Annotated in this window: 57 protein-coding genes, 2 tRNA genes and 1 pseudogene (2 of these 60 cut by a window edge); 27 read left to right on the top strand and 33 right to left on the bottom strand. The window is 51.6% G+C overall.

The window, feature by feature from the left end:
* Positions 1-382: the 5' portion of a hypothetical protein gene (locus FKW31_RS10025; protein ID WP_150178456.1), read on the bottom strand. Its footprint begins 17 nt before the window's first position; 382 of the gene's 399 nt are visible here — the first part of the coding sequence; it begins with the start codon at positions 380-382; its stop codon lies off the left edge, out of view.
* Positions 379-627, bottom strand: a complete 249-nt coding sequence (locus tag FKW31_RS10020; RefSeq protein ID WP_150178455.1) for a hypothetical protein — start codon at positions 625-627, stop codon at positions 379-381. The genes FKW31_RS10025 and FKW31_RS10020 overlap by 4 nt, the downstream gene beginning before the upstream one ends.
* A gap of 84 nt (positions 628-711) precedes the next feature.
* Between FKW31_RS10020 and FKW31_RS10015 the strand changes: the two genes are divergently transcribed.
* Entirely contained in the window at positions 712-1,458 is a 747-nt protein-coding gene (locus FKW31_RS10015) for a LexA family transcriptional regulator (protein ID WP_150178454.1), read from the top strand.
* Positions 1,459-1,461: 3 nt separating this feature from the next.
* On the opposite strand, the gene FKW31_RS10010 is transcribed toward FKW31_RS10015, so the two are convergent.
* On the bottom strand, positions 1,462-1,938 hold the full coding sequence (locus FKW31_RS10010) for a hypothetical protein (RefSeq protein ID WP_150178453.1): 477 nt from the start codon (positions 1,936-1,938) through the stop codon (positions 1,462-1,464).
* A gap of 135 nt (positions 1,939-2,073) precedes the next feature.
* On the opposite strand from FKW31_RS10010, the gene FKW31_RS10005 reads away from it, so the two are divergent.
* From FKW31_RS10005 to FKW31_RS09950, 13 genes and pseudogenes are all read left to right on the top strand, one after another.
* The gene (locus FKW31_RS10005) at positions 2,074-2,418 is read left to right on the top strand and encodes a hypothetical protein (RefSeq protein ID WP_150178452.1); all 345 of its coding nucleotides are present in this window, start codon (positions 2,074-2,076) and stop codon (positions 2,416-2,418) included.
* Positions 2,419-2,769, top strand: coding sequence for a hypothetical protein (locus FKW31_RS10000; RefSeq protein WP_150178451.1), 351 nt, complete (start codon positions 2,419-2,421; stop codon positions 2,767-2,769).
* A complete protein-coding gene (locus tag FKW31_RS09995) occupies positions 2,766-3,005 on the top strand; it encodes a hypothetical protein (protein WP_099540457.1) in 240 nt (79 codons plus the stop codon). The genes FKW31_RS10000 and FKW31_RS09995 overlap by 4 nt, the downstream gene beginning before the upstream one ends.
* The gene (locus tag FKW31_RS09990; protein WP_099540456.1) at positions 3,002-3,229 is read left to right on the top strand and encodes a hypothetical protein; all 228 of its coding nucleotides are present in this window, start codon (positions 3,002-3,004) and stop codon (positions 3,227-3,229) included. The genes FKW31_RS09995 and FKW31_RS09990 overlap by 4 nt, the downstream gene beginning before the upstream one ends.
* Positions 3,229-3,579 (top strand): hypothetical protein, encoded by a 351-nt coding sequence (locus FKW31_RS09985; protein ID WP_150178450.1) that lies wholly within the window; start codon positions 3,229-3,231, stop codon positions 3,577-3,579. The genes FKW31_RS09990 and FKW31_RS09985 overlap by 1 nt, the downstream gene beginning before the upstream one ends.
* Positions 3,558-3,962 (top strand): helix-turn-helix domain-containing protein, encoded by a 405-nt coding sequence (locus FKW31_RS09980; protein WP_150178449.1) that lies wholly within the window; start codon positions 3,558-3,560, stop codon positions 3,960-3,962. The genes FKW31_RS09985 and FKW31_RS09980 overlap by 22 nt, the downstream gene beginning before the upstream one ends.
* On the top strand, positions 3,959-4,354 hold the full coding sequence (locus FKW31_RS09975; RefSeq protein WP_150178448.1) for a DUF3850 domain-containing protein: 396 nt from the start codon (positions 3,959-3,961) through the stop codon (positions 4,352-4,354). Before FKW31_RS09980 ends, FKW31_RS09975 begins: the two co-directional genes overlap by 4 nt.
* A gap of 4 nt (positions 4,355-4,358) precedes the next feature.
* Entirely contained in the window at positions 4,359-4,718 is a 360-nt protein-coding gene (locus FKW31_RS09970; RefSeq protein WP_150178447.1) for a hypothetical protein, read from the top strand.
* Complete coding sequence (locus tag FKW31_RS09965) at positions 4,715-4,999, top strand: DUF2312 domain-containing protein (RefSeq protein WP_150178446.1); 285 nt, start codon at positions 4,715-4,717, stop codon at positions 4,997-4,999. The genes FKW31_RS09970 and FKW31_RS09965 overlap by 4 nt, the downstream gene beginning before the upstream one ends.
* A 3-nt stretch (positions 5,000-5,002) precedes the next feature.
* Positions 5,003-5,122, top strand: a pseudogene (locus tag FKW31_RS16680) (DUF2786 domain-containing protein); the annotation flags it as partial.
* Between the two features lie 108 nt (positions 5,123-5,230).
* A complete protein-coding gene (locus tag FKW31_RS09960) occupies positions 5,231-5,719 on the top strand; it encodes a hypothetical protein (RefSeq protein ID WP_238332792.1) in 489 nt (162 codons plus the stop codon).
* On the top strand, positions 5,716-5,949 hold the full coding sequence (locus tag FKW31_RS09955) for an AlpA family transcriptional regulator (RefSeq protein ID WP_150178444.1): 234 nt from the start codon (positions 5,716-5,718) through the stop codon (positions 5,947-5,949). The genes FKW31_RS09960 and FKW31_RS09955 overlap by 4 nt, the downstream gene beginning before the upstream one ends.
* A gap of 274 nt (positions 5,950-6,223) precedes the next feature.
* The gene (locus FKW31_RS09950) at positions 6,224-6,967 is read left to right on the top strand and encodes a tyrosine-type recombinase/integrase (protein WP_166443398.1); all 744 of its coding nucleotides are present in this window, start codon (positions 6,224-6,226) and stop codon (positions 6,965-6,967) included.
* A gap of 55 nt (positions 6,968-7,022) precedes the next feature.
* Here FKW31_RS09950 and FKW31_RS09945 read toward each other — a convergent pair.
* From FKW31_RS09945 to gyrA, 4 genes are all read right to left on the bottom strand, one after another.
* Positions 7,023-7,098 (bottom strand) — tRNA-Lys (locus FKW31_RS09945).
* 191 nt (positions 7,099-7,289) lie between these two features.
* Positions 7,290-7,781, bottom strand: coding sequence for a peptidylprolyl isomerase (locus FKW31_RS09940; RefSeq protein ID WP_014457518.1), 492 nt, complete (start codon positions 7,779-7,781; stop codon positions 7,290-7,292).
* Positions 7,782-7,822: 41 nt separating this feature from the next.
* The gene (coaD, locus tag FKW31_RS09935; protein WP_150178442.1) at positions 7,823-8,365 is read right to left on the bottom strand and encodes a pantetheine-phosphate adenylyltransferase; all 543 of its coding nucleotides are present in this window, start codon (positions 8,363-8,365) and stop codon (positions 7,823-7,825) included.
* Positions 8,362-11,124, bottom strand: coding sequence for a DNA gyrase subunit A (gene gyrA, locus FKW31_RS09930; protein WP_150178441.1), 2,763 nt, complete (start codon positions 11,122-11,124; stop codon positions 8,362-8,364). Before gyrA ends, coaD begins: the two co-directional genes overlap by 4 nt.
* 194 nt (positions 11,125-11,318) lie before the next feature.
* Here gyrA and FKW31_RS09925 point away from each other — a divergent pair, with 194 nt between their 5' ends.
* Positions 11,319-11,504 carry a YqaE/Pmp3 family membrane protein gene (locus FKW31_RS09925; protein WP_006115375.1) on the top strand — a complete coding sequence of 62 codons (186 nt, stop codon included), beginning with the start codon at positions 11,319-11,321 and terminating at the stop codon, positions 11,502-11,504.
* An 86-nt stretch (positions 11,505-11,590) separates the two neighbouring features.
* Here FKW31_RS09925 and FKW31_RS09920 read toward each other — a convergent pair whose 3' ends face one another.
* The 4 genes from FKW31_RS09920 to truB form a co-directional block, all read right to left on the bottom strand.
* Positions 11,591-13,009, bottom strand: coding sequence for a nitronate monooxygenase family protein (locus tag FKW31_RS09920; protein WP_006115376.1), 1,419 nt, complete (start codon positions 13,007-13,009; stop codon positions 11,591-11,593).
* Positions 13,010-13,068: 59 nt separating this feature from the next.
* The gene (gene pnp / locus FKW31_RS09915; protein WP_006115377.1) at positions 13,069-15,219 is read right to left on the bottom strand and encodes a polyribonucleotide nucleotidyltransferase; all 2,151 of its coding nucleotides are present in this window, start codon (positions 15,217-15,219) and stop codon (positions 13,069-13,071) included.
* A 278-nt stretch (positions 15,220-15,497) separates the two neighbouring features.
* Positions 15,498-15,767, bottom strand: coding sequence for a 30S ribosomal protein S15 (gene rpsO, locus FKW31_RS09910; RefSeq protein ID WP_014457520.1), 270 nt, complete (start codon positions 15,765-15,767; stop codon positions 15,498-15,500).
* Positions 15,768-15,798: 31 nt separating this feature from the next.
* Positions 15,799-16,716, bottom strand: a complete 918-nt coding sequence (truB, locus tag FKW31_RS09905; RefSeq protein WP_035352292.1) for a tRNA pseudouridine(55) synthase TruB — start codon at positions 16,714-16,716, stop codon at positions 15,799-15,801.
* A 299-nt stretch (positions 16,717-17,015) separates the two neighbouring features.
* Here truB and FKW31_RS09900 point away from each other — a divergent pair, with 299 nt between their 5' ends.
* The 4 genes from FKW31_RS09900 to FKW31_RS09885 are packed head-to-tail and all read left to right on the top strand — an operon-like array spanning position 17,016 to position 20,507.
* The gene (locus FKW31_RS09900; protein WP_063354678.1) at positions 17,016-18,173 is read left to right on the top strand and encodes an ABC transporter permease; all 1,158 of its coding nucleotides are present in this window, start codon (positions 17,016-17,018) and stop codon (positions 18,171-18,173) included.
* The gene (locus FKW31_RS09895; RefSeq protein WP_006115380.1) at positions 18,173-18,958 is read left to right on the top strand and encodes an ABC transporter ATP-binding protein; all 786 of its coding nucleotides are present in this window, start codon (positions 18,173-18,175) and stop codon (positions 18,956-18,958) included. The genes FKW31_RS09900 and FKW31_RS09895 overlap by 1 nt, the downstream gene beginning before the upstream one ends.
* Before the next feature lie 5 nt (positions 18,959-18,963).
* Positions 18,964-19,920 (top strand): MlaD family protein, encoded by a 957-nt coding sequence (locus FKW31_RS09890; RefSeq protein ID WP_006115381.1) that lies wholly within the window; start codon positions 18,964-18,966, stop codon positions 19,918-19,920.
* Positions 19,920-20,507 carry a PqiC family protein gene (locus FKW31_RS09885; RefSeq protein ID WP_193562068.1) on the top strand — a complete coding sequence of 196 codons (588 nt, stop codon included), beginning with the start codon at positions 19,920-19,922 and terminating at the stop codon, positions 20,505-20,507. Before FKW31_RS09890 ends, FKW31_RS09885 begins: the two co-directional genes overlap by 1 nt.
* 57 nt (positions 20,508-20,564) lie before the next feature.
* Here the strand turns inward: FKW31_RS09885 and FKW31_RS09880 are convergent, their stop codons facing one another.
* The 7 genes from FKW31_RS09880 to FKW31_RS09850 all read right to left on the bottom strand — a co-directional run bounded on the left by FKW31_RS09880 (position 20,565) and on the right by FKW31_RS09850 (position 32,588).
* Positions 20,565-22,010: a glycosyltransferase family 4 protein gene (locus tag FKW31_RS09880; protein WP_150178439.1), complete on the bottom strand. Its 1,446-nt coding sequence runs from the start codon at positions 22,008-22,010 to the stop codon at positions 20,565-20,567.
* Positions 22,011-22,085: 75 nt separating this feature from the next.
* On the bottom strand, positions 22,086-23,237 hold the full coding sequence (locus FKW31_RS09875) for a hypothetical protein (protein WP_150178438.1): 1,152 nt from the start codon (positions 23,235-23,237) through the stop codon (positions 22,086-22,088).
* Positions 23,238-23,306: 69 nt separating this feature from the next.
* On the bottom strand, positions 23,307-26,393 hold the full coding sequence (locus tag FKW31_RS09870; RefSeq protein WP_150178437.1) for a glycosyltransferase: 3,087 nt from the start codon (positions 26,391-26,393) through the stop codon (positions 23,307-23,309).
* Positions 26,394-26,458: 65 nt separating this feature from the next.
* Entirely contained in the window at positions 26,459-28,231 is a 1,773-nt protein-coding gene (locus FKW31_RS09865) for a tetratricopeptide repeat protein (protein ID WP_150178436.1), read from the bottom strand.
* A gap of 47 nt (positions 28,232-28,278) precedes the next feature.
* The gene (locus FKW31_RS09860) at positions 28,279-29,742 is read right to left on the bottom strand and encodes an HlyD family type I secretion periplasmic adaptor subunit (RefSeq protein ID WP_006115386.1); all 1,464 of its coding nucleotides are present in this window, start codon (positions 29,740-29,742) and stop codon (positions 28,279-28,281) included.
* A gap of 4 nt (positions 29,743-29,746) precedes the next feature.
* Positions 29,747-32,002, bottom strand: coding sequence for a peptidase domain-containing ABC transporter (locus FKW31_RS09855; RefSeq protein ID WP_081461405.1), 2,256 nt, complete (start codon positions 32,000-32,002; stop codon positions 29,747-29,749).
* A gap of 181 nt (positions 32,003-32,183) precedes the next feature.
* The gene (locus FKW31_RS09850) at positions 32,184-32,588 is read right to left on the bottom strand and encodes a hypothetical protein (protein ID WP_193562065.1); all 405 of its coding nucleotides are present in this window, start codon (positions 32,586-32,588) and stop codon (positions 32,184-32,186) included.
* 90 nt (positions 32,589-32,678) lie between these two features.
* Here FKW31_RS09850 and metH point away from each other — a divergent pair, with 90 nt between their 5' ends.
* The 4 genes from metH to purF are packed head-to-tail and all read left to right on the top strand — an operon-like array spanning position 32,679 to position 38,667.
* Complete coding sequence (gene metH / locus FKW31_RS09845; RefSeq protein ID WP_150178435.1) at positions 32,679-36,185, top strand: methionine synthase; 3,507 nt, start codon at positions 32,679-32,681, stop codon at positions 36,183-36,185.
* Positions 36,186-36,206: 21 nt separating this feature from the next.
* Entirely contained in the window at positions 36,207-36,557 is a 351-nt protein-coding gene (locus tag FKW31_RS09840) for a phosphoribosyl-ATP pyrophosphatase (RefSeq protein WP_150178434.1), read from the top strand.
* 51 nt (positions 36,558-36,608) lie between these two features.
* Positions 36,609-37,133 carry a CvpA family protein gene (locus tag FKW31_RS09835; RefSeq protein WP_006115391.1) on the top strand — a complete coding sequence of 175 codons (525 nt, stop codon included), beginning with the start codon at positions 36,609-36,611 and terminating at the stop codon, positions 37,131-37,133.
* 46 nt (positions 37,134-37,179) lie between these two features.
* Positions 37,180-38,667, top strand: a complete 1,488-nt coding sequence (purF, locus tag FKW31_RS09830) for an amidophosphoribosyltransferase (protein WP_035352246.1) — start codon at positions 37,180-37,182, stop codon at positions 38,665-38,667.
* An 82-nt stretch (positions 38,668-38,749) separates the two neighbouring features.
* Here purF and FKW31_RS09825 read toward each other — a convergent pair whose 3' ends face one another.
* The 3 genes from FKW31_RS09825 to FKW31_RS09815 are packed head-to-tail and all read right to left on the bottom strand — an operon-like array spanning position 38,750 to position 42,628.
* A complete protein-coding gene (locus FKW31_RS09825; protein ID WP_006115393.1) occupies positions 38,750-39,448 on the bottom strand; it encodes a membrane integrity-associated transporter subunit PqiC in 699 nt (232 codons plus the stop codon).
* A 4-nt stretch (positions 39,449-39,452) separates the two neighbouring features.
* A complete protein-coding gene (locus FKW31_RS09820) occupies positions 39,453-41,162 on the bottom strand; it encodes an intermembrane transport protein PqiB (protein WP_063354686.1) in 1,710 nt (569 codons plus the stop codon).
* Positions 41,159-42,628 (bottom strand): paraquat-inducible protein A, encoded by a 1,470-nt coding sequence (locus FKW31_RS09815; RefSeq protein ID WP_150178433.1) that lies wholly within the window; start codon positions 42,626-42,628, stop codon positions 41,159-41,161. The genes FKW31_RS09820 and FKW31_RS09815 overlap by 4 nt, the downstream gene beginning before the upstream one ends.
* Before the next feature lie 171 nt (positions 42,629-42,799).
* On the opposite strand from FKW31_RS09815, the gene FKW31_RS09810 reads away from it, so the two are divergent.
* A tRNA-Thr gene (locus tag FKW31_RS09810) sits at positions 42,800-42,872 on the top strand.
* An 88-nt stretch (positions 42,873-42,960) separates the two neighbouring features.
* On the opposite strand, the gene FKW31_RS09805 is transcribed toward FKW31_RS09810, so the two are convergent.
* From FKW31_RS09805 to FKW31_RS09755, 11 genes are all read right to left on the bottom strand, one after another.
* Positions 42,961-44,649, bottom strand: coding sequence for a glycosyltransferase family 39 protein (locus FKW31_RS09805; RefSeq protein WP_150178432.1), 1,689 nt, complete (start codon positions 44,647-44,649; stop codon positions 42,961-42,963).
* Complete coding sequence (locus FKW31_RS09800; RefSeq protein ID WP_150178431.1) at positions 44,643-45,416, bottom strand: glycosyltransferase family 2 protein; 774 nt, start codon at positions 45,414-45,416, stop codon at positions 44,643-44,645. Before FKW31_RS09800 ends, FKW31_RS09805 begins: the two co-directional genes overlap by 7 nt.
* 26 nt (positions 45,417-45,442) lie before the next feature.
* Complete coding sequence (gene atpF, locus FKW31_RS09795; RefSeq protein WP_006115398.1) at positions 45,443-45,946, bottom strand: F0F1 ATP synthase subunit B; 504 nt, start codon at positions 45,944-45,946, stop codon at positions 45,443-45,445.
* 23 nt (positions 45,947-45,969) lie between these two features.
* Positions 45,970-46,551 (bottom strand): hypothetical protein, encoded by a 582-nt coding sequence (locus FKW31_RS09790; RefSeq protein ID WP_150178430.1) that lies wholly within the window; start codon positions 46,549-46,551, stop codon positions 45,970-45,972.
* Positions 46,552-46,600: 49 nt separating this feature from the next.
* Positions 46,601-46,825 carry an ATP synthase subunit C family protein gene (locus FKW31_RS09785; protein WP_003624142.1) on the bottom strand — a complete coding sequence of 75 codons (225 nt, stop codon included), beginning with the start codon at positions 46,823-46,825 and terminating at the stop codon, positions 46,601-46,603.
* A 55-nt stretch (positions 46,826-46,880) separates the two neighbouring features.
* Positions 46,881-47,630: a F0F1 ATP synthase subunit A gene (locus FKW31_RS09780; protein WP_006115401.1), complete on the bottom strand. Its 750-nt coding sequence runs from the start codon at positions 47,628-47,630 to the stop codon at positions 46,881-46,883.
* A gap of 55 nt (positions 47,631-47,685) precedes the next feature.
* The gene (locus tag FKW31_RS09775) at positions 47,686-47,988 is read right to left on the bottom strand and encodes an AtpZ/AtpI family protein (RefSeq protein WP_063354691.1); all 303 of its coding nucleotides are present in this window, start codon (positions 47,986-47,988) and stop codon (positions 47,686-47,688) included.
* Positions 47,989-48,107: 119 nt separating this feature from the next.
* On the bottom strand, positions 48,108-49,037 hold the full coding sequence (ftsY, locus tag FKW31_RS09770; RefSeq protein WP_150178429.1) for a signal recognition particle-docking protein FtsY: 930 nt from the start codon (positions 49,035-49,037) through the stop codon (positions 48,108-48,110).
* Position 49,038: 1 nt separating this feature from the next.
* Positions 49,039-50,283, bottom strand: a complete 1,245-nt coding sequence (gene mtaB, locus FKW31_RS09765; protein ID WP_150178428.1) for a tRNA (N(6)-L-threonylcarbamoyladenosine(37)-C(2))-methylthiotransferase MtaB — start codon at positions 50,281-50,283, stop codon at positions 49,039-49,041.
* The gene (gene dapF / locus FKW31_RS09760) at positions 50,280-51,092 is read right to left on the bottom strand and encodes a diaminopimelate epimerase (protein ID WP_150178427.1); all 813 of its coding nucleotides are present in this window, start codon (positions 51,090-51,092) and stop codon (positions 50,280-50,282) included. Before dapF ends, mtaB begins: the two co-directional genes overlap by 4 nt.
* Positions 51,093-51,197: 105 nt before the next feature.
* Positions 51,198-51,599 (bottom strand): VOC family protein, encoded by a 402-nt coding sequence (locus tag FKW31_RS09755; protein WP_063354695.1) that lies wholly within the window; start codon positions 51,597-51,599, stop codon positions 51,198-51,200.
* A gap of 45 nt (positions 51,600-51,644) precedes the next feature.
* Between FKW31_RS09755 and FKW31_RS09750 the strand changes: the two genes are divergently transcribed.
* Both FKW31_RS09750 and FKW31_RS09745 read left to right on the top strand, forming a co-directional pair.
* On the top strand, positions 51,645-53,714 hold the full coding sequence (locus tag FKW31_RS09750; protein WP_006115407.1) for a hypothetical protein: 2,070 nt from the start codon (positions 51,645-51,647) through the stop codon (positions 53,712-53,714).
* A gap of 121 nt (positions 53,715-53,835) precedes the next feature.
* Positions 53,836-55,590, top strand: a complete 1,755-nt coding sequence (locus FKW31_RS09745) for a DEAD/DEAH box helicase (RefSeq protein WP_006115408.1) — start codon at positions 53,836-53,838, stop codon at positions 55,588-55,590.
* Between the two features lie 60 nt (positions 55,591-55,650).
* On the opposite strand, the gene FKW31_RS09740 is transcribed toward FKW31_RS09745, so the two are convergent.
* On the bottom strand, positions 55,651-56,211 hold the full coding sequence (locus FKW31_RS09740; protein WP_238332790.1) for a hypothetical protein: 561 nt from the start codon (positions 56,209-56,211) through the stop codon (positions 55,651-55,653).
* A gap of 184 nt (positions 56,212-56,395) precedes the next feature.
* Here FKW31_RS09740 and FKW31_RS09735 point away from each other — a divergent pair, with 184 nt between their 5' ends.
* Positions 56,396-57,671, top strand: partial view of a S10 family peptidase gene (locus tag FKW31_RS09735; RefSeq protein ID WP_150178425.1) — the 5' portion only. 317 nt of this gene lie beyond the right edge of the window; 1,276 of the gene's 1,593 nt are visible here — the first part of the coding sequence; it begins with the start codon at positions 56,396-56,398; its stop codon lies off the right edge, out of view.

The raw sequence follows: 57,671 nt of genomic DNA, 5'->3' as shown, positions 1-57,671 counted from the left end.
GACGATCTCTTATGAAGCCGACTACGGAAGAACTGGAACGCCGCATTTCCGAACTGGAAGAAACGCAATCCAAAATTTTGGCGCCCTTAAAGGAGCTAACATCCTTATTCCCGGCCTCAACGCCCCGGCTGAAAAAGGAAGTATTTTGGCGAGAGACGAACTCTGGAAGAACTGAAGATCCAGTTTCCACAAACGCAATCAAGCGCGATGCCCCACGTTCTAAATCTGCCCATGATGAAGGCATGGGGTGCGGGCTGAGCAGAATTGTCTGCAAGGCCCATTTGCGCAGGTCTTGCTCATTGCTTAGGCCTGAGCTCCGGACACCATCCGCGTGACGGCTTCCGGGGCCTACGGCATGGTTGGTTTCATGGGAATCAGTCATGCCGCAACTCCAGTGCCTTGTGGGCGATCAACAAACTCAGGCCATGCAACACGATCATTTGGCCAATTTTCCGAAAAAAAACGGATGACACGTATCATCGTATCAACACGACACCCTTTGCCTTCACGCATCCTTTCAAAAAAGCGACTGTCACATTTAGCTAAATTGGCAATTCTAGCCTCTGAAAGGCCAACTACCGCGCTGTATGTTTCAGCTAAGCTTACTAATTGAGATCTATAATCCACAGTCGCTCCTACGATAATATTATCGCATAAGTGACGATAATCATATCGCGAGACATGGTCAAGATATTGCGCCAGAATTATCGCATGAGTTACGATTTGCTTATTTCACGCATCACAGAACGACTCAAAGCATTAGGTATGTCTGAACGAAAGGCATGCCTAACGGCTGACGTTGGATTAAACTCCATCCGTCATATAAGGGTCAGGGGCCATGCTCCAAAACCTGAAACTCTAGCAAAATTAGCAAACGTATTAGAGGTTCCCGCCTCTTATTTCTTAGAAGCAGCGGCGGAAGGGCATGAAAAATCAAAAGATCCTATCAAACCCAATAAAAATCACTTTGCAGCTGTGGAAAAAGTTTATGTGAAAGGGTTTGTTCAAGCTGGAACGTGGCAAGATGCGTTAGAGTGGCCTATGACGGACTGGATGTCCGTTTATATTCCTCCTGACCCTAGATACATGAATGTCGCCCGCTTTGGCCTAGAGGTTCGCGGCGATAGCATGAACAAAGTATATCCTGAAGGTAGCATAGTAATAGCTGTCAGATTGGATGATCTTGGCCGCTTACCTAGAAATGGAGAAAGGGTGGTTGTTTTATCCAGATGCACAAACGGCAACTCCGCAATGGAAGCAACTATAAAAAAATATCAAATTGATACTCAGGGGCGCCATATTTTATGGCCTGAGAGCACAGATCCCTTATACCAAACACCTATAATTTTGGACGATCGGGCAAAATCTCTTGGAATAGATGGGCATGATGCAGATCATGGAGCATCTTGCGATATAGAAATATATGCTGTTGTTATAGGAAGTTATAGACCGGAATAATATCTATAACATTTTGTTGGAATCGCTTATTATTTGAAGCAGTTTTGGATATTTAGTATCATAAGTAATAATATCTCCAACATTATTTAAGTTTTCTATTGACACATATGCTCCTGCACCAGTTCTCCAAACATAAACTATCGTGTGAGATTTTGTTTCCCCAGATATGATTGGATTTCCATATTTATTTTGAAGTGTATTTATTAAAACTCTTTTGCAATGGTAAACATCATCTCCGTCAAAATCTCCATGAGAAACAAATATATTATCTACTTTCTTATTAATTCCCTTTATTTTTATATGTATATGACAATTACCTTCTATTATCGCATCCTTATCTAAATCATTACCATTGCGTTCAAAGCTTTTATCTGTTTTTGCAATTATATCTAAAGACTGTCCCTTTGATATCCCATTCCATAAAATAGGTTCGAGTTCGTCAGCATAAGAACCAACAGGAAGCAAAATTAACGATAACATTATTACATATTTCATGCCGCCATATTAAATTAGACACTCCAAGAGTGTCATGCGATAAGAGTATCGTTTTTTATGTTGACTTGCGATATTTGTATCGCATAATTACCCCATCACAACCCGTGGTGGAGAAAATCCGTGTCGAACGGCGTTACATACAAAATAGTAGAATACGGTGATGGTTACGCCTTTGTAGAGCATAAAGACCTACACGCCACATCAACCTGTGTTCCGCTTATCATAGAGCAGGAAACTAAAAGCGGTATTGATGCTGCATGTCTGGCGGGTGGAGAGCTTCAAGCTTTACGGAAACGCGCAGCCCGTGATCTTGTAGAAGAAATTCTGGAAAATTTTATCCAGAACGATCCAGCCACAAGCAGCCTATCGCTTGCCCGCATTCGGCTAGAAGAGCTGATAACAGTTTCCGTTGCTGAGCTGCGCAAAAAAAACAACATAAATCGTGTTTCAAAGGCGGATGCGTAAATGGCACGCCCTACACAGCCCAACAGGCCAGAACAGTATGTGTTCTCTCATGTTGAGGACAAAGCCATTCTGTGCATCATCCGGCGCGTAATAGATCACTTCGAGCTCAAGGAAACACCCATACGCAACAAGGTGTATGACCGCACCAATGATCTGTTGCGTGTGTGCCATTCCCGTGTCTGCAACCTTGATCTGGAAGGCATGGCCAACGCACAGGATTTCCAGCTTGTTCTGGATGATCTGGGCACGCTCAAACGCAACCTCAACACAAAAACTGCGCATATGGATTACGGCACGCGGCTGCACTTTGCGCTTAACGTGGTGTACCGCCGTAGGGAGCAGGCAGCATGAATGCCATCCCCTGCCCTACACAGCGCAAAGCGGCCCTCAAGAAAATTGAAGAATACCGCACCGCTGCTGATGATCTGTTTGTTATGGCGGATCAGATGGAACGCTTCCGCCGCGCCAATCAGGCCAGCGGCTTGCCAGAACGAGCAGCAGCTTGGCAGCGCATTGCAAACGTAACCCGCACAGAAGCCGAAAACTTTGTTTCTCTGGCTGATAAACTTGCAGGACAATCCAAATGAACAATCACGCCTTTCAGGCTGCCCGCACGCAGCTGGAGCAGCTCATCCACCGCAATGTGGACAGCAAAGAAAAGCTGGCCATGCTTTCCCTGGTCAAAGACATGGCCGCCGCAATGGAAGCTGAGCAGGATATTGCAGATGCTGCCCTGCGCATCGGCTACGCCAAGCGCCGCATGTTCCCGCTGCCCTCCATCTTCCGCCAGCGTGAAGTGAGGGCTGCATAATGACCGATAGACGGAAATTAGCCCTCGAATGCTTGCAGATAACTTACGACAATATTCGCACGCAGATCATGGAAGCAGGTGAAAATGCAGATTTCACATTTGTTGCTGGGTTAGGGGTTATCAATGTGGAAGGAAACGATTTCATGTGTTTCCAAAATCATTTTGGGAACCCTAACTATATTCTTGGGGCAGCATCCATTGTGTTTGGTGATGCCACTGTTCGGCATGTTCCCAAAAATGCAAAGCCTGAAAAGATAGCGGATATTATCAATAATGGCATTCAGGTCGGGCGCGGAGATAGCATAGATATCGTAATGGATGGCATGCCATGTTCAACAGCCAAGCACTAGGCCGCCAACATGCGCAACCCTGCACCCTCTCAGCGCCTCACCATGTTGTGGATTGTGCTGTCAGTTATCGGCATATGCGGAAACACATTCCTATGGCTGCACAGATAGATCTGGAGCAGCTTCTAGGCACCTACGCACCACCACCACAGGTGGAAGCGCCAAAGCGCATCCGAAACGATAAACACTTGGGTTTTCGCATCCGCCAGCGCCGCCACGAACTGCGCATGAGCCTAGAACAGCTAGGCCACGCCATAGGCTGCACCTACCAGCAGATGCAGAAGTATGAAACCGGCAAGAACGCCATAAAGGCAACGCTCCTGCCCACATTCGCCACCGCACTGGACGTGCCGCTGACATGGTTTTTTGAAGGATTGGAAGCATGATTCACGAGATAAAGATCAGCAGAGAACATTATGAATCTATCATACGTGGTGAGAAAACTTCTGAAATCCGGATAAATGACCGGAATTATAAGGTAGGAGATATTCTTGCCTTAAAGCCTATTCGTGATGATGGAACATACTATGGTCTTGTTATTTACTGTGGTGTTTCGCACGTTCTCAAAGATTTCGAAGGATTAGCTGAAGGCTATGTTTCTTTGAGCCTTCGCGGAAATGGCGGTGATAGTGAACGGCTGGAATGGATGGCTGATCAGCAGGTTCATATTGAAAACAGCTTTGGTACACCATGCATCAGAAGAGTAGTAAGTTCAGACGGTGACATACTAGCAGAAAGCCATGATCTGCGCCGCGCCATAGATAAAGCGCGGATATAACCACATGACAGATCCTAGAATTGAATCTGCGGTTCATGCTGGATGGCAACATACAACGCAATTCAAAAGCGGCATGTCTTTTGCTGAGTATCAGGAAAAAGAGCCGTATGCTGCTGGAGAATTGCGCAAGGCCTTTACGGCTGCAATTCGCGCTGCTGATGAAGTTACTCCCACGAAATCTGATATTGCAGCCGCACAGGAAGAAATTGCTCGAAAAAACCAGCGCATCACGAAACTGGAAGACATAATCGCTGGAGCGATGATCCAATTACGCCTGCAGGGTGCTGATGGAGATAGTGGGAGATTACAACGCGTTGAAAGTGAGCTGGAAGCAATCAATGCCTTAAAAGGCTCGGAAAAATGAGCTTTCCAGATAACCATGATGGCGACCAGAAGGTAGGCAATGATCCAACGGCCGGAATTTCTGCGGATCACCTGCGCAGCATTATCGAACGTGTCGAAAATCTGGAAGAGCAACGCGCTGCACTGAGTGGAGACGTAAAGGACATTTTCACAGAAGCCAAAAGCGCGGGCTTTGATGTGAAAATCATCCGGCAGCTTATCAAGGTCAGGAAGATGGATCCCGCACAGGTGGAAGAACAGGAAACCATGCTGGATATCTACCGCCGCGCATTGGGCATGTAAAACATGACTGAAGATCAAAGAAACAAACTGATTGAACGCATCAAGCGGCTTTTAGCACTCAGCAAAAGCCCAAATGAGCATGAAGCAGCTGCGGCAATGTCCAAAGCGCAAAAGCTAATGCGCGAACTGTCCATAACAGAAGAGGATCTGGAGCTAACAGATTTCGCAACAGAATACACAGACATGATCCTGGTGAAATCCGGACACAGAATGCCAGCATATGTCTGTTACATGGCATCCCTTGTGGAATCGGCTTTTGGGGTGAAATGCCTTTTCAGTGAAGGGAAGCGCACCAAAGAAATCATATTTGTGGGGACAAAGTCCAAAACGAAGATCTCCGTTTACACTTGGACAGTGCTTGCCCGTATCCTGAAAACAAAGATGGCTGAATATAAGTTCAGCATTACCCACCTCAAATGCAGCCCAGGCAAAAAGGTGGCACTTGCAGAAGAATACTGCGAGGGCTGGGTGCGTGGCGTACGGCAGAACATCGTGCCCGATACCGTTAGCCAGAAGGAAAGTGAGCTAACAAAAAAGCTCGTCAAAATGAAATTCAATCCCAAGGAAGCAGATCTGCGCGGATCTGGCGCATTCGGAGCTGAAGCAAATGATGCTTACAGCCAAGGCGTTCTAGCTGGGAAAAACACACGCCTGCACCAGGGCATGCAGGCCGACAAACGCGGCGCCCTATCTGAAACACGCTACCTGGGGAGAGCATGATGGATGTAACGCCACGCGGCATGCCTATTTCTGTGGCTGCCCATTATGTGGGGCTAAAAGAAACAGCGTTCCGCAACACAGTCGCCAAAGAGGTAAAGCCTGTCTATTTGACGCCGCGCAGGCCTGTGTGGCTGCGTGACCAACTAGACAGATGGATAGATACACGTGCAGGCATTGCTTCAGGCCCAGCACAAGACGATGATTTGATGAATGCGATCACCAACAATTAGACTGAAATACGTCCAGAGCTACAAAGATCGGCACGGAAAGCAGCGTTGCTATTTGCGGGTGCCCGGTAAAGAAAAAGTAAATCTACCACCCGTAGATAGCCCTGATTTTGCCATTGCGTATGTAAAGGCACTTGAAACCCTGAAAAATATGGAGCGTGAGCGTAAATATGCGCCGCGCTCCCTCTGTGATCTAATAGAGAAATGGTATGGATCACCGCATTTCTTGGGAATAAAGCCAACTACACAAGTAACATATCGCCGGATATTGGAATACATGAGAGCGCAGGCATATGCGCAGTTTCATGTTCTCAAGTTCAGGCCAACCCATATCAGGAAAATCTTGGAGGCGCGTGCATCTACGCCAGCGCGGGCAAACCATATCTTGCGGATGTTCCGCATGCTCTTTGCTTACGCCATAGAATTGGAATGGCTAGAGACGGATCCAACTGTGGGAGTGAAGCGCCTGAGAACGAAAGAAGAAGGCGTGCAGGCATGGTCAGAGGAACAGATATCCCAATATGAGAAACATTGGCCCATAGGCACACGCCAGCGGCTGGCATTCGCCCTGCTGCTTTACACAGGGCAACGGCGTAGCGACATTGTGGAACTAGGCAGCTTTTCTATCAGAGATGGTGTGCTGCGCTTATCTCAGATCAAAACGAACGCATATCTAGAAATACCAGTGCATCCAGAATTGCAGGCTGCAATAGATGCCTGCCCATCGTCTGGGCCAACATTCCTGCAAACTGACAAAGGAAAGAAATTTTCCTCAAACGGATTTTACAACCAGTTTGTGAAGTGGTGTGCGCAGGCCGGTCTGCCATCTGGATGTGCTCCACACGGCATCAGAAAAGCTGCTGCACGCCGATTAGCCGAGGCAGGCTGCACAACACATCAGATTGCAGCAATCACAGGTCACACAACACTGGCAGAGGTAGAGCGATATACAAAATCAGCCCAGAGAAAAAAGCTGGCGGAAGATGCTATGGCAGCCCTGCAAGGCCGCAAAATTGTCTAACCTAATTGTCTAACCTTGGAGAGAATGGCGGTTTACCGCTATTTTTTGGGGGGTGTGGTGAGCCGGGAGGGACTCGAACCCTCGACCATTCGATTAAAAGTCGAATGCTCTACCAACTGAGCTACCGGCTCACACCTTTTAACCGAGCAAAACTTAATGTCTGCGCGATGGAGGTGTTCCTAAACGGATTACCTTACCTCTGTCAAGCAGTAGAAAGAATTTTGTGCCATTCCTGAAAAATCAGATGGTTTGATCGGTTTCAGACATAAAAAAAAAGCGCCACCCCAACCGGAGTGACGCTTTTTTGCAGATATTCGAAAAATCAGGATTTTTCGCCAACAGCCGGACGCATGCGAGAAATCCGATCCGGATCCTTCACCATGCCGGACATGCCAGACCCATGTTTGATTTTATCGACGTTTTCCATACCTTCGATCACTTCACCCACAATGGTATATTGGCCATCAAGGTGCGGAGAAGGTTCAAACATGATGAAGAACTGGCTATTAGCACTGTTCGGATCAGACGTCCGCGCCATACCAATGGTGCCACGTTCAAACTTGGCTTTGTTTGTGAATTCTGCGGGCAGATCCGGTAATTTGCTACCGTGCATACCCGTACCCGTTGGATCACCACCCTGTGCCATAAAACCGGGGATGACACGATGGAAGGGTACATTATCGTAAAAACCTTCTGCCGCCAGCGTGCGAATACGTTCCGCAGCCTTGGGGGCTAGATCTGGACGCAGTTTAATAATAACGCGACCGTGCGGGATATCCATATGAATGATATCGTTTTTATCTTCTGAAGACATCAGAAACTCTCCTTGTGTTTGCAACACCCATGTTTACCACGTCAGGCAGAAACGTTTTTCCTGTCAGCAAGGTGTGCCAACAAACGCACCTGCGTGCCCGGTGTTACAAATTCCGAAATATCTCCGCCGTAACTGGCAATTTCTTTCACCAGACGGGAAGAAATAAATTGGGTGCGTTCTGAAGCCATAAGAAACACGCTTTCAATTCCGGCATCCAGCTTGCGGTTTACGCCACTCATCTGGATTTCGTAATCAAAATCAGAAAGCACCCGAAGACCACGAAAAATCAGTGTTGCGCCATGTTCTCGTACAGCTTTCACCAGCAGAGAATCAAATGGCACCACCAAGATATCCCCACCCGTGTTCTGACAAATAGCAGGCAAGGCTTCTTCCACACAGGCAATCCGCTCATCCAATGGCATAAGTGGATTTTTGCCTGGGTTATGGGCCACACCTATTACCAGCCGATCCACCAAACGGGATGCGCGTTCAATCACATCCAGATGGCCAACCGTTACTGGATCAAAAGTGCCCGCATAAAAACCTACACGTTTGGGCACCACAGAGCCTGCGGGGGCGTTCATTCCCCCTCAGCCTCTCCCGCTTCATCTTCACCATCATCCATAACAGGGAAGACACTGGTTACGCGCTCATCATCATTCAAGCGGAACAACGTTACACCGCTTGCCTGACGCGCCATAACACGCACCTGATCAACCGGCACACGGATAAGACGGCCCGCATCTGTTACCAGCATAACATCCGTGCCTGCCAGAACCGGCAGAGTGGCAGCCACTTCTTTCCCACGCTTGTTGGCCGAGAACGTCATGTTGGTAATGCCTTGCCCGCCACGCCCACTGACACGGTAATCATACGCGGAAGAGCGACGCCCAAACCCACCATCACTCACGATCAGCAGGATTTCCTCGGCGACTTCAAGCTGCTCAAACCGTTCTGGAGAAAGCAGAGCATCCGTATCGCTGCCTTCTTCATCCGAATCGGGCTGCACCGCATCCACATCTTCCTCAGCCGCTTCTGCTGCGTTTTCAGCCCGACGCTTAGCATTCGCCATCCGCAGATAAGCCGAACGTTCTTCCACCGTTGCTTCAACGTGGTTCAACACAGCAAGGCTGATCACACGGTCCCCCTCGGCCAAGCGAATACCCCTCACGCCAGAAGAGCCACGACCGGCAAAAACACGCAATGTGTCATCGGTAATCTGGAAGCGGATACAACGTGCCCCACGCGTGGCAAGGAACACATCCTGCCCTTCACGACAGGTAGCAACACCTATCAGGCTATCTCCTTCATCCAACTTCATGGCAATCATGCCAGACGAGCGGATATTCCGGAAATCACTCAAACGGTTACGACGCACATTGCCGCTGGCCGTGGCAAAGACCAGATGCAAGGCTTCCCACAGTTCTTCATCCTGCGGCAGCGGCAGCACGGCCGTAATGCTATCAGAGCCCAGATCTGGCAACAGGTTCACCAAGGCGCGGCCTTTAGCAGCAGGCCCGGCTTCTGGCAGACGCCAGACCTTCTGACGATATACCTTACCGCCTGAGGAGAAGAACATGACCCACTGATGGGTGTGCGCATTAAAGGATCGCACAACAATATCATCGCCACGTGTGCTGGCCCCCGTACGGCCACGGCCACCACGGTTTTGCGCCCGGAACACATCCAGCGGTGTGCGTTTAATAAACCCTTCCCGCGTGATGGTTACAACCATCTGGCCCGGTTCGATCAGGCTTTCATCGTCCTGATCCCCTGCATAATCCGCAATTTCGGTCATACGTGGGGTGGAAATTTCCGCCCGTGCTACGGAAAGTTCATCACGCAGCACTTCCATACGGCGAACGTGGCTACCGATAATTTCCAGAAGCTCGTTAATACGCTGAGCAACTTCCGAGAGTTCCTGCTGGATCTTGTCTCGTTCCAGCCCTGTCAGACGTTGCAGGCGCAGTTCCAGAATGCCGCGTGCCTGTGCTTCTGTTAGCCGCACTTTGCCATCCACAACCACGTTGCCGTCATCATGAATCAGGGCCAGCAGCGGTTCCACTTCTGCGGCGTCCCACTGGGCGGCCATCAGGGCTTCACGCGCTGCGGCTGCATCTGGCGCGCCACGAATAAGAGCAATAACCGCATCAATATTGGCAACGGCAATGACCAGCCCAACCAAAATGTGCCCGCGATCTCGCGCCTTATTCAGTTCAAAGCGCGAGCGGCGCAGAATCACTTCCTCACGGAACGCAATAAAGGCTTCCAGCACATCCTTCAGGCCCATCAGGCGGGGCTTGCCACCATCCAGCGCCAGCATATTCACGCCAAAGGAAGTCTGAAGCTGCGTGAAGCGATAAAGCTGATTCAACACCACTTCTGGTGTGGCATCCCGCTTGATTTCGATAACCACACGCATACCGGAGCGGTCAGATTCATCGCGGATATCAGCAATGCCTTCAATCTGCTTGTTACGTACCAGATCAGCAATACGTTCCTGCAAGGTGGCCTTGTTAACCTGATACGGAATTTCCGTAACAATAATGGCCTTACGATCCTTACGGATTTCCTCAATATCTGCCTTGGCACGAATAATAACGGCTCCGCGCCCTGTGGCAAAAGCACTGCGGATGCCAGAACGCCCAAGAATAATGCCGCCTGTGGGAAAGTCTGGCCCCGGCACATATTCCATCAGATCATCAAGTGAAAGATCCGGGTTAGCAATCAGCGCCAACGTGGCATCAATAACTTCCGAAGGATTATGCGTAGGAATATTGGTGGCCATACCCACCGCAATACCTGTGGCACCATTGATCAGCAGATTCGGGAATGTGGCAGGAAGAACAGTTGGTTCTTCCTCACTTTCATCATAGTTCGGCTGAAAATCTACCGTATCGCGGTCAATATCATTCAGCAGAAATGTAGAAGCTTTGGCCAGCCGAGCTTCCGTATAACGCATGGCAGCGGGGCTATCACCATCCACCGAACCAAAGTTGCCTTGCCCGTCAATCAGCTTGACCCGCATGGACCAAGACTGCGCCATACGCACCATGGCATCGTAAATGGAGGAATCACCATGTGGGTGGTATTTACCCATAACCTCACCAACCGCACGGGCAGATTTACGGTAAGGTTTATCGTAGGTAAAACCACTTTCATGCATGGCATACAGGATGCGACGATGAACAGGTTTAAGACCATCTCGCACATCCGGCAGCGCACGGCTGACAATAACCGACATCGCATACGCGAGGTAGGAAGAGCGCATCTCCTCCTCAATGGTTACGGGCAGAAGGTCTGAGGGTTCCGGTACACCCGGCTGGTCAGAAATCTCGGTCAAGGTTTATCCGCTCTGTCATGCTGCACGCCCCGGATTATGGAGCATGTGCCAAATCCACTTCTGCACCGGTTACCCGGCACTTGCAGAATATTTTCTAGCACACAAAACCCGCACCACCTAGCGGCTGAAAGAGCAGACTTGCTTCAGGCAAAAGGCTGTGCCCATCATGATGGGCACTATAAGGAGTTTCAGCCATGCGCCTGCTTTTGGCATTACTGTTTCCGTGGTTTCAGTTTTTTACAATTGGTCGCCCTTTTTCGGGCATTATCTGCCTAATATTGCAGATAACGGTTATTGGCTGGATTCCGGCAGCCATCTGGTCTGTTTACGCACTCAATCAGTATGAAACAGATAAAAAAATTTCCCGCATGGGGCGATAAGCCTCCGATTTATGAGATGAGTAAAAAAGGCGGCTCCCAGTAGGAACCGCCTTTTTTATAGAAATCAGCATTTATATCTGGCAGGCTTAACGTCCTGTCATAATCCGATCCACCAACTGCTGTACCGTTGGCACAAACCCGTTGGCATAGAAAGGATCGGTCGCAAAGCGCCAGGCGTTTGTGCCACCGAACATCAGATTATGATCCAGCACCTGAGCAGCATCTGGCCCGCTGGCATGTGCCACAGCCTGAAGCGTTTTCTGAATACAGAAAGAACGTGGATCTGCTTTATGGCCCGTTGAATACTTGGGGCCACGCTGGCTCCAGTTAGAGAACTGACATTCAGACAGGCAGCCCATACAATCAGCCTGATCTGCCAGAATTTCTCGCGCTCTGTCTGGCGTTACAAAAATCAGGGTAGAATCCTGTGTGCGCAAGGCTTCAGTAAAACCCTGCCGTTCCCACTGCTGGATGCGCGGCAGATCTTCTGCTTTTATAAACACTTCACGCTTACGTGCGCCAATGCCGTAGGGCGTAACCAGATCTTCTTCTGCCGCCATAGCAAAAGGAACCTGCCGCTCTGAGCGCTCGCGCAGTTCCTGTAAGAAACTGTTGTTAACCGCAGAAGAGTAAAAGCCCGTAGGAGAGAAGCGGTTCAGATACACATCACCCTTTTTCAGGGTGAGTAAGCGCTGCTTCCATGCTTCTGGAATAGGGCTTTCCTTCGTCAACAGTGGGCGCGTGCCAAACTGAAACACAATGGGGCCAAGCTCTGGATTATCAATCCAATCTTCCCATTCTTCCAGCCACCACACACCACCAGCCATGATGATGGGCGTATTATCCAACCCAAACCCGCGCATAAGTTTACGCAAGGCTGCAACACGCGGGTAAGGATCTTCCGGCTTTAATGGATTTTCCGTGTTGGAAAGGCCATTATGACCCCCTGCACGCCAAGGATCTTCATAAACCACGCCACCCAACAGATCGGCGGATTTATGATAGGCCCGCTTCCACAATGCATTGAAAGCACGTGCAGATGACACGATGGGATAATAATGCACCCCAAACCGTGTTGCAATTTCAGACAGCCGATACGGCATACCCGCGCCACATGTAAGACCGTGAATAAGGCCTGGCGCGCCTTCCAGCACGCCAGTAATCACCCTTTCGGCTGACCCCATTTCCCACAGAATATTGGCATGAATCCGGCCTTTTCCGCCGGATATTTCATGCGCTACACGCGCTTGGGTAATACCGCCACGAATGGCGTAATCTACCAGTTCCTCATGCCGCTCACGGCGCGTACGGCCGTGATAGATCTGGGGAACTGGCTGCCCGTTTTCATCATAACTATCTGCATTGACGATAGAAACCGTGCCCGCGCCGCCTGCTGCAGCCCATGCCCCGGCCGATACGCCTGTGGAGACAGAAACCCCCTTACCGCCTTCTACCAGCGGCAGGATATCCACACCCCCCATGCGAACCGTATTGATCGCCTTCATGACCGTCCTATCGTTCCTGCAACTATCCGTATGATTGAAAGTGACCCGAAAAAGGATGCTTATTCAGCATCCCGACGGGGGCCACGTGAGGGCTTTTCACCCACAGTTTCCGTGATATCCGCACCCGTGTTCTGATCAACAACACGCATGGACAGCTTAACCTTGCCGCGATCATCAAAGCCGATGACCTTAACCTTCACGGTATCGCCTTCCTTCACCACATCCGTGGTTTTACCAACGCGGCCCTGCGCCAGTTCGGAAATGTGTACTAAGCCATCACGTGCACCAAGGAAGTTTACAAACGCACCAAAATCGGCAGTTTTAACAACTTTACCATCGTAAATGCGGCCCAGTTCCGGTTCCGCCACAATGCCGTTGATCCGGTCAATAGCCTTCTGTGCCTGATCATCAGAAGCGGCGGCAATAGTGATTGTGCCGTCATCCCCAATATCAACCTTGGCGCCAGAATATTCCACGATTTCGCGGATCACTTTACCGCCAGAGCCGATCACATCACGGATTTTTTCCCGAGGCACCTTCATGGTGGTGATCTTCGGTGCTGTGGAAGACACGTTGGTGCGTGTTTCTGTCAGCGCCTTGCTCATTTCACCCAGAATATGCATCCGGCCATCACGAGCCTGACCCAAAGCAATCTTCATGATTTCCGGCGTGATAGAGGTAATCTTAATATCCATCTGCAGGGCTGTCACACCCTGTTCGGTGCCAGCAACCTTGAAGTCCATATCCCCAAGATGATCTTCATCGCCAAGAATATCAGACAGAACAGCGAAATCGTCGCCTTCCTTGATCAGACCCATAGCAATACCAGCAACCGGACGCTTCAACGGCACACCAGCATCCATCAGAGCTAGAGAGCCACCGCATACAGTTGCCATGGAAGAAGACCCATTGCTTTCCGTAATTTCGGAAACCACGCGCACTGTGTATGGGAATTCCTTGCGGGAAGGCATCAGCGGGTGAATAGCACGCCATGCCAGCTTGCCATGCCCGATTTCACGACGACCCGGAGAACCGATACGCCCACATTCCCCCACAGAGAAGGGTGGGAAGTTATAATGCAGCATAAAGTTGGTGCGGTATTCACCTTCCAGCGCATCAATAACCTGTTCGTCCTGCCCTGTACCCAGCGTGGTCACAACCAGCGCCTGCGTTTCACCACGAGTGAACAGAGAAGAGCCATGTACGCGCGGCAGAATACCAACTTCCGGCACGATCGGACGGACAGTTACCAGATCACGACCATCAATACGCTTGCCGGTTTTCAGAACGGAAGAGCGCACAACATCAGCTTCCAGATCCTTGATCATCGGCTTGGCGGCTGCAACGTCCAGTTCATCAGCAGTCAGCTTTTCAACAATGGCTGCACGTGCTGCTTTCAGCTTTTCGTAGCGCACCTGCTTCTGCTTCTCCTTGTAAGCATCAGCAATCAGCTTGCGACCAGCTTTTTCCACCTGCTTGCGCAGCTGAATTTCTTCCTTGGTGGGCTCTGCCAGTGCCCATGGTTCCTTGGCTGCGTGCTCTGCCAAGGAGATAATGGCATCCAGAACCGGCTGGAATGCTGTATGGCCGAACGTTACGGCATCCAGCATAACTTCTTCAGACAGTTCGGAAGCTTCGGATTCCACCATCAGCACGCCTTCTGCCGTGCCAGCCACAACCAGTTCCAGATCTGATTCTTTGATCTGTTCCTGTGTCGGGTTCAGGATGAATGCGCCATCCTTAAAGCCAACGCGGGCTGCGCCAACGGGGCCAAAGAACGGGATACCAGACAAAGTCAGAGCGGCAGAACAGCCGATCAGCGCAGGAATGGAAGGATCATTTTCCATATCGTGCGTCAGCACAGTTGCAATTACCTGCACTTCGTTGCGGAACCCTTCTGGGAACAGCGGACGCAGCGGGCGGTCAATCAGGCGGGAAACCAGTGTTTCATTTTCAGAAGGGCGGCCTTCACGCTTAAAGAAACCACCGGGAATCTTACCTGCAGCGTAAGCTTTTTCCTGATAATTAACTGTCAGCGGGAAAAAGTCCTGACCGGGCTTTACCTCTTTTGCACCAACAGCGGTGCACAGCACAACGGTTTCACCGTAAGTGACCATCACGGCGCCATCAGCCTGACGGGCAACTTTGCCGGTTTCCAGAATCAGCGGGCGACCGCCCCATTCAATCTCTTTACGGAAGTAGTTAAACATTCTGTAAGCCTCTGTTCTATTTCACTTCAGAGCCACAGAACAACAGGACAGACCGGCTGGGCGGACAGCGCCTCGGACGGCATGGTGACTGGCGGAACAAACCTCCCAGGCGCCATGTGGTCGGAAACGCCGTGGCTTACCGGGCACGAAACGCCCTGATGCAAAACCTGTAGCTGTATCCAATATGGTGACGCCAGCAAACAAGTGCTAGCGAAAATTCCGAACGGGAAGAGAGATCATGCCTACACACCCCCCTCTTCCCGCCCGTTGAGCCGTTTTTAGCGGCGCAGGCCCAAGCGGCCAATCAGCGTTTCATAACGCGTCTGGCTCTTGCCCTTCAGGTAGTCCAGCATGCTGCGGCGACGACCAACGAGAATCAGCAGACCACGGCGAGAATGGAAGTCCTTCGCGTGAGTCTTCAGATGTTCGGTCAGGTTGTTAATCCGTTCGGTCAGGATCGCCACCTGCACTTCCGGGGAGCCCGTATCACCCGGTGCAGTCTGGTATTCAGCAATAACTTGCGTGCGACGTTCAGCAGTAATCGACATCACATGTCTCCATCAAAAAACATATCAGGTTTTAGAGAATCCGTACCGGCTTCAACCACCCGTCTTCCAGGCGGCCAATACCCAGCACGTGCTCACCGTCCATAACACGCACAACGCCCCCCTCCTCGGCGGTCTGTGGGATACGCCCCATCAGATCAACAAGGCCGAGAGCTTGCCCGTGCCGTAGCAGAACCGCTTCATCCTGTGTCAAGGCCAGCGCCGGGATGTCGGCCAGCGCGGTCGAGACCGGACGCAGAAGTTCCGGTGAAGCATGGGCGTTGTCGTCGTTTGGGGTGATTTTGTCCAGCACAATCGCATCGGCTTCTGTAAAAGGCCCCACACGCAGGCGGCGCAGCACGGTAATATGTCCCACTGTTCCGCATGCCAAAGCCACATCACGCGCCAGCGCACGCATATAAACGCCCTTGCCGGATTCGACTTCAAACACTGCTGTATCCCGATCTGGCCGCTCAATCAGTTCAAACCGATCTACGCGTGCGGGCCGCGGCGGCAATTCCGGCGGACGACCTTCTCGCGCCATATCGTAGGAACGCTCTCCCCCCACTTTCAAAGCAGAAAAAACGGGAGGTACCTGCATGATATCACCCGTAAGCGCGGGTAAGGCTGCTCGCAGTTCTTCATCAGAAGGCCGCACATCAGATGTACCAATAACATTGCCATCGGCATCATCGCTATCTCGCGCTTCACCCATTTTAAGAGTGAAGCGGTACACCTTGGTTCCATCCATCACGTAAGGCACTGTTTTTGTAGCGGCACCAAAAGCCAGTGGCAGCAAACCCGTCGCCAGTGGATCAAGTGTGCCGCCATGCCCAACTTTTTGCGCATCAAACAGCCGTTTGGCGCGCCCCACTACCTGTGTTGATGTCATGCCGGAAGGCTTGTCTACTATAAGCCAGCCATTAAGTGGCCGCCCACGTCTGCGTCGCATGAAAACTCCCGTATGCGATTCATCAAATACCATGCAGCAGCCATGAACGGCTCAGCCAAAAGGTTTTTGCGTTAGTACAACTTATAATGGAGTGTGCACTCCATCTGGGGGTGCATGTAGCCGAAGGCTGCCATGCCGTGCAATGTTGCCATCAGGCGCAACGCTGGCCTGTTAAAAAGGACTGCCGACCAAGTTATTGTTCTTAAACCAAGGCAAACCCAAGGTTTGCCGCTTCTAGCATGTATGAACCAAGGGGGCTGGTCATAGGCTTGCCTGTGCCGTAATGTCGCCACCAAATTATGGTTGATCAATCTTCCTCTTCCGGTCTTCACAAGACTCCCGACACCCCTTCGTGGTCTCTCCAGAACACGGCAGATGGTGTATGTTTGAACGTTGAAGGGGCTTGGACAGTTCAGGCAGGAGGTGCAACCCCCTTCCCGCAAGATAAACTACCGATAGAGCCGGGCCATACCCTCCATATTAATACAACCGGTTTAAAAAACTGGGATTCGGCTTTTGTTGCCTTTTTGTGGGATGTCAAACAGGCCGCCAGCAAGGCACAGCTTCATTTTGATGAGCAAAACCTTCCGGCTCCCGCGCAAAGGCTTCTCGCCCTTTTACCCGATGCACCTGCCGAGCCTGCACAACCTCCGCGCAACAACGAAGGTATTTTTGCGCGTGTAGGTGATATGACCCTGAATGGGTTGACCGAAACAGGCACAGTAAGTGAGCTGGCATTAGATACCGCCAAAGGTGCCGCACAGGCTGTGCGTGGCAAAAGTGCCATGCGCATGAAAGACCTGTTGCTGGATATCTGGAATGCTGGGCCAGATGCCTTGCTGATTGTCGGCATCGTCAATTTTTTGGTGGGTGCCATTCTGGCTTTTGTCGGACTGGTAGAACTGCGGAAATTTGCTGCGGAAATTTACGTTACAGACTTGGTAGGCATTGCCTGCGCGCGTGAAATTTCTGCTATCATGACTGCTATTATCATGGCGGGCCGAACTGGCGGTGCTTACGCAGCCCGCATTTCCACCATGCTGGGTAACGAAGAAATTGATGCCCTACAGGTGTTTGGCATTCCCATCTCCAGTTACATTCTGCTGCCATCCATTGTCTCTCTCGCGCTCATGATGCCGCTGCTCTATCTATATGGCACTATTGTTGCGATTTTTGGTGGCTTTGCCGTTTCCATGAGCATGATGGATGTTTCCCCCATCGGCTATTGGATTTCCACCTTTGATGGTGTGGAGCTGAAGGAATTTATCTTCGGGTTTATCAAATCCTTCTTTTTCGCCAGCTTTATTGCACTGGCAGCTTGCCGTGTAGGCTTAAAAGCCGGACGCAGTGCGGCTGATGTTGGCATTGCCGCCACACGCGCTGTGGTTATTGGCATTGTGGGTATTATTGCCATGGATGCCATTTTTGCCGTGATAGCCAACGCGCTTGGAATCTGATGATGTCTGATGCAGAAACCCTTATTTCCGTTCGCGATCTGCAATTATCGTTCGGCCCCAAGATCATTCAGCAAAATGTTTCCTTTGATCTGAAACGTGGCTCCATCTTTGCCATCATGGGTGGTTCAGGCTGCGGCAAAAGCACGCTGCTTAAAAGCATGATCGGGCTGCTACGACCAACTGCCGGGCAGATTCTGGTAGATGGGGAAGATTACTGGGCGCAATCAGATAACCGTCGCACTGATATTAACCATCGTTACGGTGTACTGTTTCAGAGTGGTGCTTTGTGGAGTTCCATGACGGTAGGGGAAAATGTAGCCCTGCCCTTGGAAATGTTCACCTCACTCAAGCCTGACACCATTCGGCGGTTGGTGGAATTAAAACTCGGGTTTGTTGGTATGGAACAGGCGATTGATCTGTTCCCTTCTGAAATCTCCGGCGGCATGTGCAAACGCGCAGGGCTTGCGCGCGCCATTGCTCTGGAGCCCGATATCCTGTTTTTTGATGAACCCTCCGCAGGGCTAGACCCCATTACGTCTGCCCGGCTGGATGATCTGATCCTGACATTACGGGATGGGCTGGGGGCAACCATTATGATTGTCAGCCATGAACTGCCCAGCCTGTTTGCCATTGCAGACGATGGCATCTTTTTAGATGCCAAAACACACACACCCATTGCGCATGGTTCACCGCGCGCATTGCATGACACCTGCAAGATTCCGGAGGTAACGGCGTTTATGAACCGATCTGCCTCTATTCCCTCCGCAGATAAGACAGAAGGCTGAGCGGCATGTCTCAAAGCACAAACCGGAAAACTCTGATCGGCGCGTTTGTGATCCTTGGCGGCTTGCTGGGCCTGTTCATTATTATGGCTTTTGGGCACATGCGCTTTTTCACACCCTCGCGTGAAGCCGCTGTTGTGTTCCAGAACTCTATCACCGGTCTTTCTGTGGGTGCGCCTGTAAATTTCCGCGGCGTTAAGGTTGGAACAGTTAAAAACATTACGCTGCGTTTTGATCCGCAAGACCGTAAAGCTTACATCCCTGTTGTGCTTACGCTGGAGCCAGATCAGATTCATGTAGTTCGGGATGTGCCGGGGGGCACAAAAGTGAGCATTCAGGAAATGATCAGCAACGGACTCCGCGCTGAACTGAACCTGCAAAGCTTTGTAACGGGCCAATCCAATATTGAACTGGATTTTGATAAATCCGTCACACCCGTTTTACACCCACGCATTACCGACTTGCCGGAAATTCCTGTGCGTCTTTCCACTATGGAAAAGCTGAAGGACACTATCGGCCAGATTCCGATCAAGGATATCAGCCACCATGCAGATCTGGCTCTGCTGTCTATTACATCCCTAAGCGATCATCTGCGTGATGATCTGCCGCCGTTGATTTCCAGCGTAAAGGAAACAGCAGATCGCTCCCACGAGACGGTGCAGGCCGCAACCGATGCCATTAAGGATCTACAAGCCAAGCTGGATGTAACGCTCCTGAAAATGGACAAGCTGATGGACACCGGAAATACGCAGCTTGATGCACGCGGCAAAGATCTGCACGCAACATTAGCCTCTGCTACAAAAACTCTGGATTCCTTGCAGGATATCCTCTCACCACGTTCTATCGACCGAGCAAATCTGGATGCCTCACTGCGGGATATTGCTGCTGCTGCGGCCTCCCTACGTGGCTTCGCCAGCGATGTGGAACGTAACCCGCAACTTCTGCTGATGGGACGCCGCCCATGATGTTTCCTCCTCGCCGTATTGCTCTGGCTTTTTTGGGAGCCTGTACCCTGCTTGCAGGCTGCGCCTCTCCTCCCCTCCGGCTTTACACACTTGGCATGCCGGGAGACCGGGACGTTCAGCAGCCGCACCTTTCTACCCGCTTGACCACCATAAAAATTAGCCGCACGGTACTGCCTGATTATCTTGATAGCCAGGATATGATCACCCGGCAGGGAGAAGAAGTTATCCGTAGCCCGCGCTCACGCTGGGCAACACGGCTCTCTCTCGGCATTACGGATTTGGTGACCAACGAAATTGCATCATCCCACCCCAACGAACTGATTACAGATCAGCCATTGGCCGATGCAGCCAATATGCGCGTTCAGATCAACGTTTCTCGTTTTGATGTGAATGTAGATGGGCAGGCGGTCTTGGATGCAAACTGGGCCGTTATCCCACGGGATCCTAAAAAGCCGCTTATTCGTAACCGTGCGCATCTTACAGCTACCGGGTCTGTTTCTACGGATGCGGATACAGCATCCTTAATGCGTAATCTGGTTATTCAACTGGCAGACCAAGTTAATCTGTCCATTCCATCCACGCAGTAACAAAGCTGCCCGATATAACCACTTACGCGTAATTTCTGGTTATATCGGGTTGGGCTTCTAGCCCCGCTTTTTAACTGAAGCAGTTTTGCGCGGTTTTGCGGCTACTTTCTGAGCCACAGGACGTATTGTTTTTGCCGCAACAGAAGGCGCTGCTTTTTTGGTAGTGCGTGCAGCAACAGTTTTACTGGCAGCACGACGAGACACTGGCTTTCTTACAGGCTTTGCTGGCTTTTGTGTTTCTTCCAATTCTTCAGAATAAGAAAAACTAGCCTCAGCTCTGTGCGTTGCAATCAAACGCGCAATAAGCGCTTCATATTCAGCCAGATACGACTTGATACACAGAGTTTGTTCAGCTTTTTCTCTAACTGCGCGACGCAAACGGGTTGCCAGCGGCTTATTATTCAGCAGTTCCAGCACACCATCGGCAATTTTGTCTGGTTCTGTAAACGGCACCAGCACAGCGGTTTCCTGATCTGTCAGAAACTCCTGTACTGGGGCTGTCGCGCTTCCAACAATAGCGCACCCCATAGCCATTGCCTCGCGCAGAGACCACGAAGCCACAAAAGGATATGTGAGATAAACATGCGTATCTGAACGTTGTAGAAGACGCAGAAAATCTGGGTAATCAACTTTACCAGCAAAGTGTACCCGGCTTAAATCCAGTTGCCCTTCCAGCTCCTGAAGCATTTTCTCCCGCCAACAACCAGATGCCAGCGGTGCGCCGTAACTCACACCATCTCCCCCAACCATAATGACATGCGCGTTGGGTTGTTCTTCCAAAATTTGGGGAAGCGCACGCATAAACACATGGAAGCCGCGATAAGGCTCCAGATCGCGCGAGACATAGGTAATCAGTTTGTTCTTAGGTGAAATTTTGATATCACCCAGCTTGAATATCTTTTTTGCAAGTTTGGAATCTGGTTTACAGGTCTCCAGATCTACACCTTCACGCAGCACGGTAATTTTGTCTGCGGCCCATGCTGGGTAAGCGCTTTTCTGGAAATCAGTAGGCGTCTGGCCATAGCTGGGGCCAGTGAGAGCCAATAAGTTAATGGCGTTCTTGGCTCGCACAATAGGCAACATCTGGGGCTGAAGCGGAAATTCTGGATCAAACCCAACATCAAACCCAGGTTCTGTATGATAATAGAACTCAAAATACCCCAAGACAGGCACATCAGGGTACACATCCTGAATATTCAGCAGTTCTCCCCACCCGTGGTGGCCGATAATAATATCAGGCTGAAATCCTAGATTTTTGAGGGTGCGAGCGGCTTTTTCTACTTCATTGGCCCGCACCATTCCCATATCCAGCTCGCGCACGGCCAGATGAGCCTGTGCCGCAGCCCCACGGGGCATACGGTACCTTACCCGGCGCACACCCTTAATGGCGTTTTGATTATCTTCACTAATGAAAACAACTTCGTTATCACCGTTTTGCACCAGATGGCGCACAATGTGCAGATACTGGCCGGGAAAATTTTGATGGATAAAAAGGTATTTCAAACCTGCACCTGCGTGCTGCTCTAATCACAAATAAAAAACAGGCCCGATATTTCAACCGGACCTGTTCCTACATATTTAACGACGGGAAGGCTTGCGCCCACGTGCGCCACCGCGCCCTGCTGCTTTAGGCTTTGCCGCTTTCTGGGCGGTAGAAGAAGCACGACGAGGCTGAGGTTTGGCTGTGCGCCTTACTGGTTTAACCAGAATTTCCTCTTCAGCATCATCTTCTATTTCTTCTTCAAGCTCTTCTTCCTCAAGAAGTTCGGCTGCCTCTTCCAGAACTTCAGCTTCCAGTTCTTCTATTTCTTCTTCCAACAGAGCGGCCAAGTCTTCTGCGGCATTCTGCTTCCGTTTACGCCCACCCCGCTTGGCTTTACTTTCTGCATCACGCGGAAGAATTTCAACAAGGAAAGCTTCTAATGGTGCAAGGCTATCAGCTTCTACGGGTTCACCGTTATCAACAGGCCCAATTTTGGTGCCATCCGTAAAGCTGGCTGTAACTTGGCAAATGAATTTTTTAGCCGCAGCACCTTTCAGGCGCACACACAAACCCAAAATAGGCAATGCCATTCCGCGGCTGCCACAATACTGGCCACCTTCTACCCACGGAGAGAGCCACCCTTTACCCAGAACAGCCTGATATTCAATATCATCAGACTGAATGAGATGAGCGGGTGCGATACCAAAACCTTCAATCCATGCCTGGCTACCCGGCACACCCATCCATTCACCAAGGATACCGGTAACATCACCACGCCGTTGGATATGGGCCCCAATTTCTGGCTTCTGGGCCAGCGCAGCTTCTGCGGGTGCTGTTTCTTTTGGAGCAGCAGCGGCTCCTTCAGGTGCTACAGGTACAGCAGCAGTTGCAGGAACGGGCAACGGATCAGATTCCGCACTTAGCTGAATCACTTGCAAACGCGGTGCATCATGCCGCGTGTTCATTTCCTGATAAATAGTGATCATCACCTGTGCTGGGCCACGGCGCACACGTACCAATGCAGCATTGTTTCTGCCGCCCATCCAGCCATCTTGCTCAAACGTGACAATCTGCACATTGCCCGGAGCAGAAACAGGAGAAAGAGAAACACGAACCCCAGGCAAACCGGCAGATGTTGGCGGCTGCTGACCTGCTGCATGGCTGATGCAGAACAGACCGGTCTGGAGTGTCATCAGATGACCTGTGACTTTCAGATCAGTAATCCGCTGCTGGCTTGCCTGAGACATAAAACCTCTTCCATCCTAAATTTTCAGCTAAACTGTAAAACAAAAAAACACCGGTAAGTAAAGAAAGAGTTAGGTAAGCGAAAGCCTTCTTTTTTTCTCCATCTCTCTCCCCTTTTCCAGTAATTTCTTATTCAACTCCTGTATGGAAATACCAAACGGTACCACGCTTCCCAATCCTGTGGAACGAATGCGCTCTGCTGGGGCTCCCAGATCAAATGCAACAACATGCAATCCGGCTTTCCAGATATCTCCCAAAGCAAAACACCATGTTTCCGGCCATACAGACGGAAGCAAAGCGATGTCCGCATCTACTGCATGGATTAAGGAAACAACATCCTCTTTTTGGAACTCACCTGTTACAAAAATACGTTCTGTTTTTAACAATCGCGCATCATCACGTGTATGGCCTACAACCACAAACTCCAGCGGCAAATCGCGCAAAGCAGCATCCACTGCCAGTGCGAGCAAAATGTCATAACCTTTTTCTGGCCCTATGCCACCCACAACACACACCCGAATGCGCGGTGCAGTGCGTTTAAGACCTTGCGCCAAAAATGCACTTGCTTGTGCTGTTTTACGTTCAACCTGAACTGGAAACTGAAATTGCTTTTTTAAAAAGCTGTCTTTTTCCAGCCTTCGCACAGAAAAACGGACATCAGAAAAATATTTTTGCATCCTTCGCCCTGTATCGCGCGAGGGCACAAAAACCTGCTCTGCTTTTTTTAGAAAAATATGTGCCGCTTTACGATAGGCCGCAACACTCAGCGCATCATCCACGCGCCGCCCTAGCACCGTCACGCACACTTCACATGTGGCCACATCGGGTTCACCGCAATAACGATTTTCCCACCCCATTAATGAAATACGCGGGCAAAACCAGATATAATCATGCACAAACACATCATATGCGCATTTCAAACGTGCAGGCAGATCCATAACTTGCTGATCATGCCCGGCAGTTTGATGGAACTCAATTCGTCCCACGCCTTCTGCATGTAAGAGACGCAGCAAAAGCGCCATCTCCTTGGCAAACGTAAAATATAAGGAAGGATATTTTGCTGGGCTCCCCCCATCTTCCAGCACACATCCCTGCTCAGATGGACGTAAGATAAGTGGGCGTATTTTCCGGTCACACCAAAAGGCTATGCGCTCTTGCACCACCTTTTCCACACCACCACCTACGGCATGTGTGACCAACAAGACGGCTTGATCTGAAAAATCTTCTGCCCTGGCACTTCTAAAACGAACAAGATCAAGGCGCCTGCGTTCTGGAAAAAGTGGATCTGCCGCCATCCAGCGCGCAACGTAATCATGATACCCAGGGTGCAATTGCTCCAGAACCTTTTGGTTCCGCACCATTAAGGGGCTGCCACTTTCTCCAAACGAACTGCTGCCCACATGCGCCACAAACACACCGGAAGCAACCATATGCTTCCACCCAAGAGCACGGGCACGCATACAAAAATCGTTTTCTTCACCATAGCCTTGTGCAAACACATCCTCACGGAGCAACCCGGTCTGCTGCAAACAGTCATGGCGAATATACATGCAAAAACCATGAGCCGTGGGCACTTCTACAGCACGCCCCCTATTGGCTGCCTGTGCCATTTGCATGAACATATCTGTTTCTTCCTGATCCGGTACCGGATTTGCACCGTTTTTATCTGGATAGGAAAAAATACTGGCATCATTAGAAAGCGGCGTTACTGTTCCTGTATCTGGTGCTGCATAGGCAATTTTGCGTAATGCTTCCAGCCATCCTTCTGCCACCAATGTATCGCTATTCAGCAAGACAGCATCATGCGCAATGAGATGACGAAGCGCTTCGTTTACCGCACATGGGAATCCACCATTGCGCGCCCTTTCCAGATACCGGAAACCTGCCTGCTGACAAAAAACTGAAACAGAGGTGACCAAATCTGGCTCCGGGGATGCATCATTCACCACCCAAACGTGCACAGCGTCTTTTGGTTTCAGACTTGCTTGCACACTATGCAAACATGCTAAAGTAAGCATAGAATTTTTAAAAACTGGAATAACAACAACGGTTCCAGCAGTATCACCCAAAACCTTTGGTTGTGCGCCGCCATCTTCCATAACTGGAATAGGTATAATTTTTGGAACAGACACGCATGATTGAGACAGATCTTTCCCTTTGGTCTGCTCTGCTATGTAGTGTGCAATCTGGCTAACCCCAGAACGCAGCATATCCGGATCTATCGGACTCCCGGCTAGATCTTTTCCATCAGGCCCCACCACCCTTACCGGACCTTCTGGCAATGCAGAAAAAGGAATTGTGAACGCCCTATATCGCGCTAATGGTTGTTTTGAACTCACAGAATCACAAAAATCTTCTGCGGAAAACGTTAGAATTTTCTTATTTGTTTTTACATCTAGAATGTTCAAAAGAGGCGCGTTATCGGAATCATGCGGCAGCCAGACCCAGCCTGTCAGTCCTTCTTCTCCTGCATCCACCAATCCTTCGCACTGCATGATTTTTTGTGGACACACACCGCCATCTGGAAAAATCATGCCCTGAGCAGGCATTATGCAAAGCGTATGCGCCGTTTGCCACCCTGATGGGCAAAACCAAGCCCCCTTTTTACGCACGGCTTTTTTTAGATGACCATCAACAACCAGTTGCAGTCCTTTTGCTGGAAGGCCTACCCCTACAATTTGGCCATTCCCCCGCACTCCATACCAACTGGGCATGCCATTCAAACGTGCAATAATTGTTGCCAATTTTTCTATATCTGGTGTGCAGGCATAATATGTGAGCAAATGCCGTATAGAGAGCAAAGCCTGATACCCAACACCATTGGCCTGCTTTAATGTTGCCCGCAGGCTCCACCCTTCACGAAAATCAAATTTTTCTAAAAGCTGATCTAAAAGTTCAACAGCAGCATCATTGTTTCCCACTGCCTGACGCGCCAAAACCAGCGCAAACATAACATGTGGGTTATCACGCGCTTGTCTGTTCGCTCTTTCCAGCCAATCCCGCGCTAGGGCGTAAGACCCTGCTTGCCAGGCAACATTTCCCTGCCTGAAAGATTCCTGTGCTGCCGCACTTGCGCGTTGTTCATACGCAGTTCGGTCTGCCTCCGTGACAAACCCTGCCTGCTGACTCTCAGACTGTTTCAGGGCTGCCATAAATATGCACCTACTCTTTTAATTATACTGTAAAATAAAATACCAAACCTTTTGAAATTTGAAGAACTTTTCTAGGAAGGTGCTTTGACACCCTCATCAACTCCAAGCTTGGAAAGCTCAATACTTGCTTGCAGAATATTCTGCTTTTCTGCTTTGCGATACCAAGATCTGGCTTCTTCCAGGTTCTTGTCTCCACCAATTCCATTGGCCAGATAACGCCCCATCATCAACTGCGCGAGGCCATGACCGCCTTCTGCCGCCTGTTGAAACCATGACCGTGCCAGAACCAAATCTTCTGGAATTTCATGCCCACCACCATACATGGCGCCAATAGAGAACATAGCATCCACATTGCCAGAATCCGCTGCTTTTCTATACCACTGTAGGGCCTGTGGATGATCTTTTACACCGCCTGTTCCTGTAATCAGCAGGTGTCCATAGGTAAGCTGCGCTTCGGTCATGCCAGATTCAGCAGCCTTTTCCATCCACTCCCGCCCTTCTTGAGGGTTACGTTCTGCACCGCGTCCCTCTAGCAGCATACGTCCATACCAATACTGCGCATTTACAACCTTATCGGCAGCTTTACGTATCCACTTAAGAGCCTCTTCCTCATTCTTCTGAGAGCCAAGCCCTTGGGCAAGCGCAACACCAACATTAAACGCAGCCAGAAAATCATCCTGTGCCGCAGCTTTCCGATAACATTCTAAAACTTCGGCAGCTTCTGCTGTGGGAACAATACCCGCCAAGGCCAGATTACCCAATTCAGCCGTAGCTTCCTTATCGCCCTGCTCTGCTGCAATTTTAAACCACTGCGCGGCTGCCTGCGGATCTTTTGGTACCCCCGTGCCACTCAGATAAATATTGCCTAATATACGACTGGATGCGGCATGCCCCTGATCCGATGCAAAACGATACCAAGAAATAGCTTCTGCATAATTGGGGGGCATATCGCCTCCCCGTCCGTGCATATCCCCCAAAATGGCAGCGGCTTCACCATCCCCCGCCAAGGCGGCACGCCTTAACCACGTTTCACCTCGCACAGTATCACGCGCAACACCCTTGCCAGAAAGCAGGGCCAAACCATATTTTGCTTGCGCACCACGAACTTTCTTTTCCGCTGCTTTTGCAAAATATTGTGTGGATTCAGGAATGTTTTGCGGAATACCTATGCCACGTTCCGCCATAACACCCATAAGATATTGGGCAGTACCCATATCACCATCAGCAGCTTTTTTTAGCTCAACTGCGGCATCTGCATAATCTTCCTGCGTTTTTGCTTTAGCAAGCGCTGCAAGACCAAGCCCCAGATGCCCCTGCACGCAACCACTGGCAGCAGCCTTTTGATACCAATCCAAAGCCTGTTCAGGATTACGAATTTCTTCCGGGCCAGCTGTTAAAATATACCCATACAGGGCCTGACCATCAGCATATCCAGCCTCTGCTGCACGCTGGGCCCAGTGTGCAGCTTTAATAAAATCGGGCTCTCTCTTGGTTTGCTCGGCTGAATTATCAAAAATTGATTTCGGTGCATGATCTTCCACTTCCTGTGGCAGACCATGCAGATACAACGTTGCAAGAATAAAAGAAGCCTGCGCCCATCCATTCTGGGCAGCACGGCGCATCCAGCGTGCGCCTTCCACCAAATCTGGCGGTGCCCCTTTTGCCGTTAAATAACATTGACCTACTAGAAATTCGGCCTCTGGAGATCCTTCCCGTGCAAGAACGGCCAGTTGGCTAAACGCGACATTAGGTTGGTTTTCCAGTTGTGCTTTGGCCTGCTCAAGCCGCGTTTGTATATCTTTGCCCGACTTGCCAAACGTTTTCTGAAACAGTTTCCAGACCAAAGCACCAACCCTCTACAACTCAGAGTATTATATTTCACCCTTTCTAATCAGGGTTCGCGCATACCATTTGTCATCAATGGCACAAAGCTGTTCAGCATATATTGCATGATAGTACGCTTACCAACACGAATATCCGCCGTAACTGGCATACCTGGCTGTGGGTGAAAGAAATTGGGCACATTATGCAATGTATATTTATCTACCCGCAGACGAACTCTGTAAAAGGACTTGGAAGTGTTATCTGGCGTAACATCTTCTGAGCTTGGCCCACTTCCGTTACCCGACACAAAAGAGTCTGCACTGATAGTTTTTACAGTTGCTTCAGCACCACCATATTGCTGGAAAGGGAAGGTCGCAAACTTCACCAAAGCTTTATCACCAAGACGCACAAAACCTGCATCTTCTCCGGACATAGCAGTTTCAATTTCCAGCCCCTTACCTACAGGCACAAGAGTCATAATTTTTTCGGCTGGCGTTACAACAGATCCGACTGAAACTTTGGCAATATTAAGCACAACAGCATCTTCATCCGCTTTAAGCCCGACCATACTGTTATGTAAAACAGCTTTTTGATAAGAGCCTTTGGCTTCGGACAGCTTATGCTGCGCGGAAATCAGATCTTTATAAATCTCTGCTTTCCACGTTTGAATGTAACCTTCTTTTTCAGATATAGCAGCCGCCAGTTTATTCCGTGTTGAAGATGCCTGCTGCTGGGCCGAAATCTGTGAGCGCTCAACTTCCATCAAATCGTTCTGAGCACTTAAAGTGGAAAGTCGGCTACCTACCTGATCCTTCTGCAACTGCATACGCATTGTATGCACATCACCAGCTACCTTTGCGCGAGCGGCATACATTGCAGCATTTGCAACGTAACCCTGTAAATCACTTTGCAAACTGGCAATCTGCCTGTTGTAGTTTTCGACTTTAGCATCAAATTCTGCCATCCGTCGCAAATAGGCTTCGCCCTGCGGCAAGGTTGCAGCATTGTTTAGGTCGGGTTTGTAAGTCTGTCCGTTAGCTTCTGCTGTAAGACGATCCACCTCTGCTTGATACTGATCCATCTGAGTTTTCAGATTTTCACTATCTGCACCAGTTTGCGTGGGGTCTAGATGCGCAAGAATATCACCTTTATGGACAAAATCCCCTTCCCTCACATCAATAGACCGCACAATTGATGTATCCAAAGGCTGTATTACCAATGAAGCTTCACTGGAAACCAATCGCCCTTGAGTAGAAACAACACGATCCAGCGGAAACACTGTAAGCCCGATTAAGGAAAACAGCATCAATCCGCCAATAATCCAAATCATATACTGAGCGGTGGGCGTGGGTGGCATATTGACCAGCGCCGCCGTTGGAGAATGAAACTCCAACAATGCAACGGGCATATCCCCTGGTGCATACGGATCATCCGCCTGCTTAAGGAAATCATCCGAAGAGGGCACTACCTCTTGCTGCTGGTTATTGCCTGAAGAACCTTGTGGCACAATATGTGCATCCTGTTCGCTCATGGGATTATTCTCCTTCCGCGATCAAAGATGCATCTCCAGATTGGGCACGAGATTCCGTATGCCGGTTCTGCTGCATCCAAAGTGTCCGATAAATATCACACCGTTCAAGCAGAACGTCATGTGGCGCAATATCAACCACTGCGCCCTGATCCATCACGCAGATCTGATCACAATTCACCAAAGAAGATAGTCGATGAGAAACAATCACCATGGTACGGCCTTTACCAATCCGTTCCAGGTTGGCGTTAACCAAAGCTTCACTTTCTGGATCCAAAGCAGACGTTGCTTCATCCAAAATCATTAGCTTAGGATCAGTAATGACAGCACGCGCAATGGCAAGGCGCTGGCGTTGCCCACCAGAAATATTGGTTGAACCTTCCTCAATAAAGGTTTCGTAACCTGCTGGCATCCGCTCGATAAATTCTTCAGCACCTGCCATTCTGGCAGCGTGAACGACATCATCTATCGTAAACCCTGGGCGGCCAGCGGTAATGTTATCACGAATAGTGCCACGGAACAGGAAGTTATCCTGCAACACAACCCCGAACGAACGGCGCAAATGGGTTAGATTAATTTCACGCAGATCAACACCATCCAGCTTGAGATAGCCTGTATAAGAACGGCTAACACCTTGTAGCAGACGTGTAATGGTGGATTTACCTGAGCCGCTTCGGCCAACAAGCCCAAGCATGGTGCCTGCGGGAACTGAGAAGTTTACATCCTTCAAAGCCAGCCGGGTAGAACCTGGATAAGAAAAATTCACATTTTCAAAGGAAAGCGCCCCCTGAATACGTGGACGCATACCCGTTGTAAGGGCTTGTGTTTCTGTAGGCTGGTTCAACACCGAGGCAGCTTCCCCCAAGGAAGCCATGACTTCGTTGAAGTCATCCATAAGCCTTGCCACTCCAACCAACGGAGCAGCCACACGGCCACCCAGCATCATGAACGCAATCAAGCCGCCCACGCCCACTGTGCCGGGGCTAACAAGAGCCAGATAGGCACCCACAAGAATGATGCCACGACTGATAAACAGATCTAGCGGCATAACCAATGTCTGAGGCCAGTTTGAAAAACGCCCCACGGCAAGCTTCCAGCGGATAACGTTTGCCGTAGCATCATCCCATGTCTGTTTGCGGATTGGCTCCAAGGCCAATGTTTTCAGCGTACGAATACCAGCCACGCTTTCATACAAAATAGCGCTTCGTTCCCGGTCTGCAGCCAACTGATTCCCCATCAGCTTGGCCAGCGGCCCCATAGCCACCACCACAATCAAACCAATAAGGCCAGCACAAGCCACAGTCATCCATGCCAGCGTCGAACTGAGAATGAACAGGAAAGGCAAAATAACAACCAGTGTGAACAAATCCAGAAAGGTCGACATCAGCCGACCTGTCAGAAAATCTCGCACTTTATAAATGGCCATTACACGCCCAAGCACGTTCCCCGCCTGTTGCCGTTCAAAATACTCCAACGGCAAGGATACAAGACGATTAAACAGATGCAGTGAAATACGAGAATCGATACGCGTTGTGAGCACCAAGGACAGCTCACGTCGGGCGTAACTGATTAAAACTTCATAAATCGAAAATATAAACAGCAACCCAGAAATCGACACGAGTGTCGACATCGAGTGGTAGCCTACAACCTTGTCCACCACCTGCATAACAATAAGCGGGGGGAAAATTTGCAACAAACTCAATGTCATGGATGCAATGCATATATCACGCAAGGAGCGCTTTTCACGCAGCACCATCTTAGCCAGCCAACCCAGACTGACTGGTGCCTCGGCTTCTGATTGCCCTTTGCGCTGCTTAATAAGCAGAATATCGCCCGTCCAGATTTGGGACAAGCGCAGCTCATCCACCGGCACAGCGGCTACGGCAGCCCCTTTAAGCGGATCTTGCAGCCATACAACACCACGCTCTGGTGTTGCGTTGGTCATCAACGCTGCCGAACCATCACGGAACATCAGAACGATTGGCGGCGAGTTCACCATCTTAACAAGATAACGCCACTTTATCCGTATTGCCTTTGCAACAGCACCCTGATCTTCCAACCAGCGCACCAACGTTGCAGGAGATGGCGTATTTTCCCCCGGTTCTGCCGCAAAATCACGGATATCCAGCTCCAGACCGTGATACTTGGCAGCTGCAATAACAGCTTTCAGTCTGATAACCGGTGCAGAAACAGGAGCCCCTTGGCCGCGCTCTGTATTTGAAGAAGAACCGGCCTGTTCCGGCACATGATCAGTCTGGTCCACGCACAACCCTTTTGGTTAAACCAACTCAACAAACAGCAATACCGTACAAATATAGCAGAGACTTGTTCGCCCGGCACATGCGCCGTTATGACAGGAGAAGACACACTCTCCAAGTTTTTCTATGTGGTTTATCACAAAATCCATGAAGAAAACGAAGCAGTACCTAAAGTTAGAAACCATTTTAATCAGGAAATTGATAAAAAGAATTTAAAAACCCTTCTTTCCGCAACCGGTTGCGCACTTTTTGTGCTTCATTTTCGCAACATATAACCCATACCGAGCGATAAGGCTCGCAGCGCCCCAGAACACTTTGTTGAGCCTGCGCCAGCAAAAAAGCCGATAGGCCCCCTTGCCCCACACAACAGACGCATTGGGCAGAATGACGCCCAAATTCTGGCCCCAGCACTCCGCCCCAGCGCCAGACATGCTGCCATTTTGCCTTCTGTTCTTCTGTTACTTCTGTATTAACAAGTAAAAGTGCATCTTTGTGCCCGTATGCTGCATCATCTGGCACTGATGTACAAACATGCAGCATTATCCGGCCATCCTTGGGCTTTGCGCTCTGCTTCATAAGGCTAGTGGACATACGGGCTGCTCTCTGAAATAACGTGAAACCCTGTGCTTTGCGGTGTTGGGAAAGCACTCTTCCCTTTCCTTTATATATTTTATGGTCGCCATGTCTTCTCGTCTGCCTCTTCTTGATGCCCTCCGTGATCAGGTTCTGCTTTGTGATGGAGGCATGGGTTCACGTATCCAGATGCTGGATCTGGATGTCCAGCGTGATTACTGGGGGCAGGAAAACTGCACCGAAATTCTCACGCTCTCACGCCCGGAACTTATCCGTGAAATCCACCGCGGTTATTTTGAAGCTGGCGCAGATATGGTGGAAACCAACACCTTTGGTGGCTCCCCCATCACACTAGGCGAATTTGGGCTGACAGATAGAACGCGTGAGATCAACAAAAACTCCGCCCTATTGGCGCGTGAAGCCGCAGAAAGCTTTGCCGATGGACGCGCCCGCTATGTTCTGGGTTCCATGGGGCCTGGCACCAAGCTGCCCTCTCTGGGCAATATTGATTATGATAGTTTGGAAGCTGCTCTGGCAGAACAAGCACGCGGCCTGATTGAAGGCGGCGTAGATGCCATCCTAATTGAAACCTGCCAAGACACACTCCAGATTAAAGCTGCCGTAAACGGTGTAAAAATTGCCCGTGCAGAACTTGGTGCTTCCACGCCTATTTTTGTGCAGGTTACCGTAGAAACCACAGGCACCCTTCTGGTAGGGCCAGATATTGCTGCGGCAGCCACAGTCATTCACAGCCTTGATGTAGATCTGATGGGTCTGAACTGCGCTACAGGCCCGCAGGAAATGGCCGAACATGTAAAATGGCTAGCTGAAAACTGGCCGCGGCTGATTTCCGTCCAGCCCAATGCGGGCCTGCCTGAACTCGTAAACGGCCAGACCCATTACCCCCTAACTCCCGCAGAAATGGCTACATGGGTTGAGCGCTTTATTACAGAAGATGGCCTAAATCTGATTGGCGGATGCTGTGGCACTTCCACACCGCATACAGAAGCGCTGGATGCCATGTTGCGCCGCCGTGCAGAAGGAACAGGCCGCCTGCGCCCTGCCCCTGTGCCGCGCACATCCGTATGGGTGCCTTCTGTTGCCAGCCTTTATTCTCAGGTGCCGCTCCGGCAGGAAAACGCCTATTTCTCCATTGGGGAACGCTGCAATGCCAACGGCTCCAAGAAATGGCGCGAACTTCAGGAAGCGCATGACTGGGATGGCTGTGTAACTGTTGGGCGTGAACAGATACGAGAAGGCTCTAATGCTCTGGATATCTGCACGGCCTTTGTAGGCCGTAACGAACGTGCAGAAATGGATGAAGTAATCAAACGCTTCACCTCATCCGTAAACGCACCATTGGTAATTGATTCCACCGAAACACCGGTGATTGAAGCCGCTCTCAAGCTGCATGGTGGCAAGCCCATTATCAACTCCATCAACTTTGAAGATGGTGAAGGTCCTGCTTCAGACCGCATGACACTGGCCCGTAAGTTTGGTGCCGCTGTTGTTGCCCTGACCATTGATGAAGAAGGCATGGCCCGCAAGCCAGAAGACAAGCTGCGCATTGCTAGCCGCCTTGTGGAATTTGCCTGCGAAAAATACGGTCTGCCACAATCTGACCTGATGATAGACCCCCTCACCTTTACCATCGCCACCGGTGCGGAAGATGACCGCAAACTGGGGCAATGGACGCTTGAGGGCATTAAAATGATTCGGGATGCCTTCCCGGATATTCAGATCGTACTAGGCCTCTCTAATATTTCCTTCGGGCTGAACCCAGCAGCCCGTGCTGTGTTGAACTCGGTCTATCTGGATCATGCCGTCAGAGCAGGCATGACAGCCGCTATTGTGCATGTTTCCAAAATCCGTCCACTGCACCTGATTGCCCCCGAAGAGGTAAAGGTTGCGGAAGATCTGATTTTTGACCGCCGCACAGAAGATTATGACCCATTACAAACACTTCTGGCCATGTTTGCAGACCGTAAGGCAGCAGATGCGGTGAAGCGCAAACGGGCTGAAACGGCAGAAGAACGCCTGAAAGACCGTATTGTTGATGGGGACCGAAAAGGGCTGGAAGCAGACCTTGAAGAAGCCATGCAGAACATGGCTCCGCTGGATATCATCAACACCGTTCTGCTGGATGGTATGAAGGTGGTTGGAGAACTGTTTGGTGCAGGCAAAATGCAGCTACCATTCGTGCTGCAATCTGCCGAAACCATGAAAGCCGCCGTTGCCTATCTGGAACCGCATATGGAGCGGACAGATGGCCAGCAGCGCGGCACAATTGTGCTGGCTACAGTAAAAGGCGATGTGCACGATATCGGCAAAAACCTTGTAGATATCATTCTCACCAACAATGGGTACCGTGTTGTCAATCTGGGCATCAAAGTGCCTGTGCAGGACATGATTGAAGCCGCACGCAAGGAAAAGGCCGATGCCATTGGCATGTCTGGCCTGTTGGTGAAGTCCACCGTTATCATGCGTGAAAATCTGGAAGAAATTTCACGCGCTGGGCTGGATACACCCGTTCTGCTGGGTGGCGCCGCCCTTACCCGCAACTATGTAGAAGAAGATTGTGTTGCTGCCTATGCACCCACAGGCCGGGTGGCTTACGCGCGCGATGCTTTTGATGGCCTGACCCTTATGGATCAGGTCAGCCAGAAAAATTTTGATGATTATCTGGCCGCCATCCAGAAACGGCGTGAAGGCAAAGCCACCCGCACCAATGCCCGCGCGCCAGAAACGGCAGAAACACGCGGTTTTGGCCCTGTTGATGTTGCAGCAGCCCGCGCACGGCGCGAACGCCTGACAGCAGATGAACCACCCATGGTTCCGCCATTCTGGGGTTCCCGCGTTCTGGAAGCTACACCGGAAGCCGTTCTGCCGTTCCTGAACGAACGCGCACTTTACCAGTTCCAGTGGGGCTTCCGTAAACAAGGCCGCTCCTTGGATGACTTCTTGATCTGGGCACGGCAGGAATTGCGCCCGATCCTGCGCCGCATGCTGGATCTGACAGCCAAAGAAAATATTCTCAAACCGCAAGCCATTTATGGCTACTGGAAAGCCGCCGGCGATGGCAACGATCTGGTGCTGTTTGAAGAAGACGGCACAACCGAAGCCTGCCGTTTCACCCTGCCACGGCAGCCAAAAGCGGATGGCGAATGTATTGCTGACTTTGTGCGCGATATATCAAACCCAGAACGTGATGTTATCGGCCTACAAGTTGTAACAGTCGGCCAGAAAGCATCCGACATCGCCCGCGATTGGTTTGAGGAAAACCGGTATCAGGATTATCTGTACCTGCACGGTCTTTCCGTTGAAATGGCAGAAGCCATGGCCGAATACACCCACAAGCGTATCCGGGCCGAACTTGGCTTTGCTGGGGAAGATGCCCGCGATATGGAAAAGCTGCTTCAGCAGGGATATCGCGGATCTCGCTATTCCTTTGGGTATCCGGCCTGCCCGCGCCTGGAAGACCAGCACCCCATTCTGGCCCTGCTGGATGCCGAACGCATTGGGGTTTCCCTAACAGATGGAGATCAACTCCATCCGGAACAGTCTACCTCCGCCCTTGTTATTCTCAACAAGCACGCAAAATACTTCACAATCTAACACCATTGACCAAGGGTGAAGATGCAGCGCATCATTCACCTTATGGTTACCTCACCCCCACCTGCCTCTCCTCCAGCCAGCGTCGCTCTCAAGCGGCTCTGTCGGCAGGTTGGGCTCCATGCCACAAACTGCACTGCCGCGTTTATAGATAACCGGCAGCAGGATGTGGTGCATGAAAGTGCCTTGTTCCTGCAAACCCTACACAAATTGTGGGAAAGCCAAAACGTTGATCCGGCTGAAGTATGGACAGAACTGCTGCGTAGGCTGGAAGTGGCAGAATTGCTGATGAAGCTGAACCAACCCCCGCACAGAAAAAAACGAAACGGCAAGATTGTGCGCCCTTGGCGCGTCACCACCAGCAAGCTACCATAAAATACAGAAGCGCATGACAGGTCGCTCATACATTGGCATAAAGCGTCCCTCATGGCTGCCATAGATGCTCTCTCTCTGCTGATTATTGGCCTGTCTGCCCTGCATGGCGCATGGCGGGGGTTTACGCGGCATGCGTTAGGCTTTGTCAGTTGGGGCATTGCCATTGTGCTAGCTCTGCGCTTTCACGCAGTTTTTCTGCCCTATGTGCAGCGCTTTATCACCTCTTCTGCGGGTGCGCAGATAGGCGCCTTTATTCTGCTGCTGCTGGGCGTGCTGTGCGCTGGCTATGTGCTGTCTGCAGCTATTGTCCGAATCGTGAAAGCAACACCATTGGATGCGCTGGATCGGCTTCTTGGGCTGCTTTTTGGTATTGTGCGCGGGATGTTTTTGGTGGTCGTGCTCTTCATGGCCGCACAATGGCTTTTGCAACCCCAAGACATGGCCGCCCTGACAGAAGATAGCCGACTGGCCCCTTACATCCGGCTCGGTGCATCCCATATCCAGCCATATCTACCGGATTTAAGCGCAAAAGGGGTTGCGCGGAATCCTTCTACAGGTCATGACGCCACCTTGTGATCCCATACGGCCAGTTTCTGACCTTCTGCGGAGGCCCTGCACGCTTATGCTCGCCCATCCCACGCCGTCTGCTTCCTTACCTGATCCACTGACACTGGATGATGACCATCCGCACGAAGAATGTGCTGTCTTTGGTATCTGGAACGCTAAGGATGCTGCCCCCCTTACCACTCTGGGTTTGCACGCCCTTCAACACCGCGGGCAAGAAGCCGCTGGTATTGTGTGTTTTGACCCGCAGGAACGTCGCTTCCATTCTCACCGGGGCCTTGGCCTTGTCAGTGATGTGTTTGCAGATTCCCGCGTTATGGCCACGCTTAAAGGCACACGCGCCATTGGTCATAACCGCTACGCCACAACAGGCGCTACGCTGCTCCGCAATGTGCAGCCTTTGTTTGCTGAATTTGCGTTTGGCGGCTTGGCCGTTGCCCATAACGGCAACCTCACCAATGCGGACACCCTGCGCAGCGAACTTATCCGCCGTGGTTGCCTGTTCCAATCCACGACAGATTCGGAAGTTTTCATCCATCTGATTGCCATCTCTCTGTACGCAACAGTAGAAGACCGGCTGATTGATGCGCTTAAACGGGTAACCGGCGCATATTCGTTGGTTGTGCTATCTGAAGAAGCGCTGATTGGTGTGCGAGACCCCATGGGTGTGCGCCCGCTGGTGCTCGGCAAGCTGCCATCTGAAGATGGTAAACAACCTTCTTGGGTGCTCGCATCAGAAACCTGTGGTCTGGACATTATCGGCGCAGAATTTGTGCGTGATGTGGAACCGGGCGAACTGGTTGTGATTGATGAAAACGGTATCCGCTCTTTGCGTCCGTTTGGTGACACGCACCCACGCTTTTGCGTGTTTGAATACATCTACTTCGCACGCCCCGATTCTGTTCTGGAAGGCTTGCCTGTTTACGAAGTGCGTAAGCAGATCGGCCACGAACTGGCGCGCGAAAGCCATGTAGATGCGGATGTTGTGGTGCCAGTGCCCGATTCTGGTGTGCCTTCTGCTATCGGCTATGCTGAAGCCAGCGGCATTCCTTTTGAACTGGGCATTATCCGCAACCATTACGTGGGCCGCACCTTTATCGAACCCACAGATCAGATCCGGCATTTGGGCGTGAAGATGAAACACTCCCCCAACCGCCCTATTCTGAGCGGCAAGCGCGTTATTCTGGTGGATGATTCCATTGTGCGCGGCACCACATCCCGCAAGATTGTGGATATGGTGCGGGCTGCTGGTGCAACAGAAGTGCATATGCGCATTTCTTCCCCACCCACACGGCATTCCTGCTTTTATGGCATTGATACGCCAGAACGCAGCAAGTTGCTGGCTGCCCAGAATGATCTGAAAGCCATGGCGGAACTCATTGGCGTAGATAGCCTTGCCTTTATCTCGCTTGATGGGTTGTATCGCGCTATGGGTTATAAAGACCGTCAGTCGAGCGATGCCCGCTATTGCGATGCCTGCTTTACGGGGGAATATCCTATCCCCCTTATTGACCATGATGCGGAGTTTGGCCCAGGCACCGCCTGAAGCCAGCATTCTCACCAAATAAAAAAGCGGCCAAGTTGGCCGCTTTTTTTGTAACCTTTATTCTCCACGCTTTCGCGCAAGATCACCCATGCTGTGCTTTCTTGCGCACAATAGTATGCCGCCCAGAGGATTGCCCGGAAGGAAGCTGGCGCAACTGCTGCGCAGCAACATCTGCCAATTGGCCCAGAAGCTGGCTTAACACCTGTACCATTGGCATGGTGGCACTGGCCTGTGTGCCTTGCAGTGTAAAGTTCTGCATATAATACTGCTCATCCTTACCGGGAGCGCCAGCAGAAGCAGGCTGGATGGATAACGTGGCATCCAACTCCACATTACCTGATGGGCCAGTTGAGAAGCGGCTGATGGACATATCCACATAGGCCTCTGGTTCTGTCGCCACTGTATCATTCTCTACAAACACGCCTGTACCCGGCAGGCGCTGTGCCAGATCACCCGCCATAACGCGGCTGATCTGTGCTGGCAAAGAATCACTCCATGCATCAGCAGAAGATACTGTAAGCTTATAGCCACTATCTGCCGTAACAATCCGATCCCGATCCAGACCAGATGCCACGGTTGGTAGGCGCACTTCTACAAAGCGCGGGCCACCCGGTTGCGGTTGGCCGGGCGTAACCGCCAATGTGTAAAGTGAAGGGCTACCGCCAGAGCATGCGGTTAGCGTAACAGCCATAACACCCAACCCGGCCACACCACTCAGGCGGAGCAACATACGCCGGTCAAGACGGGTGTTCATGGGCTTACAAGAAACAGTTTGCGTCATGATCTTATCGTCCTGAAAGCAGTGCGGAAGGATGATTGGTCAGGAAGTCTGACAGGAAACGCAGGGAGCGCGCTGTCTGCCCCAACTGCACCACCATGGATTGCAGATTGCGATGGAAATCACTGTTGCCGCCATAACTGGCCAGCAAGCGGTTGGCATTTTGCAGGGTTTGATCAAGCTGCTGTGCCATTTCTGGCAGACGCTTGCTCAACGGTGCCATGCCGTTGCGCAGATCCTTTGTAAGAGCCTGCAGGTTCTGCATGGAATTCCGCAACCCAACCAGAGACTGCTTTACGTCTGGGCTCACCAGTGTCTGATCTGCATGGGCTAGCAGGTTATTGGCGTTTGTACCAATCTGTTCAAATGGCATCGCGGCCAAACGAGATGTAATGGTGGACAGGGAATCCATAATCCCGCCCATACCACCAGCTTGGCTTGGAATAACCAGCGTTGCGCCTTCCATGCTGGTTGTAGCGGGCGCTGGGTTCTTGATAAAGTTGAGGGAAATCATCCCCTCACCCGTCAGAAAGCTCACGCTATCTGTTGAGGCACGCAGGCCATTCGCTACCAAAGTGCGGAACATGTCTGTCAGATTATTATTCCGTAGCTCAGCCGAAGACAGCACACGTTCAGGCTGCACTTCCATGCCAATACGTACGCGCGGATGCCCGGGGTTGGAGCTTAGATCCAGCTTTACACTGGTTACATTCCCCACCTGAATCCCAAACATCGTCACCTGGCTGCCAACATCCAGACCTTTGACAGAAGACATCACATAAGTCGCAAGGGGCACGCGCTCACGGTAGCCCGCATTATCTGCATCCTCATGCGTGTCATACAGCTTGAACACTGTATTAGCCGGAGCCTCTGATGCCGGGTGCATGCGGCTTTCTGCAACAGGTGGCAAACCAAAAGCCACGCCACCAGAAAACAAAGCCTGCAAGGATTGCAGCTGCACTTTAAGCCCACCGGCACCAAATCCAACCTTAACGCCAGACACATTCCAGAAGCGGGAATTGGTATTTAGGTAATGGTCATAAGGGTCGCGCACAAAAATCTGGATCATCACCGGGCCGCGGCCGCCGGGTGGCATGGTGTACCCCAGCACTTCCCCAACATCCACATCACGGAAGAAAACAGGGGCGCCCTGCCCGATAGACCCAATATTACCCGCTACCAGCGTGTAAATACGGCCCGGCTGATCAGACCGCACACCCGGGGGCGCTTCCAACCCTTCAAACGTTGTGGTGCGTTTGCCTGCGGGGTGGCCATTTTTGTTCAGGCCAGGATCAAACGCAATATACGCACCAGACATCAGGGTTTCCAAACCGGTAATGCTGGCCCCATTGATACGCGGACGCACAACCCAAAACCGGCCGCTATCCGTAAGCATATCATTCGTACCCTTGTTCATACGGATACGCACTTTGACATGCCGCAGATCATCAGTCAGCGAAACATCTTCCACAGTACCTAAAACCACAGATTTGTTTTTCACCTGTGTCTGGCCGCTGGTCAAACCATCTGCCGTATCAAATACAACGGTAATTTCTGGCCCGTTATCCATAAAACTGCGCCAGACCAGAAAGCCCGCAATCAGCACGGAAACAATGGGAATAATCCAGATAATGGAAAACCGAATGCGCCTTACCAGAGCATCCTGAGCACTTTCCCCTTCTGGAGGAGAGAAATGATTATGACTGTGTCCGTTCACGCCCTGTCCGGCTCCATGTTGTCCCAATATGCAGCGGCCTCAATTTTTGCCGGACAATTTTGCCCGGCATCGGCTGGGGCCGTATCGCCGTTTTTGCCCGCTGCATCCCACATCAGCCGAGGGTCAAATGCATGCACTGCAAAAATTGTCAGCACCACTACGGCGGCAAAACATACCACACCACCATTGGCGCTGATGCTAGCCATACTGCTGAAGCGCACCATAGCCACCAGAATGGAAACCATGAACACGTCAATCATAGACCAGCGCCCGATAACATCTACCAGCCTGTAAAGTCTGGATCGAGCAGGCAGATTTCGTGCAGAATGGCACTTGGTGCTGATCACCATAAACAGCAGCCCGATAATTTTAAGAACGGGCACCAGCACACTGGCAAAAAGTACCAACAGGGAAAGCGGGATCATGTTGCTCTCCCACAGCTCTATGGCCCCTTCCACAATAGTATGCCCTGTTCCCGCACCCAGCCGGATAACGGTCATAACCGGGTAAATATTGGCAGGCAGGTAAAACACCACCGCAGAAACAAGCAGCGCCACAGTGCGGGCAATGCTGTCTGGCTTGCGTTGCCGCAACACATGCCCACAGCGTGGGCAAAAACCCAGTGGAGCTGTTTGATCCAACTTTTCATCAAACACCAGCACCGCAGAGCAAGAAAGGCAGGAAACCATATGGCTGGCTGGTGGGATCTGATCATCCAGCCCGATTTCCTCGCAGGTCAGACGCACACGTTGATTATCCATCCGCCGCAAACTGGTATCTGTTTGCCTGCGTCGCCAAATCAGTTCCGTATCCAAAGTGGCATCTGTGGCGGACATGGTAACCATAAGTGAGGCAACCAGAAAGACCGCTGCCCCAACTTGTACGTAAGCCATATCTGACAGCTTGGTATAGGCCACGAAAACGCCCAGAATATATACTTCCACCATCGACCACGGGCGTAAACGTTCATACCACTTCAGAAGATGCGGCACCCAGAACGGCAGCTTGGGCTGAAGTGCACCCACCAGCACAAGCATCATCATGCTGATAACAAGCCCCGGCACAATAATGGTGGCTATTGCCACCAACACGCCAATTTCGCCCCAGCCCTCATGCAGCAATTCTATCGGGCCGGTAAGGATATCTACGGTTCTCTCCCGCCCATACAGATCCAACATCATCAAGGTGGAAAGCAGCATGGCCAGGTAGAGAGATGCCGAACTGATGCAAAAGGCCAATGGCGTTGCGATAGGAGAGGTACGATTACGCCGATCCAGCAACTGCCCACACCGACAACACCGTGCCTGTGTTCCGGGCTTAAGCTCTGAAAGGTGCTGGTAATGGCCACAACAGGGGCATTCAACAATACCCTGCACAAGCCGAACATGCCGCTTTTCATCAACCGGAACATTCTGCCCGGGATTAAGGGCCTCCCGCACCAGGCCAAATAACTGCGACATATTCATACGGATAGTTCTTAAAACGAAAAAACCGTTCCGTCACACTCAAAACAGAATGGCACCCCTGCTTAAAGCCAGAAATGCCGTTTTGTTGTTGTTCAAGTCACCGGGTGAATTGCAATTTCTCCTTGCGTAGGCATGGGGATCATGATAGTCACCGCCCCGCAAACAAAATGTGCCCGCTTAGCTCAGTTGGTAGAGCACGTCATTCGTAATGATGGGGCCGGTGGTTCGAATCCGCCAGCGGGCATTTCCTTTTGCACTTCCCAAAATACTGAATACGCTTTTGCATTATGCTGTAGAATTGCGTTTTATATCCATCCAATCAAACAGATTTATTACTTTGGTGGCGTATTCAGCTTGTACAAACTTATAAGCAAATGGCGGCCGTTAGAATAATTCATTCCACCTACAGTGCCCAGACTGACGGCATCTTTCGCTTTATTCCCCAGCGCTGCCATAAATACTGATGTATCTCGCTTATCAACAAGCGCGACCGTGCATTTTGCATCTGCCTTCATGGCTGATGCCGCATTTTCTGCGCCTGTTAGCAGCACTTTGCCCCCAAGCAGAAAGACCAGACTGGGTTCAGAAAATGACACTGAAACAACATGCGACTCTGCACACGGTTGGTGTGCCTGCACCAGTGCTGTCAGGCGTGGTGCCAACCAGATGCTCTGAATCTGCGGCACAACAACTGTAAACAACCCCACATAAAGCAGTACGGCAGCAGCCACACTGCTTAACGCTGCCTGCTGCAAACGCGCACGCGTAATGTACCATGCAGAAAGACCAACAAGCGGCAACACACCCACAGCCAAAACAATTGCTGCTGCAGATATCTGGTGTTCAAGCACCCAAACAAGCGTTGGACCGGCAACAGCCAAGGCAATACCTACCAAAGCCCATGCAACAGCATAAATGCCTAGCAATACCTTGCCCCAAACACGAACAGGCCAATTGCGCCATACATCCCCACCCTGAACCAGAAACGCGGCTGTAAGAATGGCAATAGCTGGATAAGTAGGCAGCACGTAATGCGGAAGCTTTGTAGCAATAGCTTCAAACACCAGCCAATGCGGCATAATCCAGCACAGCAAATAGCGCACAGTCTCTTGCTTACGCGCATGCCAAACCAAGGGCACCACGCACGCAGCAAAAAATGATCCAGGCCAGAACGCCAGCAGGAAAACCAGCAGATGGTAACCTGGCGGCAGCCCATGCGCTTGCTGCCCGGAAGCCACTTTGCCTAAAAAATTGGTGCCAACAGCATTCCGAAAAAATTCACCGTGGCTCACAACCCCAATAGCTACACACCACGGCACCAGAATAGCAGCAGACAAAAGCCAGCCCCATGCCGGACGCATTCTGCGCCACAAACCGAAATCCCGCTCCAGCATCCCCAACACCAGTGGTGTGGCAAGAGATGGGATAAGAATGACCGGCCCTTTCAACATCAAGCCGCAGCCAATAGCGCCCCAATACAGCAAAGCCCGTTTTACTGGTGTGGCCACGCCTTGCTGGCGATCTCGCAAAGCACCTGTTAGCGCCAATTGGGATAGCAGCACCGTCAGCAACAAGCAGGAATCGATCGTAGCCATCCGGCTTTCTGCTGCCACCAGAACAGAAGCCATAAACAGCAAACCCGCACCAAGTCCGGCCGATGCCCCAAACAGCATGGAGCCAATAAGCGCCGTTAGAACAACGGCACCAGACATGGCCAAAAGCGAGGGAATGCGATACGGCCATACAACCCGCTGATGCTGCATGCCTGTAAGAGAAACAGCAGCAGCCTCCAGCCAGTAAATACCAGCGGGCTGTAAATAACGTGGTTTGTCCTGAAAGCGCACATCTACAAAGTTGTGCGATTCTAGCATCTGCGCCGTGGCTTCCATGTATCGGGGTTCATCCCGATCGAATGGTGGCGTAACGGCCCGCCCCGGCAAAAACAGCAAAAAAGCAGCAAGGCCTAAGAGCAGCAGGGCTTTAATAGAAAGTGGTTGGTGACCGTTTTTCTGCTTCAGCATTCACGAATCGATTTTGGAAGATGTGTGCGATTCCGTAACCACATCACGCCCAGCAGATCCCGCACCCCAACGACAGCACGATTGAAGTTGGTATATTTAGACTGCCCATGCAAACGCGGCCTGTGTGTAACTGGGTGACACACCAACGGCACACCGTAAGATGCAAACAATGCCGGAAGAAAACGATGCAAACCTTCAAACTGCGGCAAGCGCAAAAAGTCTGCTCGCTGAAAAATTTTGATCGGCGCACCTGTATCCGGGCACTGATCATTGAGTAATTTTTGTCGCAGCCCATTAGCGAAACGTGTTGCAAAGCGGCGAGACCAACCATCTTTACGGCGCGTGCGCACCCCTACAACAAGCGGTGGCCTACCCTTGGTAGCCTGTGCCTGCGCAAGGGAAATCAACTTACCAAGTTCACGCGGATCATCCTGGCCATCGCCATCAATTGTGGCAATCCAAGTCCCTCGGGCAGTTGTAATGCCTGTACGCAACGCGGCAGACTTACCGCAACGCCGATCATGAGAAAGAATACGCAAGTTCGGCAAACACTCATCCCGCAAGCGCTGCAAAACTTCTACGGTTTGATCCTGGCTGCCGTCATCCACAAAAACAACTTCGGCCGCAGGCAATTGCTGCATGGCCTCGGCTAATTCTCGGCAAACCTGTGGCAGGTTATCCTGTTCATCCAAAACAGCAATAACGATGCTCAGTACAAACTGAGCATCGTTATGCTGTGACGGTACGGCTGAAACCAGACCTGTCACATCTTCACCATTCAGCTGATAATGTTTCAGGCTGCCTTGCGCGCAAGAGCGGCAGGCAAACCAGCCAGCGCCTGATCAACAAGCCCTGCGGCTTTCTGTTCATCAAGCGTCTGAGGAATAACACCATTGGCAGCCTGTACAGCCACATCAATTGCAAGCTGACGCACTTCTTTAATAGCAGCACGTTCTACAGCAGCAATACGATCACGTGCCATTTGTTCATGGCGCTGCACAGCGGCTTCTGCCTCTGCGCGTGCTTTCTGGGCCATTTCGGCAGCCTGCTGATGAGCCTGCTCCACATAAGATTTGGCTTCTGCCAGTGCCTGCTCACGATCACGCGTGGCATCTTCTAGCATCTGCTCTGCTTCTCTTCTCAAGCGGGCAGCTTCATCCAGTTCTTCACGGATACGGTTGGCCCGGCTGTCCAGAATGGTGGCAATAGGCCCCCAAATCTTTTTACCAACCAGCACAAAGAACAGAACAAACGAAACAGCGACCCAGAAACCCGCTTCGTGAAAAATGCCAGACATGACGAAAATTCCCCCGGAGCTGGTCAGATAGTGCTGTGCGCCGAAGCGCTTTCAACCTTCTGGGCAACAAGCTGAGCATCAGGCACAATACCCGTCAGACGCTGAACCAGAGCCTGCGTGGTATCACCCGCAATTTCTTTAAGCGCGCTCAATGCACGCGTTTTTTCCACAGCCACGCGTTTTTCGGCATCAGCAATTTCTGCTGTTACCCGCGCGTTGATTTCCTGCATCTGCTGTTCGGCTGCTTTATGTTCTTCTGCCAGAACCTGATCAAGATGCGCCTGAGCTTCTGCCATGGCATCTTTACGGGCCTGCTGAAGTTCAGCAACAGCTTTATCGGCATCCTGCTTGGCCGCACGTGCAATTTCCAGATCCCCGGAAATACGCTTGCTACGGTCTTCCAGCACCCGGGTAATACCGGGCAGCATGGCTTTGCTGAGCACCATATAAAAGACGAAGAAAATTACCGCGCCCCACATAACCTGACCGGTTACAAGGGGGTTGGCAAAATCTAGCTGAGGCATTCCCGTGGCATATGCACCAGGCGCGGAAACGGCCAGAAGAGACACACCGGAAACCGTTGCGAACAGACCGGCACGAAGCATCTTCTTAATCACACCCACAGGAATGTTCTCCTCTTTCCTGAAAGCTTTCTCAGACGAACAGGATCAGGAACGCGATCAGCAGCGCGAACAGAGCGATAGCTTCTGTCAGAGCAAAGCCGAGCATACCCAGACCGAACACATGCGGACGGGAAGCCGGGTTGCGCGCAATGCTGCTTACCAGCGTGGAGAAGATGTTGCCGAGGCCGATACCAACGCCGGCAAGGGCGATCACGGCGATACCTGCACCGATTTCCCGGGCTGCAGCGATGTCCATATCAGTCACTTCCTTGTTTCAAGTACAGTTCAAACGAAACGGGCAAAGCAGCTCCTCAGTGAGCCACGGCCTCCCGCAGGTAGATGCACGTTAGAATGGCAAACACATAGGCCTGCAACACACCAACAAGCAACTCAAGAGCCATCAGTGCCACGTTAATGGCAATCGGCCCAACCGCAAACACGTCACCCACCACACCAAAACCGGCGAGCATGACAACAAAGCTTGCGAAAATATCGAACATGACATGCCCGGCAACCATGTTGGCGAACAGTCGGATGGAGAGGCTGACAGGACGCGAAAGAAAAGAAAGAATTTCAATCGGGATCAGCAGCGGAGCCAGGAATGGGCTAGCGCCTTCCGGCATAAAGTGCGCAAAGAAACGCAGCCCCTGCACCTTAAGGGAGACAATAACCGTAAGCACAAACACCATCATGGCCAGCGCAAAGGTTACAGCAATATGGCTGGTAAACGTAAAGGAAAACGGCAGCAGACCAATATAGTTACCGGCCAGAATAAAGAAGAACAGCGTGAAGATGAATGGGAAGAAAGCCGTGCCTTCTGGCCCGATCGTATCAACCGCCATGTTATGAATAAATTCGTAACAAACTTCTGCTGCAGCCTGCAAACGACCGGGAACCACCGCTGCTGGGCGCATACCAAAATACAGGAATGCCAGAACCAGACACACTGCCACAATCATGTACAGGGGGGATTGGCTGAAACGCAATGCTTCGCCCAGCCCACCAAGAACGGGATGAAGCTCAAACTGTTCAAGTACGTTGATGCTGGAACCGCCCGCCACAACCGCTCTCCTAAAACCCTTTACCGCATCCGAATCATATCCGGATTACAGCTTCTTACTTACCGTCTATCGACTTGACCAGCCGCCAAACATTCAGCACGCCAGCACCTCCGCCCATCAGTGCGAAAATAATGAGAAAAACTGCCCGGGTTTTTAGCCAGTGATCTAGCTCCCACCCAATGGCAACGCCCACTATCAGTGCTGAAAGCATTTCTGCCCCAGCTCTTAGCGCCAACCCAGGAAGAGATTGCTCTACAGCATCTTCTTTCTCGGCTGAATCTTCCTTTTTTTCCAAGCCGGAGCGGCGTTCTGCCGCCTTTAGCCGAGCATCAAAGGAATCGTTACCGTTCTTACTCATTCTTCGCCCCTTCAGAGGGGTGCAGGCGCTTGCTAACGGGGCTGTCATATCCTGTCAAGAAACCATGATGGGTAGATGCATCAAAATCTGTCTTTTCCATCATAATTCCCCACAAAAAATCAGACTGTGTCCGTCACGCCCACTAAACCGCGCGCATAATCCACAGCGGAGAACGGCCGCAGATCTTCTGCCTGTTCACCTACACCCACAGCATGCACAGGCAACCCAAACTGATCAGCCAGCGCCACCACAATGCCCCCACGGGCAGAACCATCTAATTTTGTCACGACCAAACCGGTCACATTCACAAGTTCGCGAAACACTCGCACCTGCTCCACGGCATTCTGGCCAGTTGTGGCATCTAGCACCAACAACACGGAATGTGGCGCTGCTTCATCGAACTTACGCATGACGCGAATAATCTTGGCAAGTTCTTCCATCAACGCACTTTTATTGTGCAAGCGGCCAGCCGTATCTACAAACAGCAGATCAGCCCCTTCCGCCTTACCGCGCTTAAGTGCCTCAAAGGCCAGACCAGCCGCATCTGCACCGGGAGGACCGGCAATAACCGGGCAACCCGTTCTTTCACCCCAGATCTGCAACTGCTCTACAGCAGCGGCGCGGAAGGTATCACCCGCTACCATCATCACCTTCTTACCTTCTTCGGTAAAAAAGCGGGCCATTTTGCCAATAGTGGTGGTTTTACCTACGCCATTCACACCCACCACCAGCACAACATGGGGTTTGTGTTCAGGATCAGGCTCAAAAGGCTTTGCAACAGGCTCAAGAATCGCGGCAATTTCGTCTGCCAAAGTTGTCCGGATTTCCTCATCCGTCACTTCGGTTCCGAAACGGGAGGAACGGAAGGATTCGATAATACGCTCTGCAACAGCCGGGCCCATGTCTGCTGTAATCAGCAGGTCTTCCAGCTCTTCCAGCGCTTCGTCATCCAGCTTGCGCTTGGTGAAAATGCCCGTAATCCCCCCACCCAGTTTTTGGGTGGAACGCGACAAGCCCTGCTTGAGACGAGAGAAAAAACCAAGCGCCATCTCAGATCCTTTCCACCACCAACCCGGCCTTATCGGCCATTGTGGGCTGAAGGGTTATAATTTCCCCCACTTCGGCTTCACCCTGCGCAAGCCGCACCGGCGCAAACTGTTCACTATGGCCGGTTGTGGGGGTTTCCATCAGCACACGTAGCGGCTGACCTATAAGACTTTCATAATACCGGGCGGCAGAAACCGCCCCCACCTCCCGCAACTGCGCAGCACGTGCCTTGCGCTCGGGCACAGGCACCGCACGCATACGCGCAGCAGGCGTTCCTGGGCGTTCACTATACGGAAAGACATGCAGATACGGCAGCGCCTGCTGGGCAAGAAAATTGCATGTTTCTTCAAACAGCGATTCGTCTTCTGTTGGAAAGCCCGCAATAATATCAGCACCAATTCCAATATCTGGCCGCAAGCTTCTTGCACGTTCCACCACCCGCGCCGCATCGGCCACCAAATGCCGCCTCTTCATACGTTTAAGAATAAGGTCTGACCCAGCTTGCAAAGAAAGATGTAGATACGGCATAAAACGCGGCTCTTCTGCCAGAAGCTGCCAGATATCCTCGTCAATCTCTACCGGATCAACCGAAGACAGACGCATCCGCTCCAACTCTGGCACCAAACGCAACACGCGGCGGCAAAGCTGACCAAGCACCGGTTTGCCGGGCAGATCTTCCCCCCAGGATGTCATATCTACCCCGGTGAGCACGACTTCCCGATACCCAGACTGCACCAAAGCACGCACCTGCTCCACCACTGCACCAACTGGTACAGACCGGGAAGGCCCGCGTCCAAACGGAATGATGCAAAACGTGCACCGATGATTGCACCCTTGCTGAACCTGCACAAAGGCCCGTGTACGGCCTGCAAATTCAGTAACCAGATGCGCAGCGGTTTCCTTGGCTGCCATGATATCGGATACAGCAAGCGGCTGAGACAAAGCAGCGGCAGACCAACTTTCGGCCTTTAGCTTTTCCTCATTCCCCAACACACGGGCTACGCCGGGCAGATCACTCCAGCTTTCGGGGTTAATCTGGGCAGCACACCCGGTAACCACAATACGAGCGTCCGGGTTTTCACGATGCGCCCGACGAATAGCCTGTCGCGCCTGCCGCTCTGCTTCTCCCGTAACGGCACAGGTGTTCACGATAATTACATTATCCAGTGAAGCTGCGTGATTACGCATCACTTCACTTTCCCATGTGTTCAAACGGCAGCCAAATGTGAGAATTTCCGGCTTGCTCATTCCGGGTACGCGGCCAGATCAACCGTCCCTTCAAAAGCTGTTGTTGCAGAGCCTGTCATGAGCACATGATTGTTTGGTGCCCATTCAATCTGCAAAATACCACCATCCAGCTCGACTTCACACACACGCTCTACCAAACCGCGCCGCGCCGCATTCACTACCGCGGCACATGCGCCAGAACCACAGGCCTCCGTCACACCGGCTCCACGTTCATGCACCTTAAGCCGCATACGTGCAGATCCATCAATACGCGCAAACCCAATATTGGCCCGTTCAGGAAAAAGCGGATCATGCTCCAGCGCATGCCCTTGAGAGAGACGCGCAAAATCTTCCACAAAAAACGTTGCGTGCGGGTTCCCCATAGATGCAGCCGCGGGATCACCCTCCAATGGCAGATGCAGCGTATCCATTTCCGCAACCAAAGGTACATCCTGCCAATTCAGGCGAGGTTCACCCATATCTACCGTAATCAGCCCGTTTTCTTCTATCCGTGCAGGCAAACGCCCAGCACGCGTTTGCAGCACAGGCGTTCTGTTGCCCGTTTCACGCCAGATCAGATCAGCCACACAGCGTGATGCATTTCCGCACGCGCCTGCCTCTGATCCATCGGGATTAAAAAAGCGCACAAAAACGTCTGCCCCTTCCGCACAGGCCGGACGCAACGTTACCAACTGGTCACACCCAATGCCACGGCGCCTATGCGCCAAGGCAGCAATACGGGCTGGCGTAAGGGGCAAATGCCCACCACGCTCGTCCAGAATGACGAAATCATTCCCCAGACCATGCATTTTACGGAAAGATGTCAGCATGCCGTGGCTTATACGCCACTTTAAGCGCCGATGCCATGAGAGAAAGCAGCCAACAGGCCCGGAAATCAGTCTTTTCCGCGCCCTGCTGGCATAATTGTAACGTGCTTACACAAAGCGCCCCGGGGCACCGCGCTGCAATACTTCAATTTTATAACCATCCGGGTCTGTCAGAAAGAAGAACTGCCCAACCACATGGCCTTTGTTTTCCAGCGTTTTAACCGGCGTAACCGGGTGCCCGGCTGCTTCCATACGCGCATGTTCACGCTGCACATCTGCAACAGACACGGCAAGATGGCCGTAACCCTCACCTAAATTATAAGGCTCAGTCCGCCCGTGGTTAATTGTAAGTTCAAGCTCAAATGTCTGCTCATCATTTGCCAGATATACCAATGTAAAACTCTCAAATTCAAACCGACCCACAGGTTTGATGCCTAACGTATCTGCATAAAAATGTGTGGATCGTGCCTCATCCAACACCCGCAACATGCTGTGGATCATCTTGGCCATAAAAATATTCCTTTACCAAACAGAGCATAATAAAAATCGAAGCCTGTGCTTAACGCACATCTTTTTTCCTTGAAATTATTTTTTAAGGAGAGAGCTCTTTACGGCAAGCCAAGGAAAATGGTTCACATTCATATAAGAACCACTTCAACAATATTTGAAAAGCGAATGCGCATCTTCCGCCAGTTTTCCTGCCGCATGGCACATCATATTAAAACAGGCCTATGCATGGGCACTGTGCTGGCTTCTGGCGGAATGGCCATGAATTACGCTTTTCCGGCTTATGCCGCGGCAGATGATGCGGCCTCCCTTGATGCGTTGGAACAGCAAATTTCGCGCATTCAAGCCGAACAGCACGAATTGCAAAAAGCGTTGGTAAGCGTGCAAAAGCAGATTGCCCAGCGGCGCGGCACAGCACACGCCAGCAATGGCAACTCCTCTACGGGCAGGGCTGTTTCTGGCAGCCACCACGCAGTTGCCAACTCAGGTTCAGGCTCTGGTGTTACCGTTGCCATGCAGGATGGCACAATTGCCAGCACAGCCTCCACTGATCCGGGTATTAGTGCGCCAGCCTCAACGCGTTCTGGCGGCTCCTTGCGCCATGCTATGGGCCCAGACGCACAACCTGTGTTTTCTGGCAAAAATGATACCCCGGAAGTGGAATCTGTTGTCGGGCATCGCGCAGAAGATATGATTGCCCGCATTGCAGACAACCAGGTTGGCGCGCATCAGCGTGAAACTGCTGGCGCACAGGCTGCTGGCGCGCTGGGTGACCACGGGGTGTTCCACCTTGGGCCGCTTACCCTGATTTTGGGTGGTTTTTTGGATGCCGCAGCGGTGGAATCAAACCGCCATACCTCCACCGGCACCTTCAACTATTGGGCGGACATGCCTTACAAAGGGGATGCCCGTTACCATACAGACAACTTTGAGGGTAGCGCACGTTACAGCCGCATTTCTCTTATGGCTCGCGGCAACATAGATAAAAACTCCACCATTTCCGGCTTTTACGAAATGGACTTCGGGGCTGGCGCCTCCACAACAGATCCGTACGAAAGTAACAGCTACACTTTCCGTATGCGCCAGCTTTATATGGCCTACGATAACAGTGCTCTGAACTTCCACTTTCTGGCTGGGCAAGCATGGAGCATGCTCACACCAGGCCGCGTGGGTATTATTCCGCGTCAGGAAAATCTGCCACTCACCATCGAATCCTCCATGCTGGCAGGCCAGACATGGGCGCGGCAGCTACAGTTCCGGTTTGTAAAAGACTTTTTCCAACACAGACTGTGGGCCGGTCTTTCCATCGAAAACTCGGCCACGCTGTATAATGTTGACAGCTTTTCCAGTGTAACGGATGGGCAAGTGCGCTTACCAAACGGGCGTATTGCAACCATAGGGTATGACGGCACTGGCCTGACCAACAATGCCCTTTTCCCCAACGAAATTGCTCCAGACATTATTGGCAAACTGGCATGGGACCCACACTGGGGCCACTACGAAGTTGAAGGCATTCTGCACTTTCCTCATACACGTGTTTCTGAACTTGGGGGCGGGCGCAACCATACTGCCATTGCTGGTGGTGGTGGTGGCTCTGTTGTCCTTCCAGTTCTGCCGCATAAGGTAGAGGTGCGTCTTGCTGGTTTGGCTGGGGTGGGTATTGGCCGTTACGGGTCTGTGCTGCTGCCGGATGCCACGCTTAATTCTAAAGGTGAGCCCTCACCAATTCCATCCATACAAGGCACGGCTGGTATCATTGCCCATCCTAACCAACTTATCGATGTGTATGGTTACTTTGGGTATCAGCAGGCTGGACGTCGTTACTTTAATGCCAATGGCTCTGCCTATGGGTATGGCAACCCATCGTTTGATAACAGCGGCTGTAATGTTGAAATGGCCACCGAGCTTTCAACCCTTGGCTGCACAGGCAACACCCGCAGCGTCATGGAAGCCACCGTTGGCGCATGGTATCGTTTCTTCAAGGGCCATTACGGCACTGTGGAAGCCGGTTTGCAGCTTGCTTATTCCCGCCGCAAGGCTTGGGAAGGGCTAGGTGGCGCGCCAAGTGCTGGTATGAGCCAGGTTTTTATGGATTTCCGCTATCTTCCTTTCCAGTAAAAGCGCATAATTCCTGTGCTATAAAATCATGCAGTACAGGGTTCTGCCGTCAAACTACTAGCTTTTCCGGGCAGGAACCTTTATCTCGCATTTCTATTCCCGTTGCCCGGATCCGGATTGTATGCCTTTTCAGAATGCTCCTGCCCCTCTCGCTCGTGCTCTTGCTGCACGCGGCTTTACTGCTCCTACCGCTGTTCAGGCCGCCGTTCTGGCCGATGATGCCAAAAATCGCGACCTGCTGGTTTCAGCCCGCACCGGATCTGGCAAAACTGTTGCTTTCGGCCTAACGCTGGCTGACCTGCTGCTGAATGATGCAGGCCGCTGCGTGCCGTCTGGCGCGCCTATTGCTCTGGTTATTGCCCCCACGCGTGAACTTGCCTTGCAGGTACGCAGTGAGCTGGAATGGCTGTACGCCGAAACCGGCGCACGGATTGTTTCTTGCGTTGGTGGCATGGAACCCCGCAAGGAAGCCCGCGCCCTTGCCTCTGGCTGCCACATTGTTGTGGGCACGCCGGGCCGCCTGTGTGACCATCTGCGCCGCGGTGCACTTGATCTTTCACACCTGAAAGCCGTGGTACTGGATGAAGCAGATGAAATGCTTGATCTGGGCTTCCGTGATGAACTGGAAACCCTGCTGGACGCCATGCCCAAAGAGCGGCGTACCCTGCTGTTTTCCGCAACCATTGCCCGCGATATTGCAGCCCTTGCACGCCGCTATCAGCAGGATGCCCTGCGCATTGACACGGTGGGGACAAACACCCCCCATGCCGATATTACCTACCGCGCCGTTCTGACAGAACAGGGCGATATGGCAGGCACGGTTGTAAACGTGCTGCGGCTGATGGAATCCTCCGCTGCCATCGTTTTCTGCCATACGCGTGAAGCTGTACGCCAGTTGCAGGCGATTCTGACGGAACGCGGTTTTTCCTCCGTCGCCATTTCAGGTGATCTGGGACAGAATGAACGCAGCCGCGCCATAGAAAGCCTGCGCCACGGCCAAGCCCGTGTATGCGTGGCAACAGACGTGGCCGCTCGCGGTATTGATATTCCGGATTTGGGGCTGGTTATCCATGCCAGCCTGCCTTCCAACCCTGCAACCTTGCTGCATCGCTCCGGTCGTACAGGCCGCGCAGGCAAAAAAGGCACTTGTGTACTGCTGGTACCGCCAGCACGCAGAAGATTGGCAGAACGTCTGCTTCAGGCTGCCAAGGTAACCGCAGAATGGAGCGGCGCCCCTACTCCAGCAGCTATTGCTACTGCGGATGCCGAACGCCTTTTGGCTGCGCCATTCCTTTCTGCCCCAGCACCAGAAGATGCAGAAACACAAACGCTGATCAGTCGCCTAGCTGCCGAACACACACCAGAGCAACTTGGGGCGGCCCTTGTTGGCCTGTGGCATAAAAGCCTGCCTGCCCCTGTTTCCGTGCGGGTGCTCACACCAGATGCACGCCGTGCTGCCCCGCGTGAGCGTGATCCCAACCGTCCTGTGCGCGAAAGAGAACGCGCACCCGCCATGGATGGCAAATGGTTCCGTCTTTCTGTTGGTCGTGAAGATCGGGCAGACCCCAAATGGTTGGTGCCTATGCTGTGCCGGTTGGGGAACATTAAAAAGCAGGATATCGGGTCTATCCGTATTACGCAGGATCATACACTGGTTGAAATTTCTCCAGATAAAGCCGAGCAGTTTGCATCTTGCGCTTCTGCTACGGACCCGGACGAAATTACAGTTGAACCCGCAGCAGCACCCCGCAAAGGTGGCGGTGGCGGATCTCGCCCAGCCTATGCTGATCGGAAACCAAAAGGTGGTCGCTCTTTTGCACCACGTCGGGAAGGCGCTAGCAAAAGCAATTCTTCCCGCAAGCGTAAGCCGAAATAAACTTTATACGCATCAACTCATCAGGCCGCACATAGCGGCCTGATGTCGTTTAAGCCAGCCTTACAAAGGCGGTAGAGTGGTTGCATCCCGAAGGTCGGAAGAAACCCGGTCTTTCTGAGCTTTCCAAGCCTTCCGCGTATTTTCCCCCGCATTATTCCAACGATCTGTAACATTTTTTTCTGCATTGGTTACACGGTCGCGTTGAGCCTGTAGCTTCTCACGCGCTTCCTCACCACTGTTGTTCCAGCGGTCACGTACATTCTTTTCCGCGTTGGTTACACGGTCGCGTTGAGCCTGTAGCTTCTCACGTGCTTCCTCGCCACTGCTGTTCCAGCGATCACGCACATTCTTTTCCGCGTTGGTTACACGATCGCGCTGAGCCTGTAGCTTCTCACGTGTTGCTTCGGTGCTGTTGTTCCAACTATTTCGCACCTGATCCCGCGCAGCCTGACCACTATTTCTGAAACCAGATGTCAGATTATTTGCATCATTACGCACGCTGTCACGCGTTGCATTCAATTGATCTTTTGCATCCTGCTGTAAGCAACCTGTTAGAGACAAACACGGATCAGCGTGTGCCAAAGATGCCGTACCTGCCAGAGCTGCTACAGATAAACTCATCACCGCAAATTTCTGAACAAATCGCATAATAACCTATTCTTTCTTCAATCCTGTCCACATAAAGCGGAACGTTGATGAATTTTTAGACATGTAATTCTGGCAAAAAATAGTCCACCCCGGCCCTTGCGAGAACACGATTGCAGACGCAGCATAGCGGTAAGTATTTTCGACAGTACCAAGGATCATGCGTATCGTGATGAAACCTGTTTTCCACCCGGCAAAATGGCCAAATTTTAACAAGCTAAAGCTGGCTGGCTCTTTGGCTGTTGCCCTTAGTCTCTCCACCACAGCCATAGCCGCAACTGAACCATCACCACCGCCCGCCAAGGTCGCCCCCTCGGTAACGGGGCCCGCTCCAGCGCAAATCCAAACAGATACATTCCACAATGCAGCCGCCCTGCTGCCGCAAGATGCCATCACACATCACACTGGCATTTTTGATAAGCGAAAGATCTCCTACACAGCCCATACCGGCACCCTGACTTTACGGGATGATGATGGTGCCCCTACTGCACGTGTTTTTTACGTTGCCTACACGCAGGATGGCGTAGATCCGGCACATCGGCCTGTTGCCTATTTCTTTAACGGAGGGCCCGGCGCAGGTACGGCATACCTACATCTGGGTGCCGCAGGCCCCTCTATTCTTTCTTTCCCCAATGGCAACCCGGCAGATGGTGCCAACGCCCAGCTTACCCCCAACACAGAAAGCTGGCTGGCTGCGGCAGATCTGGTGTTTATAGATGCCCCCGGCACTGGCTGGTCTATCCCCACAGATACTAAAAAAGCTGCCAAAACATTTTATGGCGTCAAACAAGATGCCCACGCATTTGCCAAGGCCATTCAGCTTTGGGCGCAAAGCAATAACCGCCAGATTTCTCCGCGCTATCTTGTAGGTGAAAGCTATGGTGGCCTACGCGCCATTGAGGTGGCAGATGCCTTGGCGCAGGATCAGAATATTCTGGTGAATGGGATTATCATGATCTCACCTGCACTGGATATGACATTGCTGGATACGTCCAACGATATTCTGGCAACCAGTTTTGTCCTGCCTTCCTTAGAAGCATCTCAGCTAGCGCTCCAACATAAACTGACACCAGAAAACGCTGCGGGGCATTTGGATAGCGCATACCATTACGCTATTGGCCCTTACCTGAGCACATTGGCCAACGCACCACTTGCCGGAAACGCTGCGCAGGATTTTTACGAAGACGTTGCCACGCATTCCGGCATACCGCTTGAAACGGTGGCAAAAGAACGCGGCATGCTGCAGCCAGAAGCCCATGATGTGCGCAGCCGCAATGGGCGGCTTTATTCTCTGTATGACGGCACGTTTTCTATTGCTGACCCGTTCCCCGAAGGTGTGGAAAATGGTGCAAGCCCTGACCCCATTCTGGATGGCTTTACCCGTGCCTATGGCAGCGCATTTGAGCAATATGCCGCAACCAGCCTGAACTTCCGCA

It is taken from the genome of Acetobacter sp. DmW_136 (assembly GCF_008690365.1).
Classification (GTDB): domain Bacteria; phylum Pseudomonadota; class Alphaproteobacteria; order Acetobacterales; family Acetobacteraceae; genus Acetobacter; species Acetobacter oryzifermentans.
The sequence above is the reverse complement of the archived record's forward strand: the minus strand, read 5'-3'. Positions and strand labels throughout refer to the sequence as shown.

Bases quoted from the DNA above. Each gene is read 5' to 3' on its own strand.
- FKW31_RS10015 (WP_150178454.1), top strand. From the start codon at position 712: ATGAGTTACGATTTGCTTATTTCACGCATCACAGAACGACTCAAAGCA.
- FKW31_RS10010 (WP_150178453.1), bottom strand. From the start codon at position 1,938: ATGTTATCGTTAATTTTGCTTCCTGTTGGTTCTTATGCTGACGAACTC.
- FKW31_RS10000 (WP_150178451.1), top strand. From the start codon at position 2,419: ATGGCACGCCCTACACAGCCCAACAGGCCAGAACAGTATGTGTTCTCT.
- FKW31_RS09995 (WP_099540457.1), top strand. From the start codon at position 2,766: ATGAATGCCATCCCCTGCCCTACACAGCGCAAAGCGGCCCTCAAGAAA.
- FKW31_RS09990 (WP_099540456.1), top strand. From the start codon at position 3,002: ATGAACAATCACGCCTTTCAGGCTGCCCGCACGCAGCTGGAGCAGCTC.
- FKW31_RS09985 (WP_150178450.1), top strand. From the start codon at position 3,229: ATGACCGATAGACGGAAATTAGCCCTCGAATGCTTGCAGATAACTTAC.
- FKW31_RS09980 (WP_150178449.1), top strand. From the start codon at position 3,558: ATGTTCAACAGCCAAGCACTAGGCCGCCAACATGCGCAACCCTGCACC.
- FKW31_RS09975 (WP_150178448.1), top strand. From the start codon at position 3,959: ATGATTCACGAGATAAAGATCAGCAGAGAACATTATGAATCTATCATA.
- FKW31_RS09970 (WP_150178447.1), top strand. From the start codon at position 4,359: ATGACAGATCCTAGAATTGAATCTGCGGTTCATGCTGGATGGCAACAT.
- FKW31_RS09965 (WP_150178446.1), top strand. From the start codon at position 4,715: ATGAGCTTTCCAGATAACCATGATGGCGACCAGAAGGTAGGCAATGAT.
- FKW31_RS09960 (WP_238332792.1), top strand. From the start codon at position 5,231: ATGGCATCCCTTGTGGAATCGGCTTTTGGGGTGAAATGCCTTTTCAGT.
- FKW31_RS09955 (WP_150178444.1), top strand. From the start codon at position 5,716: ATGATGGATGTAACGCCACGCGGCATGCCTATTTCTGTGGCTGCCCAT.
- FKW31_RS09950 (WP_166443398.1), top strand. From the start codon at position 6,224: ATGAGAGCGCAGGCATATGCGCAGTTTCATGTTCTCAAGTTCAGGCCA.
- FKW31_RS09940 (WP_014457518.1), bottom strand. From the start codon at position 7,781: ATGTCTTCAGAAGATAAAAACGATATCATTCATATGGATATCCCGCAC.
- coaD (WP_150178442.1), bottom strand. From the start codon at position 8,365: ATGAACGCCCCCGCAGGCTCTGTGGTGCCCAAACGTGTAGGTTTTTAT.
- FKW31_RS09925 (WP_006115375.1), top strand. From the start codon at position 11,319: ATGCGCCTGCTTTTGGCATTACTGTTTCCGTGGTTTCAGTTTTTTACA.
- FKW31_RS09920 (WP_006115376.1), bottom strand. From the start codon at position 13,009: ATGAAGGCGATCAATACGGTTCGCATGGGGGGTGTGGATATCCTGCCG.
- pnp (WP_006115377.1), bottom strand. From the start codon at position 15,219: ATGTTTAACTACTTCCGTAAAGAGATTGAATGGGGCGGTCGCCCGCTG.
- rpsO (WP_014457520.1), bottom strand. From the start codon at position 15,767: ATGTCGATTACTGCTGAACGTCGCACGCAAGTTATTGCTGAATACCAG.
- truB (WP_035352292.1), bottom strand. From the start codon at position 16,716: ATGCGACGCAGACGTGGGCGGCCACTTAATGGCTGGCTTATAGTAGAC.
- FKW31_RS09900 (WP_063354678.1), top strand. From the start codon at position 17,016: ATGGTTGATCAATCTTCCTCTTCCGGTCTTCACAAGACTCCCGACACC.
- FKW31_RS09895 (WP_006115380.1), top strand. From the start codon at position 18,173: ATGATGTCTGATGCAGAAACCCTTATTTCCGTTCGCGATCTGCAATTA.
- FKW31_RS09890 (WP_006115381.1), top strand. From the start codon at position 18,964: ATGTCTCAAAGCACAAACCGGAAAACTCTGATCGGCGCGTTTGTGATC.
- FKW31_RS09885 (WP_193562068.1), top strand. From the start codon at position 19,920: ATGTTTCCTCCTCGCCGTATTGCTCTGGCTTTTTTGGGAGCCTGTACC.
- FKW31_RS09875 (WP_150178438.1), bottom strand. From the start codon at position 23,237: ATGTCTCAGGCAAGCCAGCAGCGGATTACTGATCTGAAAGTCACAGGT.
- FKW31_RS09860 (WP_006115386.1), bottom strand. From the start codon at position 29,742: ATGAGCGAACAGGATGCACATATTGTGCCACAAGGTTCTTCAGGCAAT.
- FKW31_RS09850 (WP_193562065.1), bottom strand. From the start codon at position 32,588: ATGTCCACTAGCCTTATGAAGCAGAGCGCAAAGCCCAAGGATGGCCGG.
- metH (WP_150178435.1), top strand. From the start codon at position 32,679: ATGTCTTCTCGTCTGCCTCTTCTTGATGCCCTCCGTGATCAGGTTCTG.
- FKW31_RS09840 (WP_150178434.1), top strand. From the start codon at position 36,207: ATGCAGCGCATCATTCACCTTATGGTTACCTCACCCCCACCTGCCTCT.
- FKW31_RS09835 (WP_006115391.1), top strand. From the start codon at position 36,609: ATGGCTGCCATAGATGCTCTCTCTCTGCTGATTATTGGCCTGTCTGCC.
- purF (WP_035352246.1), top strand. From the start codon at position 37,180: ATGCTCGCCCATCCCACGCCGTCTGCTTCCTTACCTGATCCACTGACA.
- FKW31_RS09825 (WP_006115393.1), bottom strand. From the start codon at position 39,448: ATGACGCAAACTGTTTCTTGTAAGCCCATGAACACCCGTCTTGACCGG.
- FKW31_RS09815 (WP_150178433.1), bottom strand. From the start codon at position 42,628: ATGAATATGTCGCAGTTATTTGGCCTGGTGCGGGAGGCCCTTAATCCC.
- FKW31_RS09805 (WP_150178432.1), bottom strand. From the start codon at position 44,649: ATGCTGAAGCAGAAAAACGGTCACCAACCACTTTCTATTAAAGCCCTG.
- atpF (WP_006115398.1), bottom strand. From the start codon at position 45,946: ATGTCTGGCATTTTTCACGAAGCGGGTTTCTGGGTCGCTGTTTCGTTT.
- FKW31_RS09790 (WP_150178430.1), bottom strand. From the start codon at position 46,551: ATGCTTCGTGCCGGTCTGTTCGCAACGGTTTCCGGTGTGTCTCTTCTG.
- FKW31_RS09785 (WP_003624142.1), bottom strand. From the start codon at position 46,825: ATGGACATCGCTGCAGCCCGGGAAATCGGTGCAGGTATCGCCGTGATC.
- FKW31_RS09775 (WP_063354691.1), bottom strand. From the start codon at position 47,988: ATGAGTAAGAACGGTAACGATTCCTTTGATGCTCGGCTAAAGGCGGCA.
- ftsY (WP_150178429.1), bottom strand. From the start codon at position 49,037: ATGGCGCTTGGTTTTTTCTCTCGTCTCAAGCAGGGCTTGTCGCGTTCC.
- mtaB (WP_150178428.1), bottom strand. From the start codon at position 50,283: ATGAGCAAGCCGGAAATTCTCACATTTGGCTGCCGTTTGAACACATGG.
- dapF (WP_150178427.1), bottom strand. From the start codon at position 51,092: ATGCTGACATCTTTCCGTAAAATGCATGGTCTGGGGAATGATTTCGTC.
- FKW31_RS09755 (WP_063354695.1), bottom strand. From the start codon at position 51,599: ATGGCCAAGATGATCCACAGCATGTTGCGGGTGTTGGATGAGGCACGA.
- FKW31_RS09745 (WP_006115408.1), top strand. From the start codon at position 53,836: ATGCCTTTTCAGAATGCTCCTGCCCCTCTCGCTCGTGCTCTTGCTGCA.
- FKW31_RS09740 (WP_238332790.1), bottom strand. From the start codon at position 56,211: ATGAGTTTATCTGTAGCAGCTCTGGCAGGTACGGCATCTTTGGCACAC.